This window comes from Algoriphagus jejuensis (assembly GCF_039523455.1).
Taxonomy (GTDB): domain Bacteria; phylum Bacteroidota; class Bacteroidia; order Cytophagales; family Cyclobacteriaceae; genus Algoriphagus; species Algoriphagus jejuensis.
The window spans coordinates 115,343-173,013 of sequence record NZ_BAAAFI010000006.1 but is presented as its reverse complement, the minus strand read 5'-3'; the positions used below and the strand labels follow the sequence as shown (position 1 = coordinate 173,013).

42 protein-coding genes, 2 tRNA genes and 1 pseudogene (2 of these 45 running past the window's edge) are annotated in these 57,671 nt (G+C 46.2%); 25 read left to right on the top strand and 20 right to left on the bottom strand.

Annotation, left to right across the window (positions count from 1 at the left end):
- Positions 1-20 (top strand) — tRNA-Met (locus ABD031_RS07705) (it extends 53 nt beyond the left edge of the window).
- Between the two features lie 187 nt (positions 21-207).
- Here the strand turns inward: ABD031_RS07705 and ABD031_RS07700 are convergent.
- Complete coding sequence (locus ABD031_RS07700; protein ID WP_343850028.1) at positions 208-1,587, bottom strand: Fic family protein; 1,380 nt, start codon at positions 1,585-1,587, stop codon at positions 208-210.
- Positions 1,588-2,497: 910 nt separating this feature from the next.
- Between ABD031_RS07700 and ABD031_RS07695 the strand changes: the two genes are divergently transcribed.
- From ABD031_RS07695 to ABD031_RS07675, 5 genes are all read left to right on the top strand, one after another.
- Complete coding sequence (locus ABD031_RS07695) at positions 2,498-3,004, top strand: hypothetical protein (RefSeq protein WP_343850026.1); 507 nt, start codon at positions 2,498-2,500, stop codon at positions 3,002-3,004.
- Positions 3,005-3,356: 352 nt separating this feature from the next.
- Positions 3,357-4,724 (top strand): dicarboxylate/amino acid:cation symporter, encoded by a 1,368-nt coding sequence (locus tag ABD031_RS07690; protein WP_486276372.1) that lies wholly within the window; start codon positions 3,357-3,359, stop codon positions 4,722-4,724.
- A 46-nt stretch (positions 4,725-4,770) separates the two neighbouring features.
- Positions 4,771-5,403: a DedA family protein gene (locus ABD031_RS07685; RefSeq protein WP_343850022.1), complete on the top strand. Its 633-nt coding sequence runs from the start codon at positions 4,771-4,773 to the stop codon at positions 5,401-5,403.
- Positions 5,404-5,605: 202 nt separating this feature from the next.
- On the top strand, positions 5,606-6,565 hold the full coding sequence (locus ABD031_RS07680) for a TerC family protein (RefSeq protein WP_343850020.1): 960 nt from the start codon (positions 5,606-5,608) through the stop codon (positions 6,563-6,565).
- Between the two features lie 126 nt (positions 6,566-6,691).
- Positions 6,692-8,023 (top strand): MFS transporter, encoded by a 1,332-nt coding sequence (locus tag ABD031_RS07675; protein WP_343850018.1) that lies wholly within the window; start codon positions 6,692-6,694, stop codon positions 8,021-8,023.
- An 83-nt stretch (positions 8,024-8,106) separates the two neighbouring features.
- Here the strand turns inward: ABD031_RS07675 and ABD031_RS07670 are convergent, their stop codons facing one another.
- Together ABD031_RS07670 and ABD031_RS07665 are read right to left on the bottom strand one after the other, a co-directional pair.
- Positions 8,107-9,075, bottom strand: coding sequence for a hypothetical protein (locus ABD031_RS07670; RefSeq protein WP_343850016.1), 969 nt, complete (start codon positions 9,073-9,075; stop codon positions 8,107-8,109).
- 534 nt (positions 9,076-9,609) lie between these two features.
- Positions 9,610-10,677: pseudogene (locus ABD031_RS07665) on the bottom strand (IS3 family transposase).
- A 273-nt stretch (positions 10,678-10,950) separates the two neighbouring features.
- Here ABD031_RS07665 and ABD031_RS07660 point away from each other — a divergent pair.
- From ABD031_RS07660 to ABD031_RS07635, 6 genes are all read left to right on the top strand, one after another.
- A complete protein-coding gene (locus tag ABD031_RS07660) occupies positions 10,951-12,603 on the top strand; it encodes a hypothetical protein (protein WP_343850015.1) in 1,653 nt (550 codons plus the stop codon).
- Between the two features lie 141 nt (positions 12,604-12,744).
- Positions 12,745-13,500, top strand: coding sequence for a hypothetical protein (locus ABD031_RS07655; RefSeq protein WP_343850013.1), 756 nt, complete (start codon positions 12,745-12,747; stop codon positions 13,498-13,500).
- Between the two features lie 689 nt (positions 13,501-14,189).
- Positions 14,190-17,177: a SusC/RagA family TonB-linked outer membrane protein gene (locus ABD031_RS07650; protein ID WP_343850011.1), complete on the top strand. Its 2,988-nt coding sequence runs from the start codon at positions 14,190-14,192 to the stop codon at positions 17,175-17,177.
- 32 nt (positions 17,178-17,209) lie between these two features.
- On the top strand, positions 17,210-19,051 hold the full coding sequence (locus tag ABD031_RS07645; protein ID WP_343850009.1) for a RagB/SusD family nutrient uptake outer membrane protein: 1,842 nt from the start codon (positions 17,210-17,212) through the stop codon (positions 19,049-19,051).
- 293 nt (positions 19,052-19,344) lie between these two features.
- The gene (locus ABD031_RS07640; protein WP_343850007.1) at positions 19,345-21,630 is read left to right on the top strand and encodes a GH92 family glycosyl hydrolase; all 2,286 of its coding nucleotides are present in this window, start codon (positions 19,345-19,347) and stop codon (positions 21,628-21,630) included.
- Between the two features lie 240 nt (positions 21,631-21,870).
- On the top strand, positions 21,871-25,911 hold the full coding sequence (locus ABD031_RS07635; RefSeq protein ID WP_343850006.1) for a hybrid sensor histidine kinase/response regulator transcription factor: 4,041 nt from the start codon (positions 21,871-21,873) through the stop codon (positions 25,909-25,911).
- Positions 25,912-26,301: 390 nt separating this feature from the next.
- On the opposite strand, the gene ABD031_RS07630 is transcribed toward ABD031_RS07635, so the two are convergent.
- Positions 26,302-27,006 (bottom strand): LytR/AlgR family response regulator transcription factor, encoded by a 705-nt coding sequence (locus ABD031_RS07630; RefSeq protein ID WP_343850004.1) that lies wholly within the window; start codon positions 27,004-27,006, stop codon positions 26,302-26,304.
- A 129-nt stretch (positions 27,007-27,135) separates the two neighbouring features.
- Between ABD031_RS07630 and ABD031_RS07625 the strand changes: the two genes are divergently transcribed.
- Positions 27,136-27,414, top strand: a complete 279-nt coding sequence (locus ABD031_RS07625) for a cupin domain-containing protein (protein ID WP_343850002.1) — start codon at positions 27,136-27,138, stop codon at positions 27,412-27,414.
- 176 nt (positions 27,415-27,590) lie between these two features.
- Here ABD031_RS07625 and ABD031_RS07620 read toward each other — a convergent pair whose 3' ends face one another.
- The 6 genes from ABD031_RS07620 to ABD031_RS07595 form a co-directional block, all read right to left on the bottom strand.
- Entirely contained in the window at positions 27,591-27,746 is a 156-nt protein-coding gene (locus ABD031_RS07620) for a hypothetical protein (protein ID WP_343850000.1), read from the bottom strand.
- Between the two features lie 193 nt (positions 27,747-27,939).
- Positions 27,940-28,962 (bottom strand): PorP/SprF family type IX secretion system membrane protein, encoded by a 1,023-nt coding sequence (locus tag ABD031_RS07615; RefSeq protein ID WP_343849998.1) that lies wholly within the window; start codon positions 28,960-28,962, stop codon positions 27,940-27,942.
- Positions 28,959-33,896 (bottom strand): PKD domain-containing protein, encoded by a 4,938-nt coding sequence (locus ABD031_RS07610; protein WP_343849996.1) that lies wholly within the window; start codon positions 33,894-33,896, stop codon positions 28,959-28,961. The genes ABD031_RS07615 and ABD031_RS07610 overlap by 4 nt, the downstream gene beginning before the upstream one ends.
- Positions 33,897-34,452: 556 nt before the next feature.
- Positions 34,453-34,526: transfer RNA gene (locus ABD031_RS07605), tRNA-Ala, on the bottom strand.
- A gap of 50 nt (positions 34,527-34,576) precedes the next feature.
- Entirely contained in the window at positions 34,577-35,185 is a 609-nt protein-coding gene (gene recR, locus ABD031_RS07600) for a recombination mediator RecR (RefSeq protein WP_343849994.1), read from the bottom strand.
- Positions 35,186-35,196: 11 nt separating this feature from the next.
- Positions 35,197-35,490, bottom strand: coding sequence for an ATP-dependent Clp protease adaptor ClpS (locus tag ABD031_RS07595; RefSeq protein WP_343849992.1), 294 nt, complete (start codon positions 35,488-35,490; stop codon positions 35,197-35,199).
- 51 nt (positions 35,491-35,541) lie between these two features.
- Between ABD031_RS07595 and ABD031_RS07590 the strand changes: the two genes are divergently transcribed.
- On the top strand, positions 35,542-36,987 hold the full coding sequence (locus ABD031_RS07590) for a sodium:solute symporter (protein WP_343849990.1): 1,446 nt from the start codon (positions 35,542-35,544) through the stop codon (positions 36,985-36,987).
- Here ABD031_RS07590 and ABD031_RS07585 read toward each other — a convergent pair.
- Both ABD031_RS07585 and ABD031_RS07580 read right to left on the bottom strand, forming a co-directional pair.
- Positions 36,984-37,322 (bottom strand): MGMT family protein, encoded by a 339-nt coding sequence (locus ABD031_RS07585; RefSeq protein ID WP_343849988.1) that lies wholly within the window; start codon positions 37,320-37,322, stop codon positions 36,984-36,986. The genes ABD031_RS07590 and ABD031_RS07585 overlap by 4 nt on opposite strands.
- Positions 37,303-38,007, bottom strand: coding sequence for a mechanosensitive ion channel family protein (locus tag ABD031_RS07580; protein ID WP_343849986.1), 705 nt, complete (start codon positions 38,005-38,007; stop codon positions 37,303-37,305). Before ABD031_RS07580 ends, ABD031_RS07585 begins: the two co-directional genes overlap by 20 nt.
- Before the next feature lie 247 nt (positions 38,008-38,254).
- Here ABD031_RS07580 and ABD031_RS07575 point away from each other — a divergent pair, with 247 nt between their 5' ends.
- The 3 genes from ABD031_RS07575 to ABD031_RS07565 are packed head-to-tail and all read left to right on the top strand — an operon-like array spanning position 38,255 to position 39,858.
- Positions 38,255-38,932, top strand: coding sequence for an SDR family NAD(P)-dependent oxidoreductase (locus tag ABD031_RS07575; RefSeq protein WP_343849984.1), 678 nt, complete (start codon positions 38,255-38,257; stop codon positions 38,930-38,932).
- A 3-nt stretch (positions 38,933-38,935) separates the two neighbouring features.
- The gene (locus ABD031_RS07570; RefSeq protein WP_343849982.1) at positions 38,936-39,397 is read left to right on the top strand and encodes a nuclear transport factor 2 family protein; all 462 of its coding nucleotides are present in this window, start codon (positions 38,936-38,938) and stop codon (positions 39,395-39,397) included.
- Positions 39,398-39,402: 5 nt separating this feature from the next.
- Complete coding sequence (locus ABD031_RS07565) at positions 39,403-39,858, top strand: GreA/GreB family elongation factor (protein ID WP_343849980.1); 456 nt, start codon at positions 39,403-39,405, stop codon at positions 39,856-39,858.
- On the opposite strand, the gene ABD031_RS07560 is transcribed toward ABD031_RS07565, so the two are convergent.
- The gene (locus ABD031_RS07560) at positions 39,859-40,287 is read right to left on the bottom strand and encodes an META domain-containing protein (RefSeq protein WP_343849978.1); all 429 of its coding nucleotides are present in this window, start codon (positions 40,285-40,287) and stop codon (positions 39,859-39,861) included.
- A 607-nt stretch (positions 40,288-40,894) separates the two neighbouring features.
- Between ABD031_RS07560 and thrA the strand changes: the two genes are divergently transcribed.
- From thrA to thrC, 3 genes are read left to right on the top strand one after another with little or no spacing between them, the layout of a single operon-like run.
- On the top strand, positions 40,895-43,345 hold the full coding sequence (gene thrA, locus ABD031_RS07555) for a bifunctional aspartate kinase/homoserine dehydrogenase I (protein ID WP_343849976.1): 2,451 nt from the start codon (positions 40,895-40,897) through the stop codon (positions 43,343-43,345).
- Positions 43,345-44,280, top strand: a complete 936-nt coding sequence (locus ABD031_RS07550) for a homoserine kinase (RefSeq protein ID WP_343849974.1) — start codon at positions 43,345-43,347, stop codon at positions 44,278-44,280. The genes thrA and ABD031_RS07550 overlap by 1 nt, the downstream gene beginning before the upstream one ends.
- A gap of 3 nt (positions 44,281-44,283) precedes the next feature.
- Complete coding sequence (thrC, locus tag ABD031_RS07545; protein ID WP_343849972.1) at positions 44,284-45,582, top strand: threonine synthase; 1,299 nt, start codon at positions 44,284-44,286, stop codon at positions 45,580-45,582.
- Here the strand turns inward: thrC and ABD031_RS07540 are convergent.
- The 4 genes from ABD031_RS07540 to ABD031_RS07525 form a co-directional block, all read right to left on the bottom strand.
- A complete protein-coding gene (locus ABD031_RS07540) occupies positions 45,574-46,533 on the bottom strand; it encodes a hypothetical protein (protein WP_343849970.1) in 960 nt (319 codons plus the stop codon). The two genes, thrC and ABD031_RS07540, sit on opposite strands and share 9 nt — an antisense overlap.
- Positions 46,534-47,137: 604 nt before the next feature.
- Positions 47,138-47,542 (bottom strand): type II toxin-antitoxin system VapC family toxin, encoded by a 405-nt coding sequence (locus ABD031_RS07535; RefSeq protein WP_343849968.1) that lies wholly within the window; start codon positions 47,540-47,542, stop codon positions 47,138-47,140.
- Positions 47,539-47,790, bottom strand: a complete 252-nt coding sequence (locus ABD031_RS07530) for a DUF6364 family protein (RefSeq protein WP_343849966.1) — start codon at positions 47,788-47,790, stop codon at positions 47,539-47,541. The genes ABD031_RS07535 and ABD031_RS07530 overlap by 4 nt, the downstream gene beginning before the upstream one ends.
- Positions 47,791-47,909: 119 nt before the next feature.
- Positions 47,910-48,833 carry an SGNH/GDSL hydrolase family protein gene (locus ABD031_RS07525; protein WP_343849964.1) on the bottom strand — a complete coding sequence of 308 codons (924 nt, stop codon included), beginning with the start codon at positions 48,831-48,833 and terminating at the stop codon, positions 47,910-47,912.
- A gap of 147 nt (positions 48,834-48,980) precedes the next feature.
- Between ABD031_RS07525 and ABD031_RS07520 the strand changes: the two genes are divergently transcribed.
- Positions 48,981-50,081, top strand: a complete 1,101-nt coding sequence (locus ABD031_RS07520; protein WP_343849962.1) for a glycoside hydrolase family 43 protein — start codon at positions 48,981-48,983, stop codon at positions 50,079-50,081.
- 108 nt (positions 50,082-50,189) lie between these two features.
- Here ABD031_RS07520 and ABD031_RS07515 read toward each other — a convergent pair whose 3' ends face one another.
- The gene (locus tag ABD031_RS07515) at positions 50,190-51,164 is read right to left on the bottom strand and encodes a polyprenyl synthetase family protein (protein WP_343849960.1); all 975 of its coding nucleotides are present in this window, start codon (positions 51,162-51,164) and stop codon (positions 50,190-50,192) included.
- A gap of 159 nt (positions 51,165-51,323) precedes the next feature.
- On the opposite strand from ABD031_RS07515, the gene ABD031_RS07510 reads away from it, so the two are divergent.
- The 3 genes from ABD031_RS07510 (at position 51,324) to ABD031_RS07500 (ending at position 54,619) form a co-directional block, all read left to right on the top strand.
- Complete coding sequence (locus tag ABD031_RS07510; protein ID WP_343849958.1) at positions 51,324-51,803, top strand: DUF4199 domain-containing protein; 480 nt, start codon at positions 51,324-51,326, stop codon at positions 51,801-51,803.
- 82 nt (positions 51,804-51,885) lie between these two features.
- Positions 51,886-53,583 (top strand): 1-acyl-sn-glycerol-3-phosphate acyltransferase, encoded by a 1,698-nt coding sequence (locus ABD031_RS07505; RefSeq protein ID WP_343849956.1) that lies wholly within the window; start codon positions 51,886-51,888, stop codon positions 53,581-53,583.
- A complete protein-coding gene (locus tag ABD031_RS07500; RefSeq protein ID WP_343849955.1) occupies positions 53,561-54,619 on the top strand; it encodes an NAD(P)H-dependent glycerol-3-phosphate dehydrogenase in 1,059 nt (352 codons plus the stop codon). The genes ABD031_RS07505 and ABD031_RS07500 overlap by 23 nt, the downstream gene beginning before the upstream one ends.
- A gap of 476 nt (positions 54,620-55,095) precedes the next feature.
- Here ABD031_RS07500 and ABD031_RS07495 read toward each other — a convergent pair whose 3' ends face one another.
- Complete coding sequence (locus tag ABD031_RS07495) at positions 55,096-56,256, bottom strand: PQQ-dependent sugar dehydrogenase (RefSeq protein WP_343849953.1); 1,161 nt, start codon at positions 56,254-56,256, stop codon at positions 55,096-55,098.
- 62 nt (positions 56,257-56,318) lie between these two features.
- Positions 56,319-57,365, bottom strand: a complete 1,047-nt coding sequence (fbp, locus tag ABD031_RS07490; RefSeq protein ID WP_343849951.1) for a class 1 fructose-bisphosphatase — start codon at positions 57,363-57,365, stop codon at positions 56,319-56,321.
- Positions 57,366-57,421: 56 nt separating this feature from the next.
- On the opposite strand from fbp, the gene ABD031_RS07485 reads away from it, so the two are divergent.
- A protein-coding gene (locus ABD031_RS07485) for an aspartate kinase (protein ID WP_343849949.1) crosses the window boundary here: on the top strand, positions 57,422-57,671 show its 5' end (the start). It continues 1,019 nt past the right edge of the window; the window shows 250 of its 1,269 coding nt (coding positions 1-250); its start codon is at positions 57,422-57,424; its stop codon lies beyond the right edge, outside the window.

Sequence of the window (57,671 nt, the reverse complement as noted above, 5' to 3'; positions counted from 1 at the left end):
TTCGAGTCCTGTTCCCGCTACTACGAAGCCGATCAGAAATGATCGGCTTTTTGTGTTTTATAGGGTTTTTGATGCAGATTGTGGATTCAAATTAATGCTGTTTGATTTGAATTGTCCCAAATCTGTCTCACTTTTTGCCCTCTTTTTCTTTTTTTAGCTGTTTGGGTGAGTATTTATATGGATTGCGTTTTTTTGATCTCATCTCAACTAGGAATCCCACCGCTTTTTCCAGGCAGTAAATTCGGAAGGTCTGATTCGATAGCGGACAAAATTTCCTTCATGAAGTCCAAAAAGTTCAGTTTCTACTACTTCAGAGAATCTGGATCTATCTGGTTCAGCCAATTTTTTGACTTCAGATTTTATTGCTTGGGATGCAGCTTCTTTATCCATTGCATTGCTGACGATTAGGCTGACGATCCCACGTATATCTTCTCGGTATGTCATTCGGAAAGGATCTGGCTCCCCAAGAGATTGGCGAATGGCTGCATACCTTAAGGCTGACCGCTCATAGGCCCACAAAAAAACATCCTTGAATAATTCGATGCGGTTTAATTCATAAATGCCAAGCATTCCTTTGATGTAGCTTTCTTCCGGTACATCTATAAATGAAAGAGGGGCAAGGTTATGTCTATTTAACGGAATATTGGCAGCCAATCTGGATACACGCTTATTGACATCATCAAATGGTTGGAGATAGGGAAGCTGAAGCAATACAAAAAAAGCCTGCTCAAATGGATTTTGGATTTGGCTTGCCTTCGCCAGTATTAGGTCAAAAGATTCTTCGATGAGTTGTGGAATTCCCAACGGAGTAAATACCGAATTGGTGATTCCCACGCCAAATGTTCTAAGCCTGCCGGATGCAGCTGGATTTGGCAACAGGTTGTTTGAAAGCAGTGCATGGAGATTAAGAAAAGTGTAGCGATTGAAGCCCACCTCACCAGAGGATTCTACCAAAAACTCGATAGCCTCCTTGTGATTGAGAATCATCTGGGTTTCCATGGGGGATTTGTTCGAGGGGGTTTTCCCGTTATGGATTAACAGCTCTGTATCCAATAAAGAATAGGTGTTGCCTTCCAGTCTGCTTGAATTCCAAGAAAGGTCGATCAGCAGGCGATTTAATATTTCTCTGGCAAAGGTCCCTGCTGGCTGTTCTCCATTCCTAGTATTTCCCCATTCAGCCAGTTTTTGTTTTTCTTCTTTGCTGAGAAAGCTGTCGATGTTGGGACGGTAATTTTCCAGGAAACTTCGTTCATATCCGACAGGTTTTCGTTGTGCTACAGGACGTGAGACCAAGGCCCAAACGTCTTTGCCTTCATGTGAAAGGGAAATGGTCGATTGTCGCTCCTCCTCTGATTTTATCCTTCCAGAATTCTGAGTTTGTTCAGTGATATTTGTATAATACTTTGTGGATCGAGCTTCTCCTTTTACTAGGATCAGATTCTTTTCTCTGAGGCTTTTTAGTCGTCTTTGAAGCGCTCTCTTTTCAATTTGAAATGGGAGCAATCGAAGGAGTTGTTCTATTCCTATTCCATCAGAGGATGATGCAATTATTTCTTTAATCAGTTGGAGCTCGTCTCGATTTTCCATCTTCAATCCCATTTGTATTGCGACAATAATAGCATAAAAATGACGCAATAAAAAGAATTGCGTCACGATAATTGACGCGATAGTTAAATCGCGTCACTCTAGGAGGAGAATGGCGATTCTCTACTGCTCTGCTTTTGTCGGGTAGTTTTTAAGAATTGTAGCTGTCTATAATTACTAACTTTTGATTGTGCACGCGCTGTGTGCACAATTTGATAGGTCAAGAGCAAAACAATCGGGTGGTGTTTTTCTTCTCCATAAAAAAGGTTCAAACAGCAAAAAGAAAGAGCAATCCAGAATTCGTACGCTTCGTACAGCTCGTACCTATCGCACGGTACGAATTGTTCGAGGGTTGAAATTCGAAATCACTCAAATAGAATTGGAATGGCTAAGTTGCATGGTCACAAAAATTCGATTTCTGATCTCAGTAGCTGAAATTCTTTTCGAATACGGATTTTAACAGCAAAAAAGAAAAAAATTTAATTCAAGATTCATTCCTCATATTTGGCTCATAAACCTTGGTTTTGCACTTAATTCGAGGCTCAGATTAGAATCAATTCAAATGAATTTAAATTTTTGATGCAAAATGAACCTGTCCCCTTATTTGTCCCCCTTTTTCTATAAAGTACAGAAAATCAGTAATTATGAATAGGCCTGTTCCCGCTACTTGGTAACTCCGGACAATGTCAAAATTGTTCGGAGTTTTTTGTTTTTCAGGGATTTAGCATTATTTCGAATCTGTTAGATTCCGAGGATTTTGTCCTCCTTTTTTTTCATCAGGCTGATTTTTGGGGAATGCTCATTGGATGAGAACTTGTAGGACTTTCCACTTTCATGCTCTGCAAATAAATATTTTTTTCACCTATCCGAGATCAGATTTTTTTTCAACTAGCTTTGATCCCAGATAGCTCATATGAAGGTTTCAGGAATTCTATTCTTATTTCTTAATCTAGTTGCATCGGTAACCTTTTGGGCGGGCAATACCACTGTGATTGTTGATTCGGAAATTCAATCAGCAAACGAAATAGCCCATCCTGAGCTATCTATTCAGCAAAGTTCAATCCTGGAGGTTGGTGATGCACTCACAAATAGGATAGCTCCAGAAAGACCGGTAGTTAGATCCGCTCATTATTTTTTCAAATCTCAAACTGTACTCGGTATTTTTCTCGGTTTATCAGCAGTCTGTCAAGCTACTGAGCAGAATTATAAAAAAAACTGCGTTTATCCTAGACGCAAACTTACCTGCCTTTTTGATCATTTTTCCTCACCATTATTTTACCTAGTTGAAAGCCTAGCAACAGGCTTTTCCAAAAGACCTTGGCTAAACCCCATTGATCTACTTTATTCTTGGCCATGGATCGGTTCCTGCTTTATCAAACTGCGCTCCACTCACTTCGCCCTAGAACAGAATACCAGGTAATCAACCTTTTGCTGAAAAAATGCGGGAAATATTCCCCTTACCACATTTTTTTGATTCAAGGAAAGCTACCTCGGTAGATTTTAAGCAAAGGTAACCATGGGATCCTTCTTTTTCTGTTGGATATAAGAGCACTGTTTTCCTGGAAATCCTGTCAGTTGCAAATTCATTTAAAGCGATAAATCAGGCTATACTGAGCAAGTAAAGCCTGTCTGTGCTCGCTTTTGAATTTCACTATTTCCTCCCATCAACCCTTTCTTTTTATAAAAGCGGCAAGGCTTAGCGACATATCATGACACTCAAAAAAAACACCTATATCACGTTAATCCTTACTGCCTTGTCTACACAGGCGGCAATGTTTATTGTGATTCATATGATTTGGCCCGGACTGGTTTCCGAGTCCAGCCTTATCGCAAGCAGATGGTTAGGATTGGTTGCAATCGTAGGATGCTGCCTGAAGAGAGCCTCACTAACCACCTGGATATTTGGCAGTATGTTTATCGGGATTGTCATAGGTCTGGACTTTCCCGAGCTTGCCATGAACCTGAAAGTGGTCAGTCAGCTTTTTCTAAAAATGGTCAAAACGGTGATTGCCCCGCTTCTTTTTGCGACACTCGTGGTAGGAATAGCCGGGCATTCCGATCTGAAGCAAGTCGGTAGAATGGGTTGGAAGTCCCTTCTATATTTTGAAATAGTCACAACGTTTGCCTTGTTGATCGGATTATTAGCAATCAATATATCCCAAGCTGGAGTCGGGATTGAGCTACCTGCAGGTGAAGTCCCTATTCAAGGTACAGCTAGGACGTGGCAGGAGGTCATTCTTCACATTTTTCCGGAGAATATTGCTAAGTCTATTTTTGAGGGAGAAATTCTTCAAATCGTCATTTTCAGTATTCTGTTTGGGATAGGACTAGCCATGGTCAAAGATGGTAAAAAGAAACAGACGATGCTTTCGTTCACCGAAAGCCTCTCAGAAGTAATGTTCAATTTCACTCGGGTGATCATGTATTTCGCACCCTTTGGCGTGGGTGCGGCAATAGCGTACACGGTAGGAGAGATGGGATTGGGGATTTTGGTCAATCTGTTTCATTTGTTAGCCACACTCTACGTTGCTTTGTTGGCATTTTTGCTGCTGGTTTTATTTCCGGTCGCGCTTCTGCTGAAGATTCCTGTAATCAAATTTTTAAAGGCAATCTCTGAGCCTGTTTCTATCGCCTTTGCGACCACCAGTTCGGAGGCGGCACTTCCCAAAGCCATGGAAGCGATGGAAAAGTTTGGTGTGCCTCGCAAAATCGTCGCATTTGTAATGCCAACAGGCTATAGCTTCAATTTGGACGGAACGACACTCTACCTATCACTGGCAGCGATTTTTGTCGCGCAGGTGGCAGGAATTAAAATGAGCATTGAAGATCAGCTATTGATGGTGCTCACGCTCATGCTCACCAGCAAAGGAGTAGCGGGAATTCCACGAGCTTCCTTGATTGTTCTGATGGGAACAGCAGCTAGTTTTAATCTTCCAATGGCTCCGATCTTTTTGATCCTGGCAATCGATGAACTGATGGATATGGCAAGAACATCAGTCAATGTAATTGGCAACTGTTTAGCCACTTGCGTAATAGCAAAATGGGAAGGTGAATTTGGTCTTCCTATAAAAGAGAATCCGGATTTGAGTTCACCAGAACCTGTATTGGATATGGAAATGCAGAAGGTAATGAACAATTGAAATGAGCTATTATAATTCATCTATCCGCACTTAATTCAAGTAACTCATGTATGAATTTATTCAGTCTATTTTAGGGTTTATGAGCCCAGAATTGATCATCAATAAGGGTGGCCTCATCCTTTTACTCGCTATTGTCTTCACAGAAAACGGCCTATTCTTCGCTTTTTTTCTGCCTGGAGATTCACTTTTGTTTTTGGCAGGAATGCTTTGTGGGCTACCTATTTTGGATGTCACAATTGTGGAGTTGATAGCCTATATAGCACTAGCTGCCTTTTTGGGATATATATTGTCATACTTTATTGGAAAGAAGTTGGGCAAATGGCTACTATCCCGTCCCGACTCATTTTTCTTCAAAGCCAGATATCTCAATATGGCCACATCTTATTTTGAAAAGAGGCAACAAGGTGCAATCATAGTAGCCAGGTTTATCCCGGTAATTAGAACTTTCCTTCCTCTCTGTCTAGGACTAATTAAATCAGATTTTAAGGTTTTCATGCTTTATAATTTTATTGGTTCATTGGTCTGGACTTCAAGTTTGGTTTTGGCTGGTTACTTCCTGAAACTAATCTTTCCAGATCTTCTTCACTACCTGGAATGGATTATACTATTAATCATCGTCGTTACCGCCATCCCATTGTTAAGACAATTTTATAAAATCAAAAAAGCTAAGCTTTCTTGAGCCCATTTCAATAATCTATGGCAATCTAAAACTTTAATCGATGCTCCTAAACGATGTTTGAGTCCATTGGATTTGACTAACCAAAGCTTCTTGATAAAATGAAATCAAAGTCCGGTGGTTAGCTAGGTTTTTGGTAATAGTCTCATCTTCCCGTTTCCAGTTCGTCATTTTCCTTTCTACAATTAGATTAATCAACTTTAGTATGAGTATTTGGATAATTTTTATAGCCTGCATTTTGCTTTTTCTTTCACTGGATCTGGGAGTATTTAACAAAAAAGCCCATATTATTCAGACCAAAGAGGCAGCCATTTGGACCGGCGTCTGGGTTTTTATTGCATTACTATTTTCAGGGGTCATCTGGTGGATTTTCTCGGAAGGTATGGTTGCAAATCCAACCGGTTTAAAACCAAAAGATGCAGTACTTAAATATGTTACAGGTTATCTAATTGAATTTTCCCTGAGCATAGATAATGTTTTTGTGATTGCAGTTATTTTCAGGTCTTTCGCGATTCCAGACATTTATCAGCACCGAGTGCTTTTCTGGGGTATTCTAGGAGCTATCGTGTTTAGAGCCATTATGATAGTTTTTGGCGTGGCATTGATCAACCAATTTGACTGGATCGTCTATGTTTTTGGTGCCTTTCTATTATACACAGCTTATAAAATGCAAAAATCGGATGCTTCTGAGTTTAACCCCAAAAACTCATTTATTTTCAAAAAGTTGAGAAAGGTAATTCCATTTACAAAGCATTTTTACGGTGATCACTTCTTTATCATAAAAAGGGGAATTCGTCTAGCCACCCCGCTTTTCATGGCTTTGATTATAATAGAACTTACGGACATCCTTTTTGCCCTTGACAGTATTCCTGCCATCCTGGCGATTACAGCCGATCCGTTTATTGTTTTCAGTTCTAACATCCTTGCTATAATGGGACTAAGATCTATGTACTTCCTGATCTCCCGCATGCTGAATAAATTCCGTTTTATCAATTATAGTCTGGTGGGTATTTTGGGCTTCGTCGGATTGAAAATGATATTTTCCCATCATATAGAAGCTCCCGAATGGCTGTCCTTGGCGGTTATAGGTCTTGCGCTGACAGGGGGTATTTTGGCTTCCTTGCTGATTCCTGAGGAGGTCGTCGAAAATGATAAGTTAGTGTAACTGGTCATTGATGCTACCCACTGGACTGAATCCGTAGTAGTTGCTTTTGCCCTTATCTACTTTTTTCCAGTACCACAGCAATCTGATATACATCAAAGGATTTACATTAAAAAGCCACCCTGGCAAATGAAAAAAACAAATAAAATCATCGATAATGCTGCTCGCGAGTTACCAGTAAGTCCAGCAAATGCGAAACCCGTGGATACAGCTGTTAAAGTCGGGAGTTTCCGATGGAGAATATGCGCGCTGTTGTTTTTTGCGACGACAATCAATTACATAGATAGACAGGTATTGGGGATTTTGGCTCCACAACTTCAGTCTGAGATGAATTGGACAGAAGTCCAATATGGGTATATCATTACTGCTTTTCAGTTTGCCTATGCCCTTGGTTTTCTGATTATGGGCAATATTATGGATAGGTTTGGTGCCAGAAAGGGGTTTTCATTTGCAGTTGTTCTGTGGAGTTTTGCTGCAATGCTGCATGCCGCTGCCAGCTCAGCTCTTACTTTTGGGTTTGCCCGCTTTGGACTTGGCATTGGGGAAGCCGGAAACTTTCCTGCTGCTATAAAAACGGTGTCGGAGTGGTTTCCCAAGAAAGAAAGGTCTTTGGCTATTGGCATATTCAATTCCGGAGCCAATATTGGTGCAATTGTGGCTCCTTTGGCGGTTCCTTTTATTGCGCTGCGTTTTGGATGGGAATGGGCTTTTATAATTACAGGAGCCTTGGGTTTTATCTGGTTGGCATTTTGGCTAGCAACCTACAAAAAGCCGGAAGATCATCCCAAAATAACCAAAGCCGAACTTGACTTCATTCAATCTGATTCAGAAGAACCTGTGGAAAGGATTCCTTGGCTGAAATTATTTCCACATCGGCAAACCTGGGCTTTTGCTTTGGCGAAATTTATGACCGATCCGATCTGGTGGTTCTATCTATACTGGTTGCCTAAATATCTGAATACTTCACATGGTCTGACCTTGGACAAGATAGGATTGCCATTGGTAGCTATTTATGTATTGTCGGATTTAGGAAGTGTAGCCGGAGGTTGGTTATCTTCTTTTCTTATCAACAAAGGGTGGAGCGTTAACTCCGCCCGCAAGACGACGATGCTGATTTGTGCGCTCGCAGTTCTCCCCATATTTTTCACATCCCAAACAGCTAATTTATGGATTGCAGTAGGCTTAATAAGTTTGGCCACAGCGGCTCACCAAGGCTGGTCTGCTAATTTATTTACCCTAGTATCTGACATGTTTCCTAAAAATGCTGTAGGTTCTGTGGTGGGTATTGGTGGGATGTGCGGAGCTGTTGGAGGAATGTTAATTGCTACAGCAACAGGCTATTTATTGGATAAGACAGAAAGTTATGTCCCACTGTTTATCATTTCCAGCGTTTCTTATCTCCTAGCCCTACTTTTAATTCAGGTTTTAGCCCCAAAATTAAAACCCATGCGTCCTCAATAGATTTTTAAAGTACCAAAAAAAAAGGAGAGAATGGTCCTATTAAGACAAGTCATTCCCTCCTTGTTTGAGTTCAAAATTCGACGCTATACTTCCATTAAGTTTAGCATTCCAACTGCATACGCCAACAGAATGCTTACAATCAATCCTATATTGACTTTATACAGATCCCTGAAAATCTGCTTCCTGGATTTGCCGATTTCGTTTTTGTTTAGCCGGTAACTGATCGCAATTTCACGGCCTGCCAAAATTCCAATAAAAACCCAGGTGGTACTCATGGGCACATTGCTCAACTCAGTAAAAAGGAACAAAACGATCGCGTAAGTAAGATCTATAAAGGTGGCCGAACGAATATGCTGGGTATTGGCTTTGGTATTAACGATTTCCTGAATTTTCCCACCTCTGGATTTGAAAAGAAAAGCCATTAAGACCAAAATAATTAGTAAGGAAATGAGCAATTCTGTCAACGTCAACTGCCGCGGTAGATATACATACAAATTTGCAAAATCTTGAACTAGCCATTGGGACCATAAGAGGCCCGTGGACAACCATTGGGCTACCAACCAGCCTTTCTTGGTATTCTCTTTTTCCGATCTGGTAATACTTTCTTTTGATTCAAACCTCTTTGCAATCAATAGGTAAATCCCAGATGCAAATACAAAAGCTACGGCATATCCCAAAATCGACTTTAAGATCATCTTTTCAATAACCGTCTGAGATGAGAATACACTTAAGATCATGAATGTGGTACTTACAGGGAGTCCAAACCTAGTAAGTACAATCAGAACCAAGGGAGGAATTATATACCAAAAAGCCATCTTTTCTGGAAGCGGGATCATGTCCAATCTACCATAGGAAACGTCTCCCTGATGCATAATCCAACCATATATAATCACAAGTGTCAAAATGGATGCAGCATAGAGCCATAGTATCCACCACTTTTTTTTATGATTTGAGGTGAGAAATGTCCCTAACGTCTGAATGACATCATTTCCGATTACAGAATAGGTTGCCAAAATGAAGGCAATCAAAGGAATAAACTGTTGCAATTGCATTACTCTGTAATTTTAAGACTAACGGAGTTTTCTCCCTAATTTCCCGCAAGATTAGGTATAATTCTGACAACAAAATAGCATGGCAGCTGAATTCAAACACTCGCCTTGATTTTATTTCTGTCTACATTTTTCAACATAGTAATTGCCAAAAATTCAGCAATGAATTCCGGTCAAACGCTTGACTGGAGACGAACCCGGTGGGAACAGGTGTATTCAGACTTTTCTAACGGAAAGCAAAAGAAGTGGGAGGATTTGGAGTCCTGTTGCAACCGGAATCGACCGCCCAAGCAAGCGAGTCCTTCAATGAGGATGGGACTTATTCTGCCTACAGGCAATACCTATGGAAAGGTTTTCATTTGGAAAGCCTGGTCTATTTTGAAGTCAAAAGTTTATTTTTCACCCGATAAGTGAAGGTAAGTGAATACTCCAAGCGGTTCAAGACCAAGGCGAGCGGTTGGCTCAGGCCAACCGGTCTTGAGCCGCTTTCCGCATTCACTTTTGCGCTGCTTAACGGTTGGAAAGCAAAAGATGTGTTCATTTTAGTTCTTTCAATAAATCCACGGGAGTTCGATATCCAAGTGCCTCATGGGGCCTTTCCCGGTTCATAATCTTCCATCTATTCCATCGCTTTTTCCTGACCTCATCCAGAGAATTGAATACATTGGCGCTGAGCAGTTCTTTCCTGACCGATCCGTTACAGCGTTCTACATAGCCGTTTTGCATCGGCTTGCCCGGCTGGATAAAGACCATCTCAATATTCTTCTCCCTGCACCAGTGACTCAACAGACGGGAGATAAACTCCGGACCGTTGTCCACGCGGATCATTTTGGGCAGTCCCCGGACCAGCTCAAGAAACTCCAATACCCGGATCACCCGTTGTGCAGGAAGTGAAAAGTCCACTTCCATGGCCAGCATTTCCCGGTTATAATTATCCAGAATATTGAGCAACCGGAAGTGCCTGCCGCTCCAAAGGCTACTCTCATGAAGTCGACGGACCAGACCTGGTTGATCGATTCTGGTCTAAAGAAGGCCTGTTTGATCCTTGCCGGCGGCCGCTTCCTGTGTCTGCGTCTGATGTTGAGTCCCATGGCAGAGTAGATGCGGTAGACCTTTTTATGGTTCCACCGGTGCCCTTTTCTGCGAAGTCGGTAATGGGACTGCCAAAAGCCAATGGCAGGGTGTTTGGCTACCAGTTCTTCCAACGCCTGGATCACGGGCATATCGTTTTTTGGTTTGGGTTGATACTGGAAAGTACTTCGTGGCACACTAAGCGTCTTACACGCCTGACGTTGGCTCACCCCATGTTCTTCGACCATGAACTGAACCAGCATGCCTTTTTCATCAGGCGTCAGAGCTTTTTTGCCACCGCATCCTTGAGTGCCTCATGCACCAGACTCAGATCGGCAAACATCCGCTTCAGGCGGGAGTTCTCTTCCTGAAGTTCTTTCAGCTTTTTGACCTCACTGGCTTCCATCCCGCCATATCGCTGTTTCCATTTATAAAAAGTGGTGGGGGTTACTTCCATCTCGCGGCAGATCTGCCGGCCTCGTGAGCTTTGATCGCTTTGACGATCTGCGTTTCGGTGAATCTCGATTTTTTCATAATAACCATTTAAAATTGATAATTTCAATTCAACTTTCAAATGGCCGACTTTTAGGGGAGCTTACAGTTTGGATTGACTCAATTTTGCCCTCCCTTTTTTTTCTTTTCATTTTTTCTTGAGTTTTTTGAGCCCAATTGAGCCTAACAAGGATTCAAATCGGCAAGCTGCGGCTTTAAGAGGACGAGTAAACGTATAGACGACAAGGGAAGTAAGTGGGGCGGAAGGTTTATGGCGGTTAAGTCATGCCGGGCTAAAGTTCATGAATTATACAGATGAGGAAGTTAAAAAAGTACATGATGATTATGCCGATTGGCATAGTGCTGCTGTTGGTCCTGTTTAACAAACAGCTCAAATCCCAGCTTTTTGGTCCGATCAATTATCGAGATGTTGAGATGAGTCCTGGAAACGTCGCTGTCCCAGGGGAAAGGACTTTGGCGTGGAAAACTGAGTCTGCCTTTACCGACAGCATCTACCGAAGGATTGCCAACATGCCAATCACCGAGGATATGCTCCTTGAAAAGGGCAATACCACGAGGATTCTCCTGGCGAGACTGATGCTGAGGGAGAATGTATCCGAGGTAAATGAAATCCTCCAGAAGATGACTGTTTGGGGAAACTGTGGTTCTTCCTGGTTTATGAATCCAAAGGGGGATTATGATTTTCCACTCACCATTCTTACGACCATCTTTTGGAAATTCGGCGACGATCCAGAGCTCCTCTACCCAGAAACAAGAAAATACATGCTGGAAGTCCTTTTGTCAGAAGAAGGGGGGAAGTTCAGCTATACGGCTCCCAGGACGCTCGGCCTGGTCATGGAGACGGAAAACCACATGCTGATGACCGAGGGCTCTCGCTATCTGAAAAACAGATGGATCAGTCAGCATCGAAATTCGGATGACTACTACGACAACGTGCAAAATGGGATGGAGGAAAAGCTTCTATTCCTCATGGACGAGATGAAAACCAATGGCCTGTACGAGTTTAATTCCATCCCGTACTTAGCCTACACCATTACCGCTTTGCTGAACCTGGAAGCTTTTGCTTCTGAAGAGGTGAGGCAAAAGGCCAGAGATGTATTGGACTACATCAACTGGAGCTACGCCCTGAGTAGTCTTAACTTGAAACATTTTCCGCCGATGCGCAGGAGATACGAAAAGGCGGGCATCCAAGAGCTCACGACGGATTACCACGCCGCCTTCGTAAAATCCTGGCTGAGTTTTTCCGACATCGAAGAATATGACCAAAACGTCGGCGTAGCTACCATCCATGCCATGATGGGGGCATGCATGCCCTACCGTCCTGCTGATGCTTTTGTCAAGATGTTATTTGACAAAGAAGAAGGCTATTTTGTCCTGCAGGGCCATGGTCCCGAATCTTCACCGGAGATCAGCAGTGCAGGGAAGCATTTTCTCCTCAGCTCTGGAGGTGTGAATAGAGGCAAGTGGTCGGAGATCGTCACCAGGCCGATTTGTCTTTTTCTAAAAGACGATGCCGATCATCTATCCGAGACGATCCACGTGGCAGGTCCGGGCGATGATTTCATGGAATGGAATAACACGGGAGTCTATCGAAACTTCGCCTGCGCGGCAGGGCCGGTATCGGTACCTGAGCATATGCAAGCTGTAGAAAGCAAAGGTGATTGGTCGGTCTACCTTGGCGCCGATGATGTGTCCGTAGTTGTCTATTCTACCCAAAGTATCGGAATAATCGCTGTCTTCGAAGATGTCGAGCCTGCTGTTATTTTTGGGAGAGTGCTGGAAGAAAATCCCGATGCAGCCCTATTGAACAGTCAATTTCAATTTCCCGATGGACCTTTACTCAAGTATGACCCCAAAGCACAAAATGACAAGTGGGTGATGATTTCGGAAAATGACAAGGAGCTAAACCGGAATTTTGATTCTTGGCCCTTAATAGAGGGGGAATGACTGATTATCTAGTTGGTAGTGCCAAACTGAAGGCTTTTTGCCTGGATCAGTCAGGTTTCAGAGTCCTGCCTATGACGGGCGGTCGGTGAATCGGGTCAGTTTTTATTTGCGATAGCGCTTTATTGTGGACAATTTTAGTCTATGAAAAATCTACTGCTAGGAGTTTTTGGCTCGTTTGTCCTGTTTGCCTGCACCTCGCAACCTCAATCCAATCGGAATATGGATCGCTATCCAGAGGAATTGGTAAAGGTGCTAAACGCACACGGAGGTTTGGAAAAGTGGGATGAGATGAAGACTCTTCAGTACACAATTCCTAAGGAAGGCGCCGACGAGGTACATACCATCGACCTCCATTCCAGGATGGATCGGGTGGAGTCGCCCGCCTATGCGATTGGCTTTGATGGCACTGCAGCTTGGTCCAAAGATAAAGCGGAGGAATACAAAGGGGATCCGGCGTTCCGACACGACCTCATGTTCTATTTCTATGCGATGCCTTTCGTCTTGGCGGATGAGGGTATCAACTATCGAACGACCGAACCGCTCGTATATGAGGGTACAAGCTATCCCGGTATCGAGATTACCTTCAACGGTGGCGTAGGGTCATCTCCCTCGGATGTGTATATACTATACTATGATCCCAGTGACTACAAGATGGCTTGGCTGGGTTACAAAGCGACTTTTGGAAAAGAACTTAAGCCTGGTCCACCCAGTGTCATCAAGTACGATCAGTGGACCGACGTCAGCGGGGTGACTCTTCCCACTTCCATCGCTTGGCAAAAGATCGAAGAAGGTGAAATCGTAGGTGAGCGAAATCGGGTGGATTTCACAGGTATCACGCTTACCAAGGAAAGCAAACCCAGTAGCTTTTACTCCAAAGAAGGAGCAGGCGAGGAATAGCCTTCTTGTCCCGGTTGACAGCGCAATTTGTTTTATCGCAATCAGCCAGGGCCAATACGCCCATACTCCCATCGATTTTCTGAAATCATGAACTACCTCGGATGTCGGTGCAGGCTTGGCTGCATACACGCTCCGCTCAATTCCTGAAGATCCCGGGCATTGTCTCGAGAGGCTTCGCCGATTTTTTAACCTTATAAACCACAGTTCGAAATTCAGACCTGCGCTAATTCCCCGAAACCCGTAGCCAGTTCGTTTGCGCCTGTGAAATGCCAAATCGGGAATTAAGAGAAGTAGAGATTGAACATTGCATGCTACCCCAATCTCTGCTCAGCCTTGGCTACAATAACCCTGCACTATTCTTACTTTTTGCCGGAGGGAAGGCCGACAAGCACAGCCGATCCGAAGCCGAAATTTGACGATTCCCTGGTTGTATTTTGGAAACGAAGCCTAATACCATCGGGGTCTACCATCTTCCAGAATCGTGCAGGATTTCGATTGCAATCGATTTCCTGGCTGGAGTTTACTGCGATCATTCCACCATTTTTTAGAAAAAAAAACCTGAAAGTGCCTGAAATAGCTCAGATCGCTGATTCTGGCAAAAAACATCCATGTTTTTGAATGATTTCTCCATATGGAGCGGGACATAGGCCGACTACATTGAGCCCGTAAATAACCAATAAACTCAAAATATGGAAAAATTAAAATTTACTCTGCTGCTCTTGGCAATGGTCTTCTCGACCGTGGCATGGGCTCAGGTCAACGTGACCGGGGAGGTGCTCGATGACCAAAATCAACCCCTCCCCGGAGCGAATGTGCTGATCAAAGGAACTACCGTTGGCGTGGTGACTGATTTGGACGGCAAGTTTAGCCTTGCTGTAAATGGGACTTCAAACACCCTGGCGATTTCCTTCATAGGCTTCGATACCCAGGAGGTTCAGCTGGACAATCGGTCCCACTATGTCATTAAGCTCACCCTTTCTCCATCAAGCTTGGACGAGGTGGTGGTCATCGGCTATGGTCAGGTAGAAAAGAAGGACGTGACAGGAGCGATTGGCTCGGTTGAATCGGAAGATATCGTACGTGGCAATCCCGTACAGGCTGCCAAGGCTATTCAAGGACAAGCCGCTGGTGTGATTGTGACCAAGCAAAGCAACCAACCGGGAGCTGGATACAATATCAATATCCGAGGCTTGAGTTCAATTGACTACAGCAACGAGCCACTTGTCGTGATCGATGGAGTGATGGGCGGAGATCTCAATGCCCTCAATCCGGCTGATATCCAGTCTATGGATATCCTTAAGGATGCTTCGTCTACTGCGATCTACGGTTCCAGAGGTGCCAATGGCGTCATCATCGTCACTACAAAAAGAGGCGGAAAAGGTAAGCCGACGGTCAGCTACGACGGCTATGTAGGTGTGAAAACTCCAGCGCACTTGCCGGACTTGATGAATGCTCAGCAGTTCTATCAGGCCAGTGTCACCGATCGTCAATTAAATGGCTACACCCAAAACCTCCCTTTCACATCGACTGAGATGGACATGGTTAACTCCGGAAAAAATACAGACTGGATTGATCAGATCTCCGGAACGGCTCTTCAAACAAGCCATTCCATCGCAGTGGGTGGCGGAAGCGACAATACCAACTACCATTTCTCAGGTGGATATCTGAATGATGGCGGTGCTTTACAAAACACCAAATTTCAGCGATATAACATCAAAGGAAGCTTGGACAGCAAGTTGACGAAGTTTCTGAATGTTGGTTTTACGGCTAACTACAGCGTTGCTAAAACGGACTTGGGTTCCAACGAAGCTTTGAGAAGTGCTTACCGTGCGCGTCCGACTGGCGTCGCGATGTACGATGATATCCTCAACCCTGACGAAAACCAGGATTTTGCGTGGAATGGCTATGCTGCTTGGATGGGCATCAACGACAAGCAGGTATTGAATCCACTTATCGAAATCGATCCGGAAAACTTCCAGGATGAAACCAGATCGAATACTTTCTTTGGGAATGCCTATCTGGAATTGATTCCTTTCGAAGGCTTGTCTATCAAATCATCTTTCTCTGCCGGTATCGACAATTCAAGATGGGGTCAGTTTAGAGGTACCATGACCAAGGATCGGGCGACAACCCGTTTACCGAGAGCTTTCCTTCAAACAGACGATTTGTCCAATTTCACCCTGGATAATATCATTACTTATAAGAAAAAGTTCGGAGCTCATGACTTCACCGTGACAGGTGTTCAAAGTACATTCCAGGAGCGATTTGAAGAACTCGATAGCTCTGTGGATGAGATTCCATACAATTCGCTGTGGTATGCCTTCGGTACAGGACGTCCGGTACAGTTGGACACCAGACTGACGGAGAGATCTTTGCTTTCCTACATGGGAAGGGTGATGTATGGTTTCCAAGACAAGTACCTACTTACTGTTACTGGCCGATGGGATGGTGCATCTCAGTTGAGCGAAGGAAACAAGTGGGAGTTTTTCCCATCCGCAGCTTTAGCGTGGAGATTGGGTGATGAGGAATTCATCAAAAACATCAGTGCGATCTCTGATCTGAAACTCCGCGTGAGTTATGGTTTCGTAGGAAACAGTGCCGTAGCGCCATATAGTACTCAGGCGAGACTGGCCAAGACGGTGTATGATTTTGACGGGGCTCCGGGATTTGGTTTTGCTCCGGAAAACCTGGCAGACAAAGAACTGACCTGGGAGAAAAGCAAGGAATTGAACTTCGGTTTGAATATGGGATTCCTCAACAACAGAATCGGGGGTGCCTTTGAAGTCTATTTCAGAAACACCGTGGATTTGATCTACAACGAGCAAATTCCTACTTCCTCAGGATTCAGCAGTGTCACCACCAACATCGGTGAAGTATCCAATAAGGGTGTTGAGCTGACCTTGAACACGGTCAACGTGGATAAATCCAGATTCAAATGGTTTACCAATATCAACTTTGCCAAAAACGTCAATGAGGTAGTTTCTATCGGTAGCGCCGGCATTCAGGCGGATATCGCCACGGGCCTTTTCGTAGGTCACCCGCTCCAGGCGCTTTATGACTATGAGTTTGCAGGAATCTGGCAACTGGATGAGAAAGACATCGCTTCTGGATACAAGCAAGTACCCGGTTCAGTGAAGGTCGTAGATCAAAATGGTGACGGCCTCATCTCTACCAACAACGGGATCGATGACCGTAGAGTCCTTGGTTCTCAGCAGCCTGATTGGACCATGGGTATGACCAATAAATTTGCTTACGGCAATTTCGATTTGTCATTCATGATCTACACCAGCCAGGGTGCATTGTATAGAAACAGCATGCTGAGCGGCACGATGGGAGAAGTGGGTACAGGGCGATACAATGCGCTGAACCTAAACTACTGGACGGTAAACAATCCTACCAATGACTACTATGGACCGGGTGTCCCCAATCCATACAGAACGGCCATCCAATATCAGGACGCAAGTTTCGTGAGAGTCTCTGACATCACTTTCGGTTTCACCATGCCGAGAACAGCCTTGGACAAGATGGGTTTCAGCAAATTCAGAATGTATGCTCAGGTGAGCAATCCGTTCGTCTTTTATGATTTTGATGGAATGGATCCGGAGTTTAATTCCAGCACCTACAATGATGGCGTGCCTACTGCCACGTACTTGTTTGGGGTAAACGTCTCTTTCTAATCGGCTTATTTCGGATAGTAAAATTTAAAAACATGAAACGATTTAATATAAAATATACAATAGCGCTGGCCCTAATTGCTTTCACGGGGACCAGTTGCGAGGACTTTTTGGATGAAAATCCACTGTCCTACCAGACTACCGACAATTATTATACTACGGCACAGGGATTCGAGGATCTAGTCCGGTCCAACTATACCAAGCTGAGAGAAATCCACAAGGAGCGTGACTTGGTATTTATGGGTACCGACCTGTTCACAAGTACTGCCTGGGATGAATCGGCTACTGGGAATCAAGGGAATGTCCTGAATGTGTACGATGTCCGTTTTAACCCAAGTTTGGGCCAGAGTACTGCACTGTGGGACCTGCTTTACAAGCAAATCTCCAGAACCAATACGGCAATCTCGAGACAAGAGGATGTGAAAGGGATGGATCCTGGTGTGCTGGCTATCAGAGTAGCCGAGGCTAAGTTCCTGAGAGCATATGCTTATTTCTATGCCGTCCAGCAATGGGGTGATATCCCAATGCCTTTGACGGAAACCACTACTGCCAGCAGAGAAGTGGACAAGATTCCTGCATCGCAGGTCTATGATCAGATAATCAACGATCTGGTAGAAGCCGAGGCGGTACTTCCTGCCAAAGGAGCAACGGAGTACGGCAGAGCTACCAAAGGCGCTGCACAGTTCTTATTGGCAAGAGTTCACCTCACCAGAGGTTGGAACTTCAATAATTCTCTGGGAGGAACCCCGGAGGATTTCAACAAGGCTGTGAAGTATGCCGACATGGTCATTGCAAATTATCCGCTGGAGTCACAGTATCACAAGTTGTTTCCGCTTCGTGCCGAAAACCCACTTTTGGAAACATTTCCAAGTCAGAATGATAAGAGCGCGGAAATCGTCTTTTCAGTCCAGTTTAGTGACAATATTCTCACCAACGGCAGTGACGACGATGAGCCTAGTCAGTATCAGGTAGGGAATGACTACCACTCGATCTTCGGTGGTGATGCGGAAAGTATCCCTGGTTCCTTAGGCAGAACTCCGGAGTATAACAGAAATGGAGGCAGAAATACCTACATCGTCACTCCGGCGACTTATAGACTGTTTGATCCTGAGTTGGATACTCGTTACCACCACAACTTCATTGAAGCGATGTATGCGATGAAAAGTGTAAGTGACTTTGTGCCAAACCTCAAAAATCCGTCAACCAAGATCAATATCGCCAAGGGAGACACGGTAATGTATTTCCCACCATGGAACAAGCCTGCCAGCAATGTTGAAAAAGGCATGGACGTGGGCGGAAGCAAGCGCTACTCGGTATTGAACATCGATGAGATTGGAGTCAACGACCTAACTCCATACCATATCAAGGACATGACTCCGCTGATGTGGAAGTTCTGGCAGCCGGGCATCCCTTATGACGAAGCTCAAGGTACATTCAACCATGCGCTGTTCCGTTCAGCTGAAGCTTACTTGATCGTTGCTGAAGCTATCCTGAAAGGTGCATCTAACGGTAGCCTCGGAGGAGCAGAAGTGTACTATAACAAGATTGTTGACAGAGCTTTGGGTACGAAAGCAGGCAGTGAACCACTGCGTGCCGCCGAGCCGGCCAACCTGACTTCTTTGAGTACGGTGTCATATAGAGCAAAAGGCAACCTGGATATCGACATGATCTTGGACGAGCGTGCAAGGGAATTGATGGGCGAGTATAGCCGTTGGTTTGATCTGAAACGAACAGGAAAGCTGATTGAAAGAACCAGCAAGATGAACCCTTGGACGGCCGCAGTCGGTCAGATGGAACAGAAACATTACCTGCGTCCAATTCCTCAGAAAGAGATCGATCGGTCAATTCCTTCTATTTCTCAAAACGAGGGGTACTAATTGCATCGTTTGACACATAGTCCATCCAGCATGTTTTAGTATAGATTAAAAAAAAGGCAGGCAAAGGTTTTTGCCTGCCTTTTAAACTGCTTGTCGAGCAGGCAGATGATCAAATTCTACAAGTATATTGGTCAAAAGACAAAGTTGCTACTTGGACAAAACCTCAAAACCCAAAAATTAAATTAGTTTTAGAAGGAAAATTGGAGTTTTATTGGCTTAAACGAAATAAAAACTTTTAAAAGGCCCGGTTTAAAAAGAAAATAATGCATTATAAAAATCTATCTATACAAATCTTGTTTTGTCTGATTCTCGGGACATTAGGCTCATGCGTCAAAGTAATCAAGTCTGAAGATAAGCCGAAAGACCAAAAATCTTTTTCCGACATGGTGTATCCCACGCTTGACACGGAGAATTCCAGATGGTTTTTCTTTTCCTCTGCCTCCCGTCCCTTTGGTATGGTCAACCTCAGTCCCGACACGCAGGTCGAGGGAGCTTGGGGAAGTGGCTATAGACACAAAGTCGACACCGTCAAAGGATTCAGCCACATCCATGCCTGGCAACTTTCCGGGCTATCGGTGATGCCTGTCACCTTTGAGGACGGCAACACGCAGGAGCTCTTTGGAGACTTTGCCTCCAAGTTTAGCCACGAGACGGAAAAGATCACTCCCGGCTTCCATTCCCTGGAACTGGATCGATATGATATTAATGTAGCCCTCACCAGCACCAAGCGGGTCGGCTTCCATCAATACGATTTTCCGAGCGATCGCAAGTCGGGGATTCTCTTCAATCTCAATGGAACGCTGGGGCCCAATGACAACTTGGAGGGGATCCTCACCCAAGTAGATCCGCGCACGCTGTCCGGCGAACTGACGATCCAAAAGACTACCCGGAGACCCAAGGCAGTGAGACTGTTCTTCTACGTGCAGCTCAACCAGGATATTCTCCAAGTGGAAAAGGATGAGACTACCGGAAACTTCCTGGTCCATACTGACAGTGAAGGTAAGGAGACCCTCATGAAGGCAGCTATTTCCTATACCTCCCTGGCCAATGCCAAGGCAAACCTGGAGGCGGAGCTGACTCATTGGGACTTTGAAAAGGTGGTAGCTGATTCCAAGACCGAATGGAACCAGATGCTAGGCAGGATCAAGATCGAAGGTGGCACTGAGAAAGAGCAACGCAGGTTCTATACCGACCTGTGGCATGCCCTGCAAGGCCGCAGAGTGATCAGTGACTTTGGCGGAGCTTATCCGGATTATACAGGCGCTCAGTTTAGGATTGGACAGTTGCCGCTGGATGAGGAGGGTCGCCCCAAATTTAACCAGTACAACTCGGACTCCTTCTGGGGAGCGCAATGGACGCTCAATACCCTCTGGGGATTGGTCTATCCAGACATCATGGAGGAGTTTGTGCACTCGATGATGCAATATTACAAGGATGGGGGACTGGTACCTAGAGGACCGTCTGGAGGCAACTATACCTACGTGATGACCGGTGCGTCTTCGACGCCATTTCTAGTGACTGCAATCCAAAAAGGCATCGTGACCGAAGACTTGGAAGCTATCTACCAAGCCTTGAAGAAAAACCACATGCCGGGTGGAATCATGGAAAAGGCAGGCTATGAGCACAACACCAAGATGGGTGGAGGCTTGCGTTACTACCTTGACAAAGGCTACGTCCCGTATCCCATCCCTGAAGGCAGGTTTGGTGGTCACCAAAATGGCTCCAGCCTGACCATGGAATATTCCTATCAGGATTGGACCTTGGCTCAGCTTGCTGCCAAACTCGGACACAAGGAGGACTACGAGTACTTTATGGCTCGTTCGGCCAACTACAAGAATGTCTTTGATAAGACCACTGGTTGGATGCGTCCGAAGAATGTGGATGGGGTATGGTTTGAGGACTTTGATCCCTACGAGTATGAGCATGGCTTCATCGAGTCCAATGGCGCTCAGTCCACCTGGTTTGTACCCCATGATCTTCCGGGCTTGGCTCAGCTGATGGGGGGAGACGAAAAGGCGGTCGAAAAGCTAAACGTCCAATTCCAAACTGCGGAAAAGCAAAACTTTGCTTCTGGCAATTCCCACGCACAGGAACTTCATCCTGAATATCGAAGAGTGCCGATCAACTATGGCAACCAACCTTCGATCCAGACAGCCTTTGTGTTCAACCATTTGAACAGACCGGATTTGACCCAATATTGGAGCAGAAAAGTCGTCAATGCGGTGTTCTCCGGACTCTCTCCGGCTACCGGCTATTTTGGCGATGAGGACCAAGGCTTGATGGGAAGTTTGGCGGTATTGATGAAGATGGGCATCTTCCAGATGAACGGCGGTACGGAAGAAAATCCTGCCTACGAGATCGGAAGCCCGATCTTTGACAAGATCACCATACAGCTTCAACCGGAGTACCACAGCGGTGAGACCTTTGTGATCAAGACAAACAACAATGGGCCTGACAGGTTTTATGTAAAAAGTGCCGTGCTTAACGGTACTCCTGTGACAGGCTATAAAGTCCGGCAGGACGCATTCTCCAAGGGTGGGGAATTGGTGCTGGAAATGGCTCCAACTGCCGATAAATAGCAGCTTGAGGCTTGACCTAAGCCGTGCATGCAGTCCGAAATTGGGATTTGCGTGCACGGTTATTTTTTTGTCAATCTAGATCTAGAGGCTTTCAAACTGCCCTCGGGCAAGGCATGTAATAGTGATTGCGTCTTGGGCAAAAATGGGGTATACTTGAGACTGGCTTTCGCGAAAAAGTGAACTGCCCTGGCTAGCTATTTTGCTGCCAAATTGAGTGAAGATTGCCCAAGATTTCCTGGAATGATTATCCGATTTCTGATTTTAGTAGTTGTCCTTTTGGGCTCGATGCCGGGATTGTACGCCCAGCAGATCAAGTTTGAGCATTATAGCGAGGACAATGGTTTGGTGCACAACTCTATACGGCACTTTGCTCAGGATAAGCAAGGCTTCCTCTGGATCGGAACCTTCGGGGGACTCAGCAGATTTGACGGCTACGAATTTGAGCCTTTTGTCAGCACCCAAGGCCAGCCCAACACGATACCCAACGATGACATCACAGCACTAGAGCTCGATGAAGCTTCACGACACCTTTGGATTGGGACGAGAAATGGGATTTCGCTTTACCACTTGGATATCCATGTTTTCCAGACTTTTCATGCCAGCCCGGGTGAGCCTGACAGCCTGCAGGATGAGGAGATCCGTGCGTTGCATGTGGATAGATTCAATCAGGTCTGGGTTGGCACCCGGGATCAGGGGCTTTTTATCTTTACTCCCAAGACGAACACCTTCCGAAAAGTCCCACTTCCGGGATTCAACTATATACGGGAGATCATCGAGGACTCCCAAGGCAATGTGTGGGTAGGAAGCTACCAAAGTGCCGGAGTTGCCAAGTTGCAACTTGACGCTTCGGGGGAGATCAAGCAGACCAAGACCTATACGCTTCAAGTACCTTTTTCGCAAAACACCAATCCCTACCTCAACTTCATCTACGAAGACCATAAAGCCGACATCTTTGTCGGAACCCGAAGCGGACTTTTTAAGCTCGATTCTGACAAAGACCAGTTTGAAAACCTGTATATCCAAGATCGGGCAGTACGGGAGAAGCTCGGGCCCTACTTCAATTCGATAGCACGAGCTCCGGGAGGGAAATACTGGCTCGGAACGCTGGGCGGTTTGCTGGTGATGGATCGGTTGGAGGACGTGGCGGGGAAGAACTTCGAGTGGTACTTTGCCGAGCTTTCCAACGACGGTTCGCTGTCCGATGACTTCGTTACTTCTCTGTTTTTTGACCAGTCGGGAGCCCTTTGGGTGGGGACCGAAAATGGCCTGGACAAGTTTGATCCCTACGCCAACCAGTTTAGATACTTCCGGGATATCTCCAATTTCATCGGATATCAAAAGCCGCTCATCCGTGGTTTTGCCAAAGCCTATGACGGGAGCACCGTGGTGGCCACGCGACACAACGGCATCTTCGTCAAAAACAATGGGAGGTTTGTCCATCTCTTTGATCCGCGAGAGGATATCGCCAGTATATTTTCGGTGGATGGGGTGGAGTTTTACTGCGGACTGTGGGATGGGCGAATCCTGCAATACAACTACCGGACAAAGGTTTCCAAGCTTATTGACCTGGGGTTTAGTACTTCTCCGATTACCAACTTTGCGGCCTATGGCAAGGACAGCCTGCTCATTGGCTCCCACGGCAGCGGCTCCCGACTGGTCCATCGCTCCAATTGGGGCATGAGAGAGGATTTTTCCCCCGTCTTGCCATCTCAGGTAGTCAATAGCCTTCGGGTGGACAGCAAGGGCATCATCTGGTATGCCACCACACTGGGAGCAGTGCAGTATGATCCGAATAGCGGGATCTCCAAACTCTACACCGCCAAGGGCCAGTCTGGCCAGGGGCTTTCTCACACTGATATCAGCGATATACAGGTCGATTATCAAGGGAATGTCTGGGCGGCTACCAGGCTGGGGCTGGATAGGTATGACCGGCAGCTAGATGACTTTGCTCCGGTGCTCGGCGCCGCCGAATTACAAGGTCGATGGATCACCGATATTCAGACAAATGCCTCCGGCGAGCTGTGGCTCAACATGAACAACAACCGGGTAGCCAACTATCAGGTGCAGGAGGAGGTTCTGAAAACCTATTATGTAGAGAGTGGAAACCGCCTGGACATGTTTAGCCATCGGGGATTTTTTCTGGCTGATGATTCCAGCATGTACCTGGGAGGAAGCAAGGGGGTTATCTTCTTTTCTCCCAAACAACTCGTCAATAATGAGCTGTCACCCAAGCCTTTTATCACTTCTGTCCGCATCCAAAACCAAGAGGTGCAGGTGGGAGAGAAGCTGAATGGTCAACTTATTCTGGATCGGGACATCAATGAATCCAAGACACTGGAACTCGATTATATCAACCGGAACTTTTCCTTGACTTTTTCCAGCCCTGCTTACATCAATGAGCGCCTCAACAAGTTTAGCTACATGCTGGAGGGCTTCGATGAAACCTGGAACACGGTCGACGTACCGCAGCGCTCCGTCCAATACACCAACCTCTTTTTTGGGGATTATGTATTCAAGATCAAGGCGATGAACAGCCACGGGGTCTGGAGTGAAGAGGTGTCCTATGCCATCCATATCCGGCCTCCATTTTGGTTGACCTATCAGGCATTTATCCTGCTGGCGATGCTGTTGGTCGTAGTGTTTATCCTGGTCAGAAGGCTGGTGCGGGCGAGACGGCAGCTAAAACAGGAATTGCTGATCGAAAAAGTCCAGCGAGAGCGGGACGAAAACCTCAATCAAGAGAAGCTCCAGTTTTTCACCAATATCGCGCATGAACTCCGTACGCCCCTCACGCTGATCCTAGGGCCGATCCGACAGCTGCTGGAGGAAAAAGGCAGCAAGGAAGAGGATTTTCAACTGAGCAGGTATCAACTCATCGACCAGAATACCAGCCGACTCATCAAGTTGGTCAATCAGTTTTTGGATTTCAGAAAAGCCCAATCAGGAAGTCTCAGCCTCAAAGTGTCCAATACGGACATCCTGAGGCATACCCGACTTACCTTCAGTTCCTTTCATGACTTGGCCAGGGACAAGAATATCCGCTTTAGGATGGCCTGCGAAAGCGAAGCCATCCATGGGTATATCGATCGGGACAAGTACGACAAGGTGCTGTACAACCTCCTGTCCAACGCGCTGAAGTTCACTTTTGACAATGGCGTGGTGGATCTTTTCCTCGACACCCGACAAAAGGCGGATGGGCTTTGGCTGCTGGTGGAGGTGAGTGACGACGGGGTCGGAATCCCCGCCGAGAGCATGGAAAAGATCTTCTCCCGGTTCTACCAAGCTCCCAACAATCGGATCCAAAACACCGGCTCCGGCATCGGACTTTCGCTGGTGCGTGATCTGGTGAAGTTGCATAAGGGAGAGATAAGCGTAAAGAGTGAGGAAGGCAAGGGAAGTGTATTTACGCTGGAGCTGCCTATTCAGCGGGAAGCCTATCTTCCGGGTGAGATTTTCGAAGTAGAAAAAGAGCCAACTGAGGAGGTGAAGCCGCTGGGAATGCCAGAATCTAAGGTAGAGACTCCGAGCAAGCAGCGTGAGCTGATCCTGGTGGTGGAGGACAATTCGGAACTCAGGACTTACCTCAAAGATTATCTGTCGGCCTATTATCGGGTGCTGCTTGCCGAAAACGGCAAAGAAGGCCTGGAGATCTGTCTCAGGGAATCTCCCGCGCTGTGCGTGGCCGATGTGATGATGCCCGTGATGGATGGGATGGAGTTTTGCGATCGATTGAAGGAAACCGAGGAGATCAGCCATATTCCCATAGTGCTGCTGACGGCCTTGTCCGACAACGAGAGCCAGATCCGCGGCTATACCTCCGGCGCGGATGGCTATTTGGTGAAGCCATTTGATCCAGTCTTGCTGCGTAGCAGGATCGAAAATATCCTGCGCTCTCGGCGCGAGCTGAAAGCGAAATTCTCCAGCGATATGGAGAGTGAGCCGGCGGGCTTGGCACATTCCCCCTTTGATGCCGAATTTTTGGGAAAGATCACCGACCTGATCGAGACCAAGCTGGACGACCCGGATTTGAACACGGGATTTCTATGCCAGGAAGTGGCGATGAGTTCCTCTACCTTTTACAGGAAGATCAAGGAATTGACCGGCTTGGCACCCAATGAGTTTGTGCGTACGATCCGGTTGAAAAAAGCCGCCCAGCTCCTGAAGACAAAGTCCTACACCGTGTCAGAAGTCACCGATAGGGTTGGTTTCAGCGATCCGCTCTATTTCAGCAGGTGCTTCAAGAAGCAGTTTGGGTTCCCTCCGAGTACGCTGACGAAGTAGGATAGCCCCCCTCGGGAGGAAGGCTTTTCGGGTGACACTTTGAAAAGCCGAACGGGCCAGGATCTCAGCTTTAGCTGAAGACCAAAGGATGTGGCCGCGATGCGACTGGAAAGGATTTTTCCTACAATTTTTCCATAATCTGCTTGGGTCTTGGCTCGTCGAGACCTTGCTGCCAAAGCTCAGTTCCAGCTTTCAATGCAGGCCTTACTCCATCTTTAAGACGATTTTACCGCCAATCTGGACTTGTGGGCGAGCTCAATAGGTTAATTTCCCCCTGAAATATTAGCGGAAAAAATCCCTTTTAGCCTATTAATCCTCAATAATCGATGCGTTTGAATTGCAAGAAAAGCGCTAGACCGCTTCCTTGAGCGCTCCGTGATCCAGTTCCAGTTATTTCAAAAGCTGATTTACCTGGCTCTTGTGCGATTTTCCAATAGGCACTGAATAGCTACCAATAAAAACCTCGTTTCCCTCAATGCTCTTTATATGTCGCTTAGCTACAATAAACGATCGGTGGACTTGAATAAAATCCTCGTTTGGAATATGCTCCATGATTGATGAAAGCGTTCCCCGAAGGGTGATTACTTCTTCTTTGAGTATGATTTTGGTATAGTTTCCAGAGGCCTCTACAAACAAAATGTCCTCAAAAGCAACTTGAATATCCTTGTTGTTGGCCCGCAAAAAGGTTCGGCCTGGCTTTCTTAATAAAGTGTCATTGGGAGGGTTTGCCGCTGATTTGGGCACATCCAGCGTGACCTTGTTGATGGCCTTCAAAAAACGCTCGAATGAAAAAGGCTTTAATAAGTAATCTACAATATTGAGTTCATAGCCTTCCAATGCATATTCTTGGTAGGCGGTCGTCACGATTACCTTAGGCGGATGCGGGAGCGTTTTGAGAAACTCAAAGCCCCGAAGCTTGGGCATATTGAGGTCAAGGAAGATTAGGTCCACCGGATTGCCATGGAGGTATTCAATGGCTTCGATGGCATCGTAGCAATCCCGCATCACCTGCAGATTGGGGTGCAGCGAGCAATATTTTCGGATGATGTCATGGGCGACAGATTCGTCATCCACAATGATGCATTTGATACTCATAGTCTAAGCCTTAGTCGGACCTTGTAGAATCCTGCAAGATCCGGGGATATTTCAAGCTCATGCCGATTTTGATAGACAAGTTCCAGACGTTTTTTCAAGTTTTTCAGCCCGATACTCAACGGTCAATATGTGAAGCTTTGTAAACTTAAAGGCGACTTTATTTGGCATAGTCATGAAAACGAGGACGAACTTTTTATGGTATTTAAAGGCACCCTCTTGATGGATTTTCGGGATGGCCGTACCGTAAAAGTGAAGGAAGGTGAAATTCTAATTATCCCCAAAGGGGTCGAACACAGACCGCATACAAATGGAGAAACTGTATTAAACCTGCTCTTCGAACCGAAAGGTACTTTGCATACAGGCAATGTGGATAATGAAATGACGGCCAAAGAATTGGGTTGGATTTAAATGGTTTTTGAAATACTGCTCTTTGAATTATCAGTGGCGCTGTTGCCAAGTTGGCTCAACTGCACAGGCGATGTCTCGTGCCCTAGACATTCCATTGCCATGACCTCAATTTAGCTTTGCATCAAATCTTAAAAAACGAATTACGCGTCTTACTATAAAATATCCAGCTGAAACCCTTAAAGCTTTTTACACTTTTTCCCATCGATATCTTGGGCTACTTTGAGTTCAACTCCATAGAGCTCGCCAATGTAGTCTCCGTCGAGTGAGCAGTTTTTACAGTCAGAATTTCCACAGAAAGCGGGCAGGACGGGCAAAGCTGCGAGGGGGAGCATGTATTTTGGCGTTTTGATTGGGAAATGAATTTTGGCTTCAATCAAAAGTATTTCACCCCTTTCTGAGCGACTTCATCAGAAATGGTGATTTATTAGATTGGGAAAGTTCAATGGGCGAGAATTATTTGGGAGAGAAGGGCCAGGCTTTTTTATTCCTAGGCGAATGCGTTCATTTCAAAATTCACTTTTCGATCTACATCATAAAATCAAAGCACTTCAGTATTCGGCTTCGTTGATTTCTTGAGCGGGGGTCGCCGATCAGGAATTGATACCTGATGGAGAGTTCATGGGCGCCTTTGGTCTGAGAGCCGATGGGTGAGACCATGAAATCGTAGCTATAGCCAATCACCATCCCGTTTTCCAGCTTGAGTCCGAGCATGAAAATGATGGAATCTTGGTTGGGCATATCTCTCAGTCCGGGAATTCCTCGGTAGCTGATGCCGGAGATGACAGATCGGTAAAGCAACTGTGTGCCGACGTCAAGCTGCTGAAATGCCCCCTGTTTTTTATAGTTGGCCATAATGGAGGCCATGTTGTCGTACCTGGAACCGAAGTATTGACTGGATCCCAAGGGGAAATTCCATCCTCCATGTACGCTCCACTTGATTGGCAAGTGTCCTGTTTCATCATTGGGGTAGAAACTCAGATTGGGTTCATTGACATGGTGAAATGCAGATCCTAGCCAAAAACTCTCTCCCGTCAGCAGTCCACCAAAAGAAACATCCAAATAGGAGTAAGGATCAAAGTCGGGAACGTTGTCCATAGTACTTGGATTGATAGTTCTGTTAAAAAGATCTACTTGGTCACCAAATACCAGATTGTCCAAAGCAGCACTTCTCCGGACGATTGACGCCTGAGTACCCATTCGGAAATTCAACGACTCGGCGATCTGTAGGTTATACGAATAAAAGAAGGAAATATCCGAGGTGTTGATATTGAAATTCGTTTCTTGGAAACTATTCACGGCTACGCCGATGCCACTCCGCAGGTCAAAGCTGTAATGATCAAAATAGGCGGAATAGGCATTGAAATCCTGATCCAACCCAGGCCATTGTTTACGGTAGTTGACCCCAACACGGGATAGCTCAGTGCTGCCCGTCAGCGCTGGGTTTAAGTATAAAGGAGCAGCATAGAATTGTGAATAGTGAAAATCCTGTCCGTAACTGCCCGATGCTATTCCTATCGTCAGGAGAATATATAACAATAGTTTTCTCATTTCAGTAGCAAAAAGAGGTCTGTCTTGGTCTGAATTCTTCCGTCTAGAGTTTTAAACTGAAGCTTGTACACATAATTTCCCGGTGTGGAAAGTTCATTGTTCAGCTTTCCATCCCAGCCGACGGAATTCATATCATTTGTATGAAAGATGGTTTCTCCCCATTTGTTCAGTACCCAAAATTCCAATCCTTCAATTCCCACAAATCGTGGAAAGAAATAATCATTGATTCCATCGCCGTTAGGTGTAAAGACGTTAGGGACGATCAGGTAATAGTCGATTACACTTACCTCCTTTTTGACCACCAAGGAGCAGCCGAATACATCAGTAACCGTCAGAGTGATTTGATAATCTCCGGCTCCTTCATAGGTATGCTTCGGATGTTCTTCAAAACTTTCGGATCCGTCGCCAAAATCCCAGTGATAAGCCAGGATCTTACCAAAAGATCTGTTCCAGAATTCGATCTCAAAATTGACTAAGTAGGCACTATACTGGTCAAAAGCGGCAGATTGGATCTCCGATCTAGCAATCGTTTCATTGTTCTGGATTTCAAAAGATTGAGTGCTGGAGCATCCTTTTCCGTCTATCACTGTTACTTGGTAGTAGCCAGCTTCAGTTGTGGTCATCGTTTTTTTGTCTGCAGAGATAGTTCCGCCCGACCACGAAATCGTGTAAGGGGCCACCCCTCCTGCGATAGCAATTTGGATTTTTTCTTCGATCACTCTAGGCTCACATTGGGCATTGGTGCTTTGGAAGGCAGAGATGGTGAGGGCCGCCGGTCTTTTGACTTCGAAAGATTTATTGATGCTACAGCCTGCCCCATCGGTAACGGCAACTGAATACTGGCCTGCTGGAATTCCAGTTAGATTTTGATTGGTTTGCCCGTTACTCCAAACAATCGAAAAGGGTGGTGTGCCTCCAGAAATGCCTAGAGTTATTTCGCCACTCAGTGGATTGGCGCAATCCAATGCATCTATGACCTGCGGCTCCATGGCTAAAAGTGCCGGCTCGATGATGTTGTATTCACTTCTTATTTCACAGCCCGTTTGATCTTTGACCGTGACTCCGTACAGCCCCGGAGTTAGATTAAACAGGTTTTCGAGCTGAGCACCATGATCCCACCTAATCGTGGTGGCTCCAAATCCACCGACGAAGTTAAGTTTTATAGAGCCGTCCTTAGCTCCGAAACAAGACACGTTTTTGACCTCAGGATCTATTGCGAACAACGGAGCATCTTCAATAGTGATCGTCTGTGTTCGAATACAGCCGCTCTGATCGGATACAGTCAGGGTGTAATCTCCTGGGCCTAGGTTGTCAAATCCACTTTGGGTCGATCCAAAGGACCAATTGATTGAGTAAGGAGGCAGTCCGCCACTGACATCCAGATCAAGGGAGCCGTCATTGGCACCGTAGCAGCTGATATCCGTTTTGGTAAAGTTGATGGCAATGGCCGCTGCTGGCTCGATAATCTCAATTCCCGAGATGACAGAGGTACATCCATTCGCGTCGCTGACAATCACCTCGTAAGTTCCCGCCGGAATGGCGTCTAGATCTTGGGTCGTAGCGGGAAATGACCCTCCGTTTCTTTTCCATTCAAACTGGTACGGAGAGGTATCTACTCCACCGGCAACAGCCAGACGGATAGCCCCGGTCTCATCTCCGGCACAAAGGACTTTCGTAGTTGATACCAACGAAGCGCTCAGATTTTTTGGCTCGTTGATCGTAAAGGATTTGTTGAGAGAACAGCCATATTCATCTGCGATCAATACTTGGTAGTTACCCGGCCCTAGGTTTTCAATACTGCCAGCGTTTGAGGAAAATCCATTTGGACCTGTCCATGTAATAGTGAAGACTCCATTTCCTCCGGTAGGATTGAGCTTGATTGCTCCGTCTGCGGCTCCAAAGCAACTGATTTGATATCCTGCAAAATCTGAAACTTCCTCAGCCACTGCAATCGATGGGTTGACGGTGATCCGATAAGTTTTCGGAACCCCCGCACAAGACCCGCCTAGCGTGGTTTCCACATTTATCTTGTACTCTACTGTGATCGGTGCGCGAGTAGGGTTGATGAGGCTTTGGGCTGGAATTAGGGCGTTTGTTCCTGATGTCACTACGCCCTGCACGCCTTTCGGATCAGCCGTCCACGTGAAGGTCGCTCCAGGTACATCTGAAGTGAATCGGACTTCTTTCGAGGAAGCACCTGTACAGAGGTTTTGATCTCCTTCGGAAAAAGTAATGGAAGGTGAGGGCTGCACAGTCACTTCCAAAGTGAAATCCCCGCCTGCGCAAACTCCGATCGACGGTGCTACGCTGTAGATGGCCGTGAGCGGGCCATTGGTGTTGTTTTGCAATTGCTGCTTTATGGAGCTTTCGGCTTGACTTGAGTTGGTAGCTCCGCTTATGCCTGCGGGTACACTGACTGTCCATGTGAAACTGGAGCCGGCTATCAATCCAGCTGGGGTAAAGTCAATCTCTTCATTGCTACATATGGTTAATTTACTATCTGCATAGACTGGCTCAGGATTTACGGTCACGGTATAGTAGGCAGGAGCTACCGAACAGTTGCCTTGGCTTGGATTGGGGATCAGGGCCGTAAAGACTACTTTAATTTGCTTGCCTGTGGTGTTTCGAATGGCATGCGCAGGGATTTCATTTGTTCCAGACGCTATTACTCCCGTTGCTTCTCCTGCATTTGAATCCCAGGTGATCGTCTCTCCAATGGGAGACGAGGTGAGGGCTACGGCCTGAATTGTTTCACCCGAACATATTTCTTGATCAGGGATGCTAAACTGGACCACGGGCGCAGGAATCACCGTTACTAAAATTTGTTGGGAGCTTTTGCATTGGGTAGTTTGGTCCGTCGCAGTCAGCGTGTAGACGGTAGTCTTGTCAGGCTTGACTGTGATATTTGCTGCTGTCGGAGGCGAGATGGTACTGATTGGATTGCTCGTCCATTGATAAGTATAGGTTCCGCTGCCCTCTGTTACCAAGCTGCTCAGCATGATGTCTTGTCCTCTGCAGATCTCTTGGTCTGTCCCAAGGTCGATTTTAGGAGGATTAGCGACGGTGAAGATTCTTTCTGCTATCGTGGTGCCACAGGCAGAGGTGACTTCAAGGGAGATTTTTTTCTCCCCTGCCGAACTGAATTCTACAGGACCGGGATCAAATGACGTTGATGAGGCAGGTATCCCCCCTTCGAAAGTCCATTTATAGGTAGGCGCGTCGGGTCCGCAGGCGGTTACGGTAGCTTTAGGGGTAAAAGTTACGGGGCCACAACTCAGAGGTACACTTGCGATCGAAACTAAAGGTGGGGCAGTGACAGTTATTTTTTCTTCAGATCTAAACGTGCCACAGACTTCCGTGATTGAAAGTCTTACAGTGTAGACTCCAGGGTTGGTAAATATGAAGCTTGGATTTTCCGAATTCTTGTCTGATCCAGCGTCAAACTTCCAATCCGAAGTCGATCCGCAGGTTCCGTTTGTATAGCTCACCGTCCAATTGTAGGTTCCATCACTGCCTTTTCCCAATATATTGGAGGTATTGGTTGCCTTGACTGTGGCCGGTCCGCAGACCTCATTGGACTCAAGCGTAAAAGAAGGGGCGGGGCGGGGCACTACGACGACCGTTTTTGTGATTTCCGCATTCCCACATCGATTGCCTGTAGTGAGTTTAATTGAGTAAGTGCCGGGTGTCGTGAATATGGGAGAAATACTTTCCGATCCGGACGTCCAAGAGTTGGGAGCGTCAGGGTTTGGTTGCGAGCCTAGTGTTCCACTTGTCAAGGTCCAGCCGGTTGCCGGGCTGATTTCCCATACGAATCTGCGGGTGTCGTTGCAGCTGCCTGTAGTACTTATTTCTGTTTTGAAATCAGTGGAGTTGCCGATCGTGAGAGTCTCGTCCACACAGATGGTACTTGAGGACAATTGGATTTCCGGTCTCGGAGTTTCCGATACGTAGATCGGCACTACAGATGCCTGAGAGGCAGAGCAGGGGTTTTTTGCTACTATTTTGACAGAAAAAGAATTTTGAAATGAATCTGCATATTTTCCGCAGGAACCTTCGGTAAAAATATGCGACACGGATGGCGGAGGCGGATGCGTAAAAACCTCAGGAGGAGTGCCGTCAGAAAAAGTAACCGTGTAAGTCGTCCCGGCCGGGTTGTTTTCTGTTCCGGTAATTGGAAAGGTAAGCTCCTGATTTAAGCAAACATTGGTATTTCCGGGATTGGAAATACCCACGGCCGGGTTGGATCCGACAAACACCCCAAACTTCCTACTAACCGTACATCCGTTGGCGGAAGTAGCGGTGTAGGTGACATTGTATATTCCGACTTTGTAAGTGTGTTTGAGAGTAGTCCAATCTGCGCCTTCGAATATAGGGCTGCCATCTCCCCAATTGATCTGATAGTTGATGTTGTTTTCTGAAGTGTTTTTCCCGTTGTAAAAAGTGAATTCGACTGGTTGTTTTTCACAAACGATATAGAACTGCAGGTTTTCAAAAGTCGTCACCTCTTGATCACTATTTACAATTAGGGAAGGGATTTCTTTTACTGAGACTGTTTTGGTGGCAGTGGCGGTGACGTTTTCCTTATCAGTTGCTTTTAGAGTTACGGTGAAATTTTTTGTTCCGCTGCCAACGGCAGAATTGAAGGTGTGAGAAGGGTCTTTCAAGGTGGATTTTGTTCCGTCTCCAAAATCCCATTCATAGGTTAGATCCGTTCCAGACGACGCATTGGTAAATTTGATCGGTACGTTCGCGCAATCTCCGTCAGGCGAAAAAGTAAAGTCTGCGCTGGGGGCGGCAAGATTTTTCGAAAACAGAACTAAATGAGTTAGGGAATCCCAATTTCGCTCCGCGCCGAAGATTGTTAATGAACCGATTGTAAGTCCGATAAATAAGAGAAAAAGAGCTACTCTTTGTTTCAACTTTGCCGCCATGGAAAAAACCAATCAATTGTCTATTTGTCAATGAACTTGAAAAACTGCTTTTGCTCTGCTTGGAGAATACGCAAAGGCTTGAACTCCATTTCTACAAATCCTTTTTTCTTAAAAAAAGGAAGATTATTGAAGTTGTAATCTAAAGCATATTGCAGGATACACTTGCTCAGGCGGCAACCTGCATTTTTTCAAGGTCAAAAAGACATTTTGGATTCCTAAAGTAAGAATTAGATTTTTTAATCAAATAACAAAGTTTTGTAATTCGACAAATCACCGCGAATTGTCTAAAAAATCAGTGAATGCTGAAAAAAACACAGTCCGAAAACTGGTTAAAGTGGAGCTATCTGGTGGAATTCGATTCTTAGAACGGTGATTATTTGGTAGGTATGGGTTAGAAAAAGCTTCTCATTTCCTCGAAGCTATTAAAGTGGAGGATAACGGATTCGAACCGATAGCCTGTCCCGATTTTTCGGGAACCTTCCCGCTAGCGAGCGGGACGTTCTGGTCAACTGGCTGAAAACAAGAAAAACTCCACATTTCTGCGAAGTTTTTAAAGTGGAGGATAACGGATTCGAACCGATGACCTCTACACTGCCAGTGTAGCGCTCTAGCCAACTGAGCTAATCCCCCTTAAGAGGCTGCAAATATAGACTTAGCTTTTTTCTATCCAAAAGAAAAAATTACTCCTGAGAATAATTTATTCGAGTAAGGATGCTTCGCCCTAGGGTGACTTCATCAGTAAACTCCAATTCACCACCCACCGGAATGCCCCTGGCGATGGTGCTCACTTTGACACCGGTTTCTCTTAGTTTTTTGCTCAGGTAGAATGAGGTCGTGTCTCCCTCCATTGTAGCGGAGAGTGCCAGAATAATCTCCGATACTTCGCCTTGAGATACTCTGTTGAGGAGGGTTTCGCAGTTAAGCTCTTCTGGTCCAATGCCTTGAATCGGAGAGATGACTCCACCAAGTACATGATAAAGGCCTTGGTATTGGTTGGTATTTTCGATGGCCAGTACATCGCGAATGTCCTCCACCACGCATATGGTGGTCTTATCACGTCGATGACTTTGGCAAATGCTGCATTCCTCCTGATCGGAAATATTGTGGCAATTTCTGCAATAACGTATTTGCTCCCGCATGTGGGTCAATGAAAGAGCCAAGGCCTGGGTGACGGCTTCATTTTGCTTCAAAAGATGTAGTGCCAGACGTAACGCCGTCTTCTTTCCGATTCCCGGAAGTCGGGAGATTTCGGTGACAGCATCCTCAATTAACTTGGAGGGGAAATTCAATGGGGTCGAATTTAGAGGATTGCTGCCTGGATTCCGGCATCTAGGATAGCTTCACACATGGGCTTGAGTTCTTCCTTCGAGCCCTTTTTTACAGCACATTTTCCTTTGTAGTGGATTAGCAAGGTACACTGTTCTGCCTGCTCGTGAGAGTGCTTGCACACTTTCATCAATACGGAAGTGACATGCTCAAAGGTATTGAAGTCGTCATTAAAGACCACCAGATCAAGCGATTCCTGATCCAGCAAATCTTCCAATAGGATTTCCGATTCCTCAATGTATGGCTGGGCTACAGTAAGTTGGTTCATTTTGCAAAATTAAGAATATTAGACAACTTAGCGACCCACTCGATCCTGTTTATGAATCCCCAAGTAGTCTTACTGGTCATTTCGGCCTATTTTCTTCTCCTTTTTTTGATTTCCTGGTACACCTCACGGCACGTGACCGCCGATACCTTCTTTACCGGTGACCGCCAATCGCCTTGGTTCTTGGTGGCTTTTGGGATGATCGGTGCCTCGCTGTCTGGCGTGACTTTTATCTCTGTTCCTGGAGAAGTAGGCAATACCAACTTCTATTATTTCCAGGTGGTTTTGGGCTACACGGTTGGCTACTTTACGATTGCAAAAGTGCTCCTGCCGCTTTACTATCGCTTGAATCTGATTTCGATCTATTCCTATCTGGAGGATCGCTTCGGCTTTTGGTCTTATAAAACTGGAGCTTTCTTCTTCATTCTATCTCGGGCGCTGGGTTCTTCGCTGAGGCTATACCTAGTCGCAAGTGTCTTACAATTGATCCTTTTTGATGACTTGGGCATTCCATTTTGGGTGTCGGTGTTGATCACCGTAGCCTTGATTTGGCTCTATACTTTTCGAGGAGGAATCAAGACGGTCGTCTGGACTGATACGCTGCAAACCGCTTTTATGCTGTTGGCGGTCGTGGTTACCATTTTGTTTATCGGTAGTGAGCTTGGGCTGAAAAGCCTCGGCGATTACATTTCGTCTGTCGCAGAGGATAGTCGGGCGGAGATCTTCAATTGGGATTGGAAGGCGGGAACTAACTTTTTTAAGCAATTTATCTCAGGCGCCTTCATTACCATCGTGATGACCGGGTTGGATCAGGACATGATGCAAAAAAACCTGACTTGCAAAAACATCGGAGAGGCCCAGAAAAACATGTTTTGGTTTACCATTATCTTGGTGATCGTCAATTTGCTCTTCCTTTCACTCGGTGTCATGCTTTACCTGTATGCGGAGACCAAGGGGATTTCTCTTCCGGATAAGACCGATCAGCTGTTTCCTCTGCTGGCAACTGAGCACTTTTCTGCTTTCGCCGGGATTGTATTTGTCTTGGGAATAACCGCTGCAGCATACTCCAGCGCGGATTCGACGTTGACTGCTTTGACCACCTCCTTTTGTTTTGATTTTCTCCAGATTGAGCGCAATTATGCCCCGGAAGAAAGAGTGGCTTTGCGTAAAAAAGTGCATTTGGCGTTCACAGCCCTGATGTTCCTACTGATACTTTCTTTCCATTGGCTCAATGATCAAAGCGTCATCAACTCAGTGTTCATCATCGCGGGCTACACCTATGGGCCGCTGTTGGGGCTCTATTCCTTTGGGCTTTTCACGACGTGGAGAGTAAAAGACCGGATCGTACCTTACGTTGCCATTGCGGCCCCGATCGTAACTTTTGTGATAGCTTCCAATTCAGAGCAATTGCTCTGGGGCTATAAATTCGGTTTCGAAGCTCTGATTTTAAATGGGCTGCTGATGTTCCTTGGCTTGTATTTGCTTCGCAAAAAAGACTAAAGGTCCAGCTCCTTTTCCGGATCCCAAAAGACTTTTTCGAAGTCCAAAACCCGATCATTTTCGACTTTTACGCCGTCTGCTTCCAGCAGCTCCTGCATCTTGGTCGGGGTTTCAAAATGCGCTTTTCCCGTCAGCAATCCCTGCCGATTGACAACACGCTGAGCAGGTACATCCGACATCGTATGTGCGGCATTCATGGCGTATCCGACCATCCGTGCGCCGCTTTTTAGTCCAAGGTAGTTTGCGATAGTGCCATAGCTGGTAACCCTGCCCTTTGGGATTTCGCGCACTACCTGATAGACAAGGTCGAAGTAATTAGGCTTTTCGTTGCTCATGAGTCCAGTCGATCAGGGCTTGGTTGATTTCTTTTTTAAGGGAGATTTCCGCTGCTTTTTCCCCGGTTTTGATCGGGAACTGAAACCGAACCAGCACTGTTTCGGCTTTTCGCTCCAACACGTTCAGCTGCGCCCCTTCCGGGAAGACCGTGTCCTTGGATTTCTGCAATATAGCGACCAGTTTTTCCTCCAAGGGAACCAGGTGAATTTCGTTCGTGGCGGACATCTCGACATCAAAGATCACCTGATGGGTATTGTTTTTGGAAAAGTTGACCACATCGGTTGTCAGCGCCATGTTGTTGGGGATCAGGATGATTTCGCCGGAGTCATTTTTTAAGACCAGATTGATCAAGGTAATGTCCCGGATAAAGCCAGTGTGTCTGCCGACTTGGATCTTGTCGCCGATCTCGAGTTGGTCAGAAAACATCATAATCAGCCCGTTGACAATGTTGGTGATGTAGTCCTTGGTAAGTAAAGCGATAGCCGCAGCCACGATCGTGATACTGGTGAGAAACTCCAGCGGTCGGATCCCGAAGGCCAGCATCAAGCTGATCAACAGGGCGATGCTGTTGAGGATTCCCGCAATCCGGTCAACCCCGAGGATGAAGTTCGGCTGTACTTTGTAATCGTCGCGCTTGCGCAGGTATATCCTGCGGGTCACGAATCCTCCAAGGGAAATTATCAAGTTGGAGCTTGTCAAAAAAATGAGCGCACGAATGACGTGAGTTAATAATGGATAATCATCTAAGAATGGAGTTAATAAATCACTCCCTTCGTACAAAAATTCAAGACCGAAAAATATAATAAGCTTGATAGCGAAGTTTCTTCGACGGATGTTCTCCTTGTCCTGGATGCTGCTTTTGACGTGATTCATAATTCAATCGAAAAATAAACGCTAATTTTAGCAAATATAGGACTGAATAGACGGACAGATGAGTAGAAATATTATTGTGACCGGTGCTGCCGGAGCCTTGGGGAGTGCGGTGGTGGAGAAGTTTAAGCGTGAAGGTTACCATGTGATCGCGCTGTTGAGACCTGGCCATGAGGAAGAAGTGGAGGAAGCAGATGACAGCTACGAAGTCGATGTGACCAGCGAACAGGGCGTGTCTGATTTTGTCAAAGAATATCAGATGCAATATGGCGAGCTCGATGCCATAGCGATGCTGGTTGGGGGATTTGCCATGGGAAATCTGGAGGAAACCACCCAGGCTGAGTTGACAAAGATGTTTCAACTGAATTTTTTGAGCGCTTTTCAGATGACACAAGGCTTTCTTCCTTTGATGAAAAAACAACAGAGAGGCACGTTTTTGTTTGTGGGAGCCAGACCGGCCCTGCAGCTGAAGGATGCTACAGCATCGGTTGCTTATGCCTTGAGTAAAAAAATGGTGATTTCTCTGTCGGATATTCTGGCAGAGGAGTTAAAAGGAACGGATATTCGCACGCATGTTTTTGTGCCGAGCATCATCGATACAGAATCCAACCGCGAAAGCATGCCTGAGGCCGATTTTTCGAAGTGGGTCAATCCCGTCGAGATCGCCGATGCAATGCACTTCGCAGTCAATACACCCGCACTACGAAATATGACCTTTAAACTCTATGGAGGTGCTTAAGTTATGAACAAAAGAATCTTAATATGCGGAATTTTGAGCTTTTTGGTCTGCTTTTCAGCTTTTTCCCAAACGGATGAAAAAGAGGTCAAGGCGGTCATCCAAAGCCTTTTTGATGGCATGAGAGCTAAGAATGCCGAGCAGGTTGCGGCGGCTTTTGCGGCAGACGCAATCATGCAGACCATCATTGCCAAGCCGGAAGGCAATACAGTTGGTACCAATTCGGTCAGTGATTTTGTAAAACGAATCGGTTCAACACCCGCCGAAACCCAGCTCGACGAGCGCATTTCGGACTACCAAATCAATGTCGACGGAGCCATGGCCACGGCCTGGACTCCGTACAGATTCTATGTAAACGGAAATTTCAGCCATTGCGGGGTCAACTCCTTTCAGCTGGTGAAGATGTCCGAAGGATGGAAGATCGTGTACATCATCGACACACGAAGAAAAGAACCCTGTGAAGAGTAAATTTTATGAATGAATTAAAAGCTAAAGTCTATCAGACTGCAATCACCCAATTAAAAGAAAAGGAAGCACTCCTCTCAACTGAGCGCAAAAACATCATCGAGAGCATTCTGGAAGACGAAAAAAGCAGCGCCGGCGATAAATATGAGACCGGTAGGGAGACCATGACCCAAGATCTCAATACCATCGAGGGGCAGATCAAGCAGGGGAAAAACGATCTCGAAGAACTCTACCGATTACACACGATCAAAGAAATGCCGGCCAGTGTTCAGGAAGGAGCATTGGTCAAGCTCGGAGCCGATTGGTTCCTAGTTGCCGTAAGTATCGGTGCGGTCAAAGTCGAGGATACCAAAGTGTTTTTGTTGAGCAAAAACTCACCTTTGGGAGAGCTCTTGATTGGAAAGAAAAAGAACGATCAAGTGAATTTTCGCGGGAAAACGATCCTGATCGAAGAACTGTTTTAATCAGTCTTTTGTCGGGGAAAAGCTCATGAGCTCGGTCGTTCCGTCCAGCAGGCTGAGCTTTTCTTTATCTACTTTGAAATTCTTGGCTTTTTCAAAAGCAGCGAGGAACTCGTTTTCTCCATCGCCAGGGCAGGCTTTGCGAGTCATTGCACCAGGGTCTAGTCTGATCGCTCCAGGACCACCTTCCAGAGCAAACTCGCCTGAAAAATTGTTGCATCCGGCAAATCCTGCAAGTCTCCCGCCTTCCAGAAAGCTTAACGTCGGCAGTCCTGCCGCAAATTGGCTGAGGTCAGGACCTTCTCCGGAGAGCGAGGAAAGTACCCAGCTTTTCCCCATGAGTGCGTTCAGTGGGTTTAGCTTCCCTGTGCTGCTGCATCCGCTTATCGAGAGGATCAGTAGTCCGATCAAAATACCTTGAAATTGTTTCATATCGTTGTGTTTTGAGTATTTTGAAGTTAACCAAATAGCTCGAAATCCGAGTATTTGCAGTTTTATAAAAAAAGCACCAATGCGTGAGACGCATTGTCAAAAGGTTAAATTTTTTCCGTGAACAATGAATAAATTCTACCAAAATCGACAAAGTCCATGGTTTTGTTTGGCTAAACCGTTTTTTCGCTGTAACCTTGCCACGTCAACTATCCGCACATGGTACTTGCAGCAAACCGATTTTTATTCGATCAAACACGACCTGAGGCAGGCACGTGCGCTGCTGTTTTTTATACCACGACAACCGGCATGACTACCATGATTACGGGGTGACCCGTTATTGTCATGAGTGTCCGCCCCTGAGGCCTGTCTAAGGCCCGTTTTAAGTTTCCAGAATTTATTCCTAGGTCTTTTATGAAATCGAGTGTAACGCAAGCCATCAGCAGAGGTACGAACAGCGTTGAAGCAAGATTCTCTATGGCCGTCAATAAGCAATTTACAAGCATACGAAATCCAGCAGTGCGAAAAACGTCTCACAACAGACGCCATGCGAGATTCCACCTGCCTGACGGCAAGTCAGGTATGGACTTAAAAAACAAATTATAAGCATATGAAAATCATCAAGTTTGGAGGTTCATCCGTAGCGAACCCCGAGAATATCCGCAAGGTGTTTGACATCCTTCAAGACAAACTCAAGCAGCACGAAATAGCCGTTGTTTTTTCGGCTTTTGGCGGAGTCACGGAAAGCCTCCTGACCATTGCGCGACTCGCGCGTGAAGGTGACCAAGCCTACCGGGATTTGCTCCAGACTTTGGAGGAAAAGCACCTGGATATCGTCCGGCAGCTGATCTCAGTACAGAATCATTCTTCGGTGATGACCTATGTCAAGGTGAGATTCAAAGAGCTCGAAGACCTGTTTCATGGGATTTTCCTGATCAAAGAAAACTCGGCCCGGACACTGGACTATGTCGCTAGCTTCGGCGAGCGACTGTCGGCATTTATCTTGGCGGAGTCTTTGGCGGGCAAAGGCATCAAGACGCAATTTGTGGATGCCCGAGACCTGATCCGCACCAACGACCGTTTTGGTCAGGCCAGAGTGGATTACGAGATTACCAATGCCCAAATTAAGGACTACTTTTCCAAGAATGACGGGGTGAAAGTCATCACCGGTTTCATCGCCTCGACTTCGAAAGGGGAAACCACGACCCTAGGCAGATCCGGCTCTGACTATACTGCCGCCATCTTTGCGGGTGCCCTTGAAGCTCAAGACCTGGAAATCTGGACCGACGTGTCTGGAGTCTTGACCTCAGATCCGAAATTGGTTTACACCGCTTTCACCATACCTCAGCTGAGCTACAATGAGGCTATGGAGCTTTCGCACTTTGGTGCCAAGGTGATCTTCCCGGCTACGATGCAGCCGGCGATGAAAAAGAGCATCCCGATCTATATCAAAAATACATTTCAACCGGAAAATCCGGGAACGCTCATCAACGGCGAGGTCAGCCACGGTGCCCTGATCAAGGGTATCAGTTCCATGTCCAATATATCCATCGTGACCGTGCAAGGTGCTGGATTGATGGAGGGAGGCGCGACTGTGAGCCGAGTTTTTAAAGCTTTGGCCGAGGCCAAAGTCAATATCGTCCTGATTTCTCAGGCTTCATCAGAGCACAGCATTTGTCTCGCAATCAAAACCCACGAGTCTTACCTAGCCAAAGAGGCGATCGAAAAGGAGTTTTACTACGAAATCAAATCCGGAGAAATGGATCAGGTTTCTTTGCTCCAGGGTCTTGCCACGATAGCTGTGGTGGGGGAAAACATGAAGCAGAACCCAGGTGCTTCGGGTCGTATGTTCCGGGCTTTAGGTAGAAATAACGTCAACGTTGCGGCTATTGCGCAGGGAAGTTCCGAGCTGAATATCTCAGCAGTGATCCCCCAAGTTGATTTGCAAAAGGCGCTGAACGCACTCCACGAGGCATTTTTTCTTTCAGAAAACAAAGTGTTGCACGTCTTTCTCGTCGGTACCGGCCTCATCGGTCAGGCGTTGATGAAGATGATTGCTGCGCAGCAAAATAAACTGCTCAAAGACAACGAGCTCGATGTGCAGATTCACGGCTTGGCCAACAGCCGATACATGGCTTTCCATGAGGATGGATTTGACCTGAAAAATCCACACCAATTGAGTGAAACAGATCAGCCCACAGATCTGGAGAAATTCGTCCAAAAGATGGAAGAAATGAACTTCTCCAACTCGGTCTTTGTGGACTGTACCGCCAGTCAGGAAGTCGCTGATGCTTATTCCAGAGTGTTGGAGGCCAAAGTCGCGATCGTGACTCCAAACAAAAAAGCTAACTCCAGCTCGATGGAACAGTATCGTGCGCTGAAAAAGATTGCCAAACGTCGCGGGGTAAAATTCCTCTACGAAACCAACGTGGCTGCTGGTCTTCCGGTGATCAACACGCTTCAGGATCTGATGCTTTCCGGAGACAAAGTGATTCGAATCGAAGCGGTATTGAGCGGCTCAATGAACTTTATTTTCGCAGAGCTGGAAAACGGCGCGCCATTCTCCGAAGTCGTGAAAATTGCGAAGGAAAAAGGCTACACCGAACCCGACCCAAGAGACGACTTATCTGGTATGGACGTGGCGAGAAAGATCCTCATCCTCGGCCGCGAAGCGGAGCAAGTGTTGGAGTTTGACGATATCACGATTCAGAGCATGGTTCCGGCCGATTGCCAGGATGCAGCGACGGTCTCGGAGTTTTTTGATAAACTCCAAGGACATGATGCAGACTTTGCCAAGCTGCTAAAAGAAGCAGATGCAAAGGGAGAAAAGTTACGCTTTATGGCGACGTTGGAAGATGGAAAAGCGAAAGTGGGCTTGAAGTCTCTGCCGGATTCGCATCCTTTCTCTAGCTTAAAAGGCTCTGACAATATGATCTTGCTGACGACCGACCGCTACCATGACCGTCCGATGATTATTCGAGGCCCGGGTGCTGGAGCAGACGTGACCGCCGCAGGCGTATTTGCGGACGTCATCCGAATCGGTAACTATACTCGGGAATAATGAAGTCCGTCAAGGCATTTGCACCCGCTACCGTCGCCAACGTATCCTGTGGATTTGACATCCTTGGCTTCGCCATCGACGCGATGGGCGATGAGGTGGAGGTTCGGCTTAAAGACGAACCCGGACTCGTGGTGGTTTCCATCGAAGGAGACGAAGGACGACTTCCCTACGAGGTAGAGAAAAATACCTGTGCTGTTGCCATTCAAGCAATGCTTGACGAAATGGATAGCCAGGTCGGGATGGAAATCTACCTTAAAAAAGGGCTTCCGCTAGGTTCCGGGATGGGGTCCAGCGCTGCCAGTGCCGTTGCTGCTTTGGTAGCTGCGAATCGCTTGCTCGGTGAACCTTTCGAAAAGAAAAATCTGCTCCCCTTTGCGATGGCTGCCGAAAAAGTGGCCTGTGGTGCGGGCCACGCAGACAATGTCGCTCCGAGTTTGCTTGGAGGGTTTGTCCTGATCAGGGACTATCATCCGCTGGACGTGATCAAATTGCATGTGCCGCATGGCTTGCATTGCACGCTTTTGCATCCGCATTTTGAGTTGAAGACTTCTGATTCCCGTTCGGTTTTGAGAGACAATGTGTCCCTGAAGCATTCAACCATCCAGTCTGGCAATGTGGCTGGATTGGTTACAGGCCTGTTTCAGGAGGACTTCGAACTGATCGGCCGCTCGCTGAGAGATGTGATCGCCGAACCTTATCGCGCGACTTTGATCCCTGGATTTTACGAAACAAAAGAAGCCGTGAAAGGTGCGGGCGCGCTTGGGATGGGAATCTCAGGTTCCGGCCCTACGATGTTTACGCTTTCAAAAGGTGAGGAAAAATCCCAAGCCATCATCAATGCCGCCCAGCAAGTCTATGACTCCATCGGACTCGGAGTCGATTCCTATCATTCTGCGATCAACACGCGCGGAGCCTATATTCTTGAAGAAAAATAAGTTATGCAGTACTTCAGCACCAATAACCCCGACCACAAAGTTTCCCTTTCCCAGGCTGTCATCAAGGGGCTTGCTCCCGACAACGGCCTGTATATGCCGGAGCGGATTCCGGTTTTATCACAGGAGTCGATCGAGAGTTTTTCTCAGAAAAGCTTTCAGGAGATCGGCTATGAAGTGATCGGCGCACTTTTTTCTGAAGACTTGAGCCAAAGCCAGATCAAAGAGCTCGTGGATCATACGCTGATCTTTGATGCACCGCTGGTGAAAGTGGAAGAGGATGTGTACAGCTTGGAGCTTTTTCACGGGCCGACTTTAGCTTTCAAGGACTTTGGAGCGAGATTTTGCTCTAAGCTGATGAGCATGTTGCAGGCGAAAAGCGACAAGACTGTGCGAGTGCTGGTGGCGACTTCCGGCGATACCGGAAGTGCAGTTGCCAATGGGTTTTTGGGTGTGGAAGGTGTCGAAGTGATCATCCTTTTTCCGAAAGGAAAAGTCAGCCTGCTGCAGGAAAAGCAATTCACCACCCTCGGCCAAAATATCACAGCCTTGGAAGTGGAGGGCGTTTTCGACGACTGTCAGACACTGGTAAAGCAGGCGTTTCTCGATCCCGAACTGAATGAAAAACTACTGCTGACTTCCGCCAATTCCATCAACATTGCCCGATGGATTCCCCAGTGCCTGTATTATTTCTATGCATATTCCCGTTTGCCAAAAGCTGGTAAAAAAGTTGTTTTTGCCGTGCCGAGCGGGAATTTCGGCAATATCGGTGCTGGGATTTTGGCGCAACAGATGGGCTTGCCGATCGACAGTTTCGTCGCAGCCACCAACGTCAACAAGGTCGTTCCGGATTACCTGAGTGGTGAGGCTTTTTCTGCCAAGCCTTCGATTCAGACGGTTTCCAACAGTATGGACGTGGGCAATCCGAGCAATTTTCCGAGGTTACTTTCTCTCTATGGAAATGATGAAAAGCTGTTCCGAGAGAAAGTCAAAGGCTATTTCTATTCTGACGAAGAGACTGTGCAGGCCATCCAGGCAGTCCAGCCCAAAGGCTATACGATGGATCCGCACGGGGCTGTCGGCTACTTGGGCTTGAAGGATTTTATGTCGGAAAACTCCGATTGTGTGGGCGTGTTTCTGGAAACTGCCCATCCGGGAAAATTCCGGGATGTGGTAGAAGAGGCTTTGGGCGAAAAGTTGGTCTTGCCAGAGAGATTGGCAGCATTCCTCGAAGGTGAAAAGAAAGTGATTTCGATGGGGAAAGGATTTGAGGAGTTTAAGGGGTTTTTGGAATGGTTATTTTGAATCAAACTTTATCGAATTGAAAAATTGATCACCAATTTTTAAGTAGGTGCTATCTTTTAAGTCGTGCAAAGGGAAGGAGTATCTTGCGAAGTAATAATTGCTGTCTTTACTAAAAAATAGTCTGTCAAAAACATTTTTTGAATTGATGGAATTTTTCGAGTAACCACTCATAATCAAGTTTGAGCTAGGTGATTCAATGTTTACGAATATATCTTTTAAATCTTCCCATGAGATAATGTAAACGAAGTAGTTGAATCTTTCAGCAGAGTCTATTTTAACCCTTTTGAGGTTCCAGATGTGGAATTCTAAATCGTTTCTTATATTCTTTTTTCCTGAAATAGTATCGTCTAAAGTGATAATAGTGTGGTTTCTGGGTTCAGTAGGAAAAAAAGCAGATACTCCGTCAAATACTTGATAGTGAGCGCCATTATTATATAGGGAATCAATTTTGTATTCCCAATAATTCTGCATGGTTCGGTTTCGGCTATGGTTTGATTCCGAGTCATATTTGGCTTGCAAATAATTTAGCTTCTCTTGATATAAGGAGAGTTTGGAGAGAGCTTTTTCTCTAGAGTAGCCATAGAAATTGATTTTTTCACTTAACTCTTTCGCGACTGCTTTCGCTAATCGGGCATGATATAGCTCATGAGTAAATAGCGTGCCGTCGATGTTGTGATCTTTTTTCAGCCATGAATTGTGACGGTCAATATAGGCTCGAGCAAAAAGTGAGTCATTTTCGTTGATTAGCGTAATTTGGGTTCTAATACTAGCCGAAGAGTTAGACCAGACTTCATAGGTTCTCATGAAATCTTCTAGCGCCAGATCTGTCGAATCGTTGAGAATTTTATATCTCTCGGAATTCGAACTGGGAGTTTTCTGGTAAATGCTAAACAATGCCGCATTATAAGCGAGAAGAAAAAGGATTGAAAGAATTTTGATTTGATTTTTCATCGTCCTTTTATCTTCAAAGGTAAAGCTATAGTCAAAGTAAAGATCAGTTCCGAAACTATGGTTGAAAAAAATATGTTAGATAGCAGGTTTAACGAGCTTCCTATTCTATAGAATTGAGTTGTGATGCTTAATGATAAGTAAGAAAGCAAGAATAAAATAAAAATGAATAACATGTCTTGAAGTATTCTTTCCAATAAATTTCTTGCTCGTTTGTTTTCGAAATAATAGATTCCATGCATTATAAATACTGGACCTAGGAAGGTCAATATTAAAGCAGTGAACTGATTTATATGAATATTGAAGGTGTTGATGGTTGCGACAACTGAGATTGATAGTATGCCGGCTAAAAGTGTTGCAAGTATACTTTCTCGCAGGAATTTTCTTGTTTTTACTATAATCATTGACTGTTCTTTTCGTAAAGATACCTCATCTGATTCCCTTCTCCTTCTGCTTTTAGAAGCTCCCTTTCCACCGCTTTCTTCAAATCTCGGCTAAATACGGGTATTGTTGTCGAAGGGATGAAAGTATCAATTGATGTGATCGAATTTGGAAAACAAATACCCGAATGAGATTCTGTCGTTGGAATCCGGCAGAAAAACTCTGTCTAAAGAATATCCCAAGGTTCAAAAACCGGAATCTGACTGGGTTGAAAATCTTTTTTGTTGCGGGTAATAATCCCAGCTAAACCAGCGATGTTCAATGCGCAAAAGTGCTGAACTCCGTCTTCCAAATCTTTGAATTGGGAGCTTAATGCGGCCTGAATATCGGATTTTTGTACAGGTTGATCATCTAAGAAGTTGAGCAGTTTTGCGATTTTCTGTCTGGCTTTTTCTTCGCCAATTTCTTTGCTTAAAATGTAGTAAGCCGTCAGTATCGAGTTATCCGACGTCCAGAGTTTCCATTTGTTTTTCAGCCCCTTTTCAAAAATCCGGAGTGCAAATGGTCCAAATCCTTCCCGATTTCCCAAGAAATCGAGGAGTATATTCGTGTCCAAAAAGTAGGGGGTCATTGCTTGTGTTTTTCAGAAAGGATGTTTCGAATCTCTTTCTTTTCATTCAGATCAACTGGAAAATTGACTGAACCAAATAGATCGCGAAATTCCTCAGGTATTTTAAGATCATTATTGCTGTCTGAGCTGATTTCTTCGTTGAGGTGTTTCTCTATCAATTCGGAAAGACTACTTCCCTTTTGACGTGCAATGACCTTGGCTTTTTCGATCGTGTTTCGATCAATGGTAAGGGTAAGTTTAGTTTTCATGGTGCTGTAAGAAGGGGGTTCCTTCTAATATACGTGTGTTTTTATTTTTCATACGTATCATGGTCAGATTTCTTCGTGGGGCTTCTAAATCAAGAGCTTATTCGGCTTGCGCATCATTTCTAATCCAGGAGTTTTTCAATCTCCTGATTGATTTCAGCAACTTTTTCCTCAGCGTCCTGAAGCGACAAACCCTCTTTCAACCCCGGTCTCAGATGGCCTGTCTGGGTCAGCCAGGCGTTTTTCAGGATTTCCTGACGCTGCTCGATGAGTGAAAGAATCTGCATCCCGTTTGGAAATGGAGCAAGTAAGGCCTCAACCGATTCGGCTTTTCCCGCTTCGCTTTCCCCCAAGCCCACAAGAATTACTTTGGCCATCAGGAAATGCCCTCCAGCATCGGGGTGAACCCCATCTTTCGCAAAAACAAAATCAGGGTCAGCCGCTCGCCGATCTTCCAGAGATTTTCTCATCGGCCAATGGAGGTCGATGACTTTCCAGACTTCCGTATAGCGGCGACTGATCAGCCAGTCCGAATAGATATCCAGCACATTGGAATAGGCAGCTCCCTTCCTCTCATCAAAGAGCGGAGGGGTAACATGAATGATGCCCGCGCCGGAGTTTTCAACTGCCTGATGCATCCAATTCATGCCGACTTGGAATGCCTCAAATCGCTCGTCATGGAATGGGAGATAGATTCCGTCATTCATGCCGTAGTTGGCAATGACCAAATCTGGTTTCACCTGTGCCAAAACCCGCTGCAGCCGCTCCCGGAGATCTGGCCGTGGGAATTTGCCATCCGCGTGATTGGGTTCGGAGAGACCTGAGACTGTCTCGCTGGGCAGGCCAAGGTTGATGATTTCGTAGCCTCTGTCTGGGTAGCGCAGTGTCAGATAGGTGTCGACGTAGTTGACGAATTGGCCTGAATAGGTAATGCTGTTGCCGATAAAAACGATGCGCTTTGTCCCGTCCGGGATGGAATATTCCTGGGCGGCGCATGGAAGATGAATAGCGGCTGCAAGCAGAAAAATGAGTAGTCTTTTAAGCATGGTAGAAACGGATGTTATTTGAAGAGTACTCCAAGTCGCTTTTGAGAGCTTTATCAAGATCAGGAGATAATTTTGGTGATTGAAGAAATGTGCTCAATTCTTTCTTAATTTATCCATTAAACCTAATCTAACTCTACCTATTATCTTATGAACAACTCAATTGACAGAGGCCTGTACTGCGGGCTGTTGATCTTTGGGGCGTTGGCATGCTCAGCTCCGAAACAGGAGGAAGCGATCGAAAAACCTACTGAAGACAGCCTTGCCGCCAAGTACCATCACCAGCCCTTGGTGACCGATCTTTTCACTGCTGATCCCTCAGCCCATGTATTTGAGGGCAAAATCTACATCTATCCCTCCCACGACATCCAAACTGATGTGGCTCAGGATGACATGGGCTCCCACTTTGACATGAAGGACTACCATGTCTTTTCAATGGAAAAGTCCGGTGGTCCTGTCACCGACCATGGGGTGGCGCTGGCGCTGGAGGATATCCCCTGGGCGAGCCGTCAGCTTTGGGCGCCGGATGCGGCTGAGAAAGACGGAAAATATTACCTCTATTTTCCGGCAAAGGATAAAGAGGGTATTTTCAAGATTGGTGTGGCGTCTTCAGACAAGCCGAGTGGGCCCTTTAGGGCCGAACCTCAACCCATCTCCGGGACATTCAGCATGGATCCGGCGGTCTTTCAGGAAGGTTCCGATTATTTCCTGATTTGGGGTGGCATCTGGGGTGGACAGTTGCAGTGGTATGAGGATCAAAAGCTGGTACCTGGTCGCGACGGCCAATTAACCGGGCTGCCCGAAGCGGAAGAGCCAGCCTTGATTCCATACATCTCCAAGCTGGGCGGGGATATGAAATCTCTTTCCGAAAAGCCGAAAGAAATCCAAATCCTGGATGAGTCAGGAAATCCGATCAAAGCGGGGGACAACAAGCGGAGATTTTTTGAAGCCGCATGGATGCACAAACTTGGCGACACGTATTACCTGTCCTATTCTACGGGTGATACGCACTTCATAGCTTATGCCACAGGTGACAATCCCTATGGCCCATTTACCTATCGAGGCAATGTGCTGAATCCGGTGGAAGGCTGGACCAACCACCATTCGATTGTGGAGTTTGAAGGGAAATGGTACTTGTTCTATCACGACACGCAACTTTCTGGTGATACGCCGCTGCGAAATATCAAGATGGCCGAGCTGACACACAATCCCGATGGGACGATTCAGACGGTGGATGCGATGAGAAAATAATCCGTAAGGGTTCACCTACGAGCTCGCTTCCGAAGGGATTTGCGGGATTGAGGAAGTCCAAAAAGTCGGGAAGTCAAAGGGAAAAGCCTGTTCGAGTTTGGGACAGGCTTATTTTTTTCGCTCGATCGTATAGCTGACCAGATCACTGAGTGATGTCCGGTAGATTGATTCTGGGAATTCATTTAAAATGTCCAAGGCTTCCTGATAGAAACCGTTCATTTTTTCTTTGGCGTAGTCGAGACCGCCACTCTTTTTTACAAAATCAATCACTTCGTTGACCGCCTTTTTGTCCTCCGAGCGATTTCTGATAAGATAAATGATCTTTTTCTTGGTGAGCCAGTCAGTATTGCGAAGGGCATAGATGAGTGGAAGTGTCATCTTTTTCTCCTTGATATCGATGCCGACGGGTTTGCCGATCTCGTCGTCACCGAAGTCAAACAGGTCGTCTTTGATCTGAAAGGCCATCCCGACCTTTTCACCAAAAAGGCGCATTTTTTCAATCCGATCCACCTCGCTGTTGACACTCGAGGCTCCAACTGAGCAGCAAGAAGCAATCAGACTGGCGGTCTTTTTCCGGATGATATCATAATAAACTTCTTCGTCCACGTCCAATTTGCGGGCTTTATAGCTTTGCAGCAGCTCACCCTCGGACATTTCCTTGACAGCGTTGGATACGATGCGAAGCAGATCAAAGTCGCCGTTGTCCACGCTCAATAGCAAGCCGCGGGAGAGAAGGTAGTCACCTACCAAGACGGCGATCTTGTTTTTCCAAAGGGCATTGACCGAGAAAAATCCCCGACGGTAGTTGGCGTCATCCACGACATCATCATGCACGAGCGTAGCGGTGTGTAGCAACTCGATCAAAGCCGCACCTCGATGGGTAGATTCATTGATTTCACCGCATACTCCAGCTGTCAAAAAAACAAACATCGGGCGCATCTGCTTGCCTTTGCGCTTGACGATGTAGTTGGTGATGTGGTCGAGGAGCTTGACCTTGCTTTTCATAAAGTCCCTGAACTTATGCTCGAAGACAGCCATCTCGGCCTCAATGGGGACTTGAATTTGTTTTAGGTCTAGTTTCATCAGGGAATGCTGGCGTAAAAATAATACCCTTTAGCTCATGGGCAAATGATTCTATGATAGAGGCGGAATCAAACAGGTCAATTGGCTGATCGTTTTAGTGCTTTTTATGTATTTTGTATGGATTGCAGATTTATCGAACCTAAATACACGTCTAGCATTATGAAAAACATCAAAATTGAAATTAAATGGGGAGTTCTATTTATCCTGATAGGACTGATTTGGATGGTGTTCGAAAAGACCATGGGTTGGCACGATGTACACATCGACCAGCATGCAACCTACTCGATGTTTTTTGCCCCGATAGCCATCGCTATTTATGTTTTTGGGTTGATTGATAAGAAGCGAAACTTCTACCACGGAAGGATGAGCTATATGCAGGGATTCGTCGCGGGATTGATTATCACCTTGATCGTCGTGATTTTGACACCATTAAGTCAGTACATTACCAGTACGTTCATCACGCCTGAATTCTTCAATAATGTGATTGCTTATTCTGTTTCCAGCGGGGCTATGGAGCAGGTCGCTGCCGAGGAATATTTTAACCTCAAAAACTATATCATCCAGGGCACTGTCTTTGCCGCAGTGATGGGTTTGATCACGTCGGCGGTGGTGGCGGCTTTCCTAAAATCAAAATCTTGATTCTGCGCTCTGCCTAATGATTTTCCGTTGGAAAGGGCATTTTTTCTATCTTTGAATCCTTTTTAAAAACCTGTATTCCGCAGTGGAAGAGAAATACATCAAGCACCGCTACGACCCGATCATCCCCAGCAAGAATGAGTGGCCAGTGGTGAAATTGGCCCGCGAGCGCAGAGAGTTTGTGAAAAGAGTAGCTGATCTTGCTGAAGCGAGGGTTTTGGGGCTGACGGGTAAAAATCCGGACATCCTGAAAGAGGAGCTTGAAACCACTCTTTACCGGGAGAAACTTCGGATCAAGCAAAACCCTTGGGCGGTAGATCCAAAGGATGAAAATTCGTTTTGGGACGAGGTGAAATCATCTTTGCTACAAATCAACACCGATAGTTCCATTGACAAAAACCAACGGTTCAAGGCCTACCAAGAAGTAATTCATCGGATCACGTCGCGCTATGCAGAAGAAATAGCGTCTAACTTCAAGGCCTCACACTACAAGTTTACCAGACGTATGGTAACATACGGGTTTGCTCGACTGCTCAATGCCGCCAGGGTGAAGGGCATCAAATCTATCTTTAGCAACCAATACACCCTTCAGGATAAAATCCAGATTACCGGGCAGACCGATCAAATCCGGGATTTGGCGACCAAGGGCACTATTGTCATGGTTCCGACCCACTTTTCCAATCTCGACAGTGTCCTGATTGGATGGATTATTTCTGTATTGGGTATGCCGCCGTTTATCTACGGCGCAGGGCTGAACCTCTTCAATATTTCCATTTTTGCCTACTTCATGAATGCGCTTGGCGCATACAAAGTTGACCGGCGGAAAAAGAACCTGATGTACTTGGAGACGCTCAAGACCTATTCTAAGGAAGCGATTCAGTTTGGATGTCATAGTTTGTTTTTCCCGGGTGGCACGCGGTCCAGAAGTGGAATGATCGAATCCAGACTGAAATTGGGACTTTTGAGTACTGCCATCGAAGCACAGCGGGCGAATTTTCAAAATGGGCTAAATGACGTTTCAGGCAAGGTTTTTATTGTCCCGGTGACGATCAACTATCATTTCGTGCTCGAAGCGCCGATCTTAATTCAGGAACATCTAAGTATTACCGGCCAAGAACGCTATTACAAGGAGAACGATGAATTTTCTAACTCCTATAAGATCTCCAAATTCCTGTTCAAGTTCTTTACCAAGGGATCGGACATTTCGGTTTCGGTAGGTCGGGCGATGGACGTACTGGGCAATTATGTCGACGCGGATGGACACAGTTTGGATAAGCGCGGCAGGAAGATCGACACCCGGGATTACTTTATTTCTGATGGGAAAGTGACTGTCGATCAGCAGCGGGAAGACGAATATACCAATATGCTGGGTAAGCGGATCGTAGAGGAATTTCATATCATCAATCGGGTTTTTAGCTCCCATTTGGTGTCCTTTGTGGCGTTTGAGCTTATTCGAAAAAAGAATGATAAGCTGGATATTTTCGACTTGATCCGCTTGCCTGTGGAGGATATTTCGATCTTCTATTCTGAGTTTAAAGAATCCTGTCAGCTGGTTTTGGATAGGATTTTTGAGATGAAAGCCCAAGGGAAAATCGATGCAGCACCCCATCTAAAGCGGACGATGGAAGAGATCATCGCTCACGGGATCGACAATGTGGGTATGTACCACGCCAAGAGACCGATCGTCAAAGACAAAGTAGGGAATATTGCAACGGAGGATATGAGTTTACTTTATTTTTATCACAACAGACTGCACGGATATGGCCTTGAAAAACTCTTCTAAGACCAAGAAAATCGGCGTAGTCGGTGTCGGGAGTTTTGGTACTGCGATTGCAAATATGCTTGCGGAGAAAAACGAAGTGGTCGTTTTTGCGCGAAAGGAGGAAGTGGTAGCTGAAATTAACAGGGCTCATACGGTGGCGGGAAGGGAATTGAAGGCGACCATTCGTGCGACGATAGACCCAAGCGAAGTTTGCCGTCTCTGTGATATCTTGTTTTTTATGATCCCTTCCTCAGGGTTTTTGGAAGTGGTCAGAAATTTTGCACCGCATCTCTATCCCTATCACATGATCATCCACGGCACCAAGGGGCTTGCGCTTAACCTGGGAATGGGAGAAACGCTGGAGACCGTTCAAAAACTGAAGCGAAACCAGTTATTGACCATGAGTGAGGTGATCCTGCAGGAGACTGTGGCGGTCAGGGTCGGCTGCCTTGCCGGGCCGAATATTTCCAAAGAGCTGATCCTCGGTCATCCCGCAGCGACGGTAATTGCCAGCAAGTACAACGAAGTGATCCTAGAAGGTCAGCGATTGCTTCGCTCTGAGCGATTCCAGGTATATGGTAATTCTGATATCATCGGAGTAGAGCTCAGCGGGGTGCTGAAAAACATCATCGCCATCGCTTCTGGTGCTTTGGCGGGTTTGGGTTTAGGAGAAAATGCCAAGGGGCTCTTGATATCCCGAGGCATGGTAGAGATGGTTCACCTGAGCAAAGCATTGGGAGGAAGTGTCCAGTCCGTGATGGGATTGGCCGGAGTCGGTGACTTGGTGACGACATGTAATTCGGTGGATTCCAGAAACTTCACCGTAGGATTTCGCTTGGCAAGAGGGGAGTCTCTTCAGCAGATCCTGGATACGATGGATGAAGTGGCTGAGGGGATTAATACGGTAAGAATCGTAGATGCCTTTTTGAAAACCGCCGGCATCCGTGCACCGATCACTGAAAACTTACACCGCGTACTGTTTGAGGATCTTTCGATAGCTGAGGCACTCCAGTTTTTGATGAAATACCCGTTTAGCGTGGATGTGGATTTTGTGTAAAAGAACTCGATTTGCGGGCGATGGCCTCATGGGATCTGCCATTCAGAGCAATTGAATTGCCTGGTTTTCGGTTTAGGTTTTTTGGAGAAAAATCAGAGTTGACAGATTAACTTCAAGCTATGGATATACGATTTTTTACCAACGCGGAAAGTAATAGAATCCGAAAACAGAAATTCTGACGCTTTCTCCTGCAGATCGCTTTTTGAGCTTAAGCCGAAAGTGTTTGAGGGACTTTCCCAGCGAATCGACCTTTTAATAGCGGGCTAAGGGGTATTTAAATTGATCAAAAAGTAATGGTAGAAGCTTGCCAAAAAACATCAATCACTTTATCGAGCTGGCGAGTAAACAAGGTGAATTAGAGTTTCTCAAATGAGACTTAATGAATCGGCTAAGTCGAGTTTCTGGAGAAGCAGGAACTCTGACTTCAAAAAAAAGACCTCTCGGTTTTCGGAGAGGTCTTTTTTTGAATGAATTTTTTATTTGACGGGGATAATCTTCACCAAGAGTCCCGTTCCTTCGGTGATCGCGTAGATGTAACCATCTGGACTTTCGGCAATCTGCCGTACCCGACCAATACCTGGAAGCAATTTTTCTTCAGCGATGTGCTTGTTGTCTTTCAACACCACGCGAGCAATATGCTGCTTTGCAAGCGCTCCTACTAGGATGTTGCCTTTCCAGCCTGGATACTTGTCGGACGTCACGACCATAACCCCACAGGTGGCAATTGAAGGCACCCAGTAGTGGATAGGTTGCTCCATTCCTACTTTTTCAGCCGATTCAGCCAAGATGGTGCCGTTGTAATTGATACCATAGGTGATCACCGGCCAGCCATAGTTTTTTCCTTTTTCGATGATGTTCAATTCGTCGCCGCCTCTCGGGCCGTGCTCAGTTTCCCAAAGGACGTTGTTGGCTTTGTCAAAGTATAGACCTTGCGGATTTCTGTTTCCATAGCTCCAGATCGACTTCACTGCATCGGTGGAATCCACAAAAGGATTGTCAGAAGGGATTGTGCCGTCGTCGTTTATCCGGTGGATTTTGCCATGTGCATTGGTAAGATTCTGTGCGTTCATCGGCGTATCACCTTTGTCGCCGTTAGAGAAGTATAAGTAACCTTCGTTGTCAAAGACGATCCTGCTTCCGAAGTGACGACCTCCTTTCCAAGAAGGTCCAGCGGTGATCAGGTCTTGTTGTTCGACTGCGGTGTTGCCATCCAGCTTAAACCGCATGATGGTCGTAGCTCCGGTGCTATCCTCGAAATGTTTCGCATAGGCAATGTAGATCCAGCCGTTTTCCCCATTCTTTGGGTGAGCCGCGATATCCAGCAAGCCCGCCTGATTCACGGCGTGTACCGGAGGGAGACCTTCGATTTTCTCTCCTGTAAATTTGTCGTCTTTGAAGATCAGGATTTCTCCTTTTCGCTCGGTGACCAGCATCCTGCCGTCAGCCAGCCAGGTAAATCCCCACGGGTTTTCAAACTCACTGTAAAGCGTGTCCGCTTGGATCTGCATTTTTTCAGTTTGGATGGCGAAAGCGGTGTCAGCGGATTCTGAAGCCGATTCTTTCGGTGCGCATGAAGTCCAAAGAGAAACTGCCAGCGCTAAAAGAGCAAGCGGTAAATAAGTTTTGTTTGAGAACATAATACATAGGTTTTTCAGCCTGTAAGTTACGCTGAAAGATCTGATTTCAGAATAAATCTTGTTTAGTGGTTGATTCCGGTGATTTCGGATTCTGCATTTCTGATCATTTCCTCTGCGTCTTCGACTAGCTCAACTGAGCCAATCAGGAGCGGCGTTCTTTGGTGCAGGCTTTCCGGCTGGATATCCATGATTCGGCGACTTCCGTCACTTGCTTTTCCTCCTGCTTGCTCGATGATAAAGGCAAGTGCATTGGCTTCATAGAGCAATCGGAGTTTCCCCGATGGATTTTTCAGAGTGGCTGGATAGAGGTAAATGCCTCCTTTGAGCAGGTTTCTATGGAAATCTGCTACCAAGCTGCCAATGTACCGGGACTGGAACTTACGTTCTTTACAGCTTTTGACATAGGACTGGACGCCGGCGGGCCATTCGTATTCCAAGCCCTCGTTGATGGAATACATTGCACCGTTTTCTGGAGCCTGCATATTGGGGTGAGACAGGAAAAATTCCCCCAAGCTCGACTCATAGGTGAAGCCGTTGGTGCCGAAGCCGGTTGTGTAAACCAGCATCGTCGATGAGCCATACAGGACATATCCAGCCGCAACCTGCTGATTTCCAGGCTGCATGATGTCGGCAGTAGTGACGGGACTACCAACTGGAGTCTTTCTTCTATAGATGGAGAAGATCGTCCCGATGCTGATATTCACGTCAATGTTCGAACTTCCATCCAGCGGGTCGATAGCGACCACATATTTTCCGGAATTGTTTTGCAGATCGATCACTTCGTCCTCCTCTTCGGATACGATGGCACAGACTTCGCCGCCCTTGCTGAGTGCACGCATAAATCGGATGTTGGCGATCACGTCGAGCTTTTGCTGCTCTTCGCCTTGGACATTGGTTTGGCCAAAGGCTCCGCCGATGTTCGAAAGTCCGGCACGGTTGGTTTCGCGATTGACTATCTTCGCTGCCAAGGCAATATCACGCAGCAATTGGGATAGTTCTCCTGAGGCAAATGGGAAGTCGCTTTGCTTGAGTTTGATGAATCGGTCGAGCGTCACTCCTACGGAATAAGCGAGATTGCTCTGGTCTGGTCTGTAAGGGGATGTTTTCATTCTGAGAAAAGTACAATTATTAAAGTTGGTGGCCTGTAAATTAAGAATAAATCGGGATGGCAAAAACTTTGGTTTACAAATTTGGTGGTGCTTCTGTAAAAGATAGCGATGCAGTCAAAAACTTGGCTAAAATTCTCCGTAATCGATTGCGAAAACGGATGATTATCGTGGTTTCAGCCATGGGAAAAACCACCAATGGATTGGAGGATATTCTTTCAAAAAAGCTAAAAAAAGAAGATTTTTCTGAGAATAGTTCAATTTTGAAAGCGTATCACAGGAGGATTTGCACGGAGCTGTTCCCCGCGG

Coding starts and splice junctions, on each gene's coding strand:
- ABD031_RS07700 (WP_343850028.1), bottom strand. CDS start 1,587: ATGGAAAATCGAGACGAGCTCCAACTGATTAAAGAAATAATTGCATCA.
- ABD031_RS07695 (WP_343850026.1), top strand. CDS start 2,498: ATGAAGGTTTCAGGAATTCTATTCTTATTTCTTAATCTAGTTGCATCG.
- ABD031_RS07690 (WP_486276372.1), top strand. CDS start 3,357: ATGTTTATTGTGATTCATATGATTTGGCCCGGACTGGTTTCCGAGTCC.
- ABD031_RS07685 (WP_343850022.1), top strand. CDS start 4,771: ATGTATGAATTTATTCAGTCTATTTTAGGGTTTATGAGCCCAGAATTG.
- ABD031_RS07680 (WP_343850020.1), top strand. CDS start 5,606: ATGAGTATTTGGATAATTTTTATAGCCTGCATTTTGCTTTTTCTTTCA.
- ABD031_RS07675 (WP_343850018.1), top strand. CDS start 6,692: ATGAAAAAAACAAATAAAATCATCGATAATGCTGCTCGCGAGTTACCA.
- ABD031_RS07670 (WP_343850016.1), bottom strand. CDS start 9,075: ATGCAATTGCAACAGTTTATTCCTTTGATTGCCTTCATTTTGGCAACC.
- ABD031_RS07660 (WP_343850015.1), top strand. CDS start 10,951: ATGAGGAAGTTAAAAAAGTACATGATGATTATGCCGATTGGCATAGTG.
- ABD031_RS07655 (WP_343850013.1), top strand. CDS start 12,745: ATGAAAAATCTACTGCTAGGAGTTTTTGGCTCGTTTGTCCTGTTTGCC.
- ABD031_RS07650 (WP_343850011.1), top strand. CDS start 14,190: ATGGAAAAATTAAAATTTACTCTGCTGCTCTTGGCAATGGTCTTCTCG.
- ABD031_RS07645 (WP_343850009.1), top strand. CDS start 17,210: ATGAAACGATTTAATATAAAATATACAATAGCGCTGGCCCTAATTGCT.
- ABD031_RS07635 (WP_343850006.1), top strand. CDS start 21,871: ATGATTATCCGATTTCTGATTTTAGTAGTTGTCCTTTTGGGCTCGATG.
- ABD031_RS07630 (WP_343850004.1), bottom strand. CDS start 27,006: ATGAGTATCAAATGCATCATTGTGGATGACGAATCTGTCGCCCATGAC.
- ABD031_RS07620 (WP_343850000.1), bottom strand. CDS start 27,746: ATGCTCCCCCTCGCAGCTTTGCCCGTCCTGCCCGCTTTCTGTGGAAAT.
- ABD031_RS07615 (WP_343849998.1), bottom strand. CDS start 28,962: ATGAGAAAACTATTGTTATATATTCTCCTGACGATAGGAATAGCATCG.
- ABD031_RS07610 (WP_343849996.1), bottom strand. CDS start 33,896: ATGGCGGCAAAGTTGAAACAAAGAGTAGCTCTTTTTCTCTTATTTATC.
- ABD031_RS07595 (WP_343849992.1), bottom strand. CDS start 35,490: ATGAACCAACTTACTGTAGCCCAGCCATACATTGAGGAATCGGAAATC.
- ABD031_RS07590 (WP_343849990.1), top strand. CDS start 35,542: ATGAATCCCCAAGTAGTCTTACTGGTCATTTCGGCCTATTTTCTTCTC.
- ABD031_RS07585 (WP_343849988.1), bottom strand. CDS start 37,322: ATGAGCAACGAAAAGCCTAATTACTTCGACCTTGTCTATCAGGTAGTG.
- ABD031_RS07575 (WP_343849984.1), top strand. CDS start 38,255: ATGAGTAGAAATATTATTGTGACCGGTGCTGCCGGAGCCTTGGGGAGT.
- ABD031_RS07570 (WP_343849982.1), top strand. CDS start 38,936: ATGAACAAAAGAATCTTAATATGCGGAATTTTGAGCTTTTTGGTCTGC.
- ABD031_RS07565 (WP_343849980.1), top strand. CDS start 39,403: ATGAATGAATTAAAAGCTAAAGTCTATCAGACTGCAATCACCCAATTA.
- ABD031_RS07560 (WP_343849978.1), bottom strand. CDS start 40,287: ATGAAACAATTTCAAGGTATTTTGATCGGACTACTGATCCTCTCGATA.
- thrA (WP_343849976.1), top strand. CDS start 40,895: ATGAAAATCATCAAGTTTGGAGGTTCATCCGTAGCGAACCCCGAGAAT.
- ABD031_RS07550 (WP_343849974.1), top strand. CDS start 43,345: ATGAAGTCCGTCAAGGCATTTGCACCCGCTACCGTCGCCAACGTATCC.
- thrC (WP_343849972.1), top strand. CDS start 44,284: ATGCAGTACTTCAGCACCAATAACCCCGACCACAAAGTTTCCCTTTCC.
- ABD031_RS07540 (WP_343849970.1), bottom strand. CDS start 46,533: ATGAAAAATCAAATCAAAATTCTTTCAATCCTTTTTCTTCTCGCTTAT.
- ABD031_RS07535 (WP_343849968.1), bottom strand. CDS start 47,542: ATGACCCCCTACTTTTTGGACACGAATATACTCCTCGATTTCTTGGGA.
- ABD031_RS07530 (WP_343849966.1), bottom strand. CDS start 47,790: ATGAAAACTAAACTTACCCTTACCATTGATCGAAACACGATCGAAAAA.
- ABD031_RS07525 (WP_343849964.1), bottom strand. CDS start 48,833: ATGCTTAAAAGACTACTCATTTTTCTGCTTGCAGCCGCTATTCATCTT.
- ABD031_RS07520 (WP_343849962.1), top strand. CDS start 48,981: ATGAACAACTCAATTGACAGAGGCCTGTACTGCGGGCTGTTGATCTTT.
- ABD031_RS07515 (WP_343849960.1), bottom strand. CDS start 51,164: ATGAAACTAGACCTAAAACAAATTCAAGTCCCCATTGAGGCCGAGATG.
- ABD031_RS07510 (WP_343849958.1), top strand. CDS start 51,324: ATGAAAAACATCAAAATTGAAATTAAATGGGGAGTTCTATTTATCCTG.
- ABD031_RS07500 (WP_343849955.1), top strand. CDS start 53,561: ATGGCCTTGAAAAACTCTTCTAAGACCAAGAAAATCGGCGTAGTCGGT.
- ABD031_RS07495 (WP_343849953.1), bottom strand. CDS start 56,256: ATGTTCTCAAACAAAACTTATTTACCGCTTGCTCTTTTAGCGCTGGCA.
- fbp (WP_343849951.1), bottom strand. CDS start 57,365: ATGAAAACATCCCCTTACAGACCAGACCAGAGCAATCTCGCTTATTCC.